This window comes from Pseudomonas sp. FG47 (assembly GCF_057809115.1).
In genome coordinates this window covers 111,799-168,459 of the sequence record NZ_JBMDJI010000007.1, presented here as the reverse complement: position 1 = coordinate 168,459, position 56,661 = coordinate 111,799, and the positions used below count along the sequence as shown (strand labels likewise).

Annotated in this window: 45 protein-coding genes, 4 tRNA genes and 1 pseudogene (1 of these 50 only partly in view); 28 read left to right on the top strand and 22 right to left on the bottom strand. The window is 63.4% G+C overall.

Features of this window, described 5'->3' with window-relative positions; all coding sequences use genetic code 11:
* Positions 1 to 723, top strand: the 3' portion of a protein-coding gene (gene thiO / locus ACODS5_RS08990) for a glycine oxidase ThiO (protein ID WP_134693363.1). Its footprint begins 375 nt before the window's first position; only the last 723 of its 1,098 coding nucleotides appear in the window; the start codon falls outside the window, past its left edge; it ends in the stop codon at positions 721 to 723.
* 148 nt (positions 724 to 871) lie between these two features.
* Here thiO and ACODS5_RS08985 read toward each other — a convergent pair whose 3' ends face one another.
* Together ACODS5_RS08985 and ACODS5_RS08980 are read right to left on the bottom strand one after the other, a co-directional pair.
* Positions 872 to 1,102 (bottom strand): PP0621 family protein, encoded by a 231-nt coding sequence (locus ACODS5_RS08985; protein ID WP_134693364.1) that lies wholly within the window; start codon positions 1,100 to 1,102, stop codon positions 872 to 874.
* A gap of 96 nt (positions 1,103 to 1,198) precedes the next feature.
* Complete coding sequence (locus ACODS5_RS08980) at positions 1,199 to 2,218, bottom strand: outer membrane protein assembly factor BamD (protein WP_134693365.1); 1,020 nt, start codon at positions 2,216 to 2,218, stop codon at positions 1,199 to 1,201.
* Between the two features lie 148 nt (positions 2,219 to 2,366).
* Between ACODS5_RS08980 and rluD the strand changes: the two genes are divergently transcribed.
* The 7 genes from rluD to ACODS5_RS08945 all read left to right on the top strand — a co-directional run bounded on the left by rluD (position 2,367) and on the right by ACODS5_RS08945 (position 8,143).
* On the top strand, positions 2,367 to 3,329 hold the full coding sequence (gene rluD, locus ACODS5_RS08975; protein WP_134693366.1) for a 23S rRNA pseudouridine(1911/1915/1917) synthase RluD: 963 nt from the start codon (positions 2,367 to 2,369) through the stop codon (positions 3,327 to 3,329).
* A complete protein-coding gene (gene pgeF / locus ACODS5_RS08970) occupies positions 3,326 to 4,063 on the top strand; it encodes a peptidoglycan editing factor PgeF (protein WP_489108438.1) in 738 nt (245 codons plus the stop codon). The genes rluD and pgeF overlap by 4 nt, the downstream gene beginning before the upstream one ends.
* Positions 4,064 to 4,322: 259 nt before the next feature.
* Entirely contained in the window at positions 4,323 to 6,887 is a 2,565-nt protein-coding gene (gene clpB / locus ACODS5_RS08965; protein WP_134693368.1) for an ATP-dependent chaperone ClpB, read from the top strand.
* A gap of 377 nt (positions 6,888 to 7,264) precedes the next feature.
* Positions 7,265 to 7,340 (top strand) — tRNA-Asn (locus ACODS5_RS08960).
* A 4-nt stretch (positions 7,341 to 7,344) separates the two neighbouring features.
* Positions 7,345 to 7,421, top strand: a tRNA-Pro gene (locus ACODS5_RS08955).
* 6 nt (positions 7,422 to 7,427) lie between these two features.
* A tRNA-Lys gene (locus tag ACODS5_RS08950) sits at positions 7,428 to 7,503 on the top strand.
* A 103-nt stretch (positions 7,504 to 7,606) separates the two neighbouring features.
* A complete protein-coding gene (locus tag ACODS5_RS08945; protein ID WP_134693369.1) occupies positions 7,607 to 8,143 on the top strand; it encodes a dihydrofolate reductase family protein in 537 nt (178 codons plus the stop codon).
* A 125-nt stretch (positions 8,144 to 8,268) separates the two neighbouring features.
* Here ACODS5_RS08945 and ACODS5_RS08940 read toward each other — a convergent pair whose 3' ends face one another.
* The 4 genes from ACODS5_RS08940 to ACODS5_RS08925 form a co-directional block, all read right to left on the bottom strand.
* Positions 8,269 to 9,564, bottom strand: coding sequence for an NAD(P)/FAD-dependent oxidoreductase (locus ACODS5_RS08940; protein WP_489108437.1), 1,296 nt, complete (start codon positions 9,562 to 9,564; stop codon positions 8,269 to 8,271).
* 84 nt (positions 9,565 to 9,648) lie between these two features.
* Entirely contained in the window at positions 9,649 to 9,822 is a 174-nt protein-coding gene (locus ACODS5_RS08935) for a DUF3094 family protein (protein ID WP_023631877.1), read from the bottom strand.
* 132 nt (positions 9,823 to 9,954) lie between these two features.
* Positions 9,955 to 10,584 carry a DUF1780 domain-containing protein gene (locus ACODS5_RS08930; protein ID WP_028689889.1) on the bottom strand — a complete coding sequence of 210 codons (630 nt, stop codon included), beginning with the start codon at positions 10,582 to 10,584 and terminating at the stop codon, positions 9,955 to 9,957.
* A gap of 55 nt (positions 10,585 to 10,639) precedes the next feature.
* Complete coding sequence (locus tag ACODS5_RS08925; protein WP_038706810.1) at positions 10,640 to 11,071, bottom strand: hypothetical protein; 432 nt, start codon at positions 11,069 to 11,071, stop codon at positions 10,640 to 10,642.
* Between the two features lie 86 nt (positions 11,072 to 11,157).
* Between ACODS5_RS08925 and ACODS5_RS08920 the strand changes: the two genes are divergently transcribed.
* Positions 11,158 to 11,865, top strand: coding sequence for an energy-coupling factor ABC transporter permease (locus ACODS5_RS08920; RefSeq protein ID WP_217867249.1), 708 nt, complete (start codon positions 11,158 to 11,160; stop codon positions 11,863 to 11,865).
* A 96-nt stretch (positions 11,866 to 11,961) separates the two neighbouring features.
* Here ACODS5_RS08920 and yacG read toward each other — a convergent pair whose 3' ends face one another.
* The 4 genes from yacG to ACODS5_RS08900 are packed head-to-tail and all read right to left on the bottom strand — an operon-like array spanning position 11,962 to position 14,859.
* On the bottom strand, positions 11,962 to 12,162 hold the full coding sequence (gene yacG / locus ACODS5_RS08915) for a DNA gyrase inhibitor YacG (RefSeq protein ID WP_046854173.1): 201 nt from the start codon (positions 12,160 to 12,162) through the stop codon (positions 11,962 to 11,964).
* Positions 12,159 to 12,782, bottom strand: a complete 624-nt coding sequence (coaE, locus tag ACODS5_RS08910) for a dephospho-CoA kinase (protein ID WP_038706809.1) — start codon at positions 12,780 to 12,782, stop codon at positions 12,159 to 12,161. Before coaE ends, yacG begins: the two co-directional genes overlap by 4 nt.
* Positions 12,782 to 13,648, bottom strand: coding sequence for a prepilin peptidase (locus ACODS5_RS08905; RefSeq protein WP_489108436.1), 867 nt, complete (start codon positions 13,646 to 13,648; stop codon positions 12,782 to 12,784). Before ACODS5_RS08905 ends, coaE begins: the two co-directional genes overlap by 1 nt.
* A 2-nt stretch (positions 13,649 to 13,650) precedes the next feature.
* A complete protein-coding gene (locus ACODS5_RS08900) occupies positions 13,651 to 14,859 on the bottom strand; it encodes a type II secretion system F family protein (RefSeq protein WP_489108435.1) in 1,209 nt (402 codons plus the stop codon).
* A gap of 226 nt (positions 14,860 to 15,085) precedes the next feature.
* On the opposite strand from ACODS5_RS08900, the gene ACODS5_RS08895 reads away from it, so the two are divergent.
* The 4 genes and pseudogenes from ACODS5_RS08895 to ACODS5_RS08880 all read left to right on the top strand — a co-directional run.
* Positions 15,086 to 15,496: a pilin gene (locus ACODS5_RS08895; protein ID WP_038706807.1), complete on the top strand. Its 411-nt coding sequence runs from the start codon at positions 15,086 to 15,088 to the stop codon at positions 15,494 to 15,496.
* 58 nt (positions 15,497 to 15,554) lie between these two features.
* Positions 15,555 to 15,630 (top strand) — tRNA-Thr (locus tag ACODS5_RS08890).
* A 164-nt stretch (positions 15,631 to 15,794) separates the two neighbouring features.
* A complete protein-coding gene (locus ACODS5_RS08885) occupies positions 15,795 to 17,123 on the top strand; it encodes a tyrosine-type recombinase/integrase (protein ID WP_489108434.1) in 1,329 nt (442 codons plus the stop codon).
* A gap of 901 nt (positions 17,124 to 18,024) precedes the next feature.
* A pseudogene (locus ACODS5_RS08880) lies at positions 18,025 to 18,195 on the top strand (integrase domain-containing protein); the annotation flags it as partial.
* Positions 18,196 to 18,524: 329 nt separating this feature from the next.
* Here the strand turns inward: ACODS5_RS08880 and ACODS5_RS08875 are convergent.
* On the bottom strand, positions 18,525 to 18,899 hold the full coding sequence (locus ACODS5_RS08875; RefSeq protein WP_410937166.1) for a helix-turn-helix domain-containing protein: 375 nt from the start codon (positions 18,897 to 18,899) through the stop codon (positions 18,525 to 18,527).
* Between the two features lie 601 nt (positions 18,900 to 19,500).
* On the opposite strand from ACODS5_RS08875, the gene ACODS5_RS08870 reads away from it, so the two are divergent.
* The 7 genes from ACODS5_RS08870 (at position 19,501) to ACODS5_RS08840 (ending at position 32,324) form a co-directional block, all read left to right on the top strand.
* Entirely contained in the window at positions 19,501 to 20,577 is a 1,077-nt protein-coding gene (locus tag ACODS5_RS08870) for a helix-turn-helix transcriptional regulator (RefSeq protein ID WP_438282480.1), read from the top strand.
* Between the two features lie 9 nt (positions 20,578 to 20,586).
* Positions 20,587 to 22,002 carry a hypothetical protein gene (locus ACODS5_RS08865; RefSeq protein WP_489108433.1) on the top strand — a complete coding sequence of 472 codons (1,416 nt, stop codon included), beginning with the start codon at positions 20,587 to 20,589 and terminating at the stop codon, positions 22,000 to 22,002.
* Between the two features lie 10 nt (positions 22,003 to 22,012).
* The gene (locus ACODS5_RS08860; RefSeq protein ID WP_489108432.1) at positions 22,013 to 25,207 is read left to right on the top strand and encodes a beta propeller repeat protein; all 3,195 of its coding nucleotides are present in this window, start codon (positions 22,013 to 22,015) and stop codon (positions 25,205 to 25,207) included.
* Positions 25,208 to 25,479: 272 nt separating this feature from the next.
* Positions 25,480 to 28,440 carry an ATP-binding domain-containing protein gene (locus ACODS5_RS08855; protein ID WP_489108431.1) on the top strand — a complete coding sequence of 987 codons (2,961 nt, stop codon included), beginning with the start codon at positions 25,480 to 25,482 and terminating at the stop codon, positions 28,438 to 28,440.
* A 25-nt stretch (positions 28,441 to 28,465) separates the two neighbouring features.
* The gene (locus tag ACODS5_RS08850; protein WP_489108430.1) at positions 28,466 to 30,322 is read left to right on the top strand and encodes a DUF262 domain-containing protein; all 1,857 of its coding nucleotides are present in this window, start codon (positions 28,466 to 28,468) and stop codon (positions 30,320 to 30,322) included.
* Between the two features lie 1,638 nt (positions 30,323 to 31,960).
* A complete protein-coding gene (locus ACODS5_RS08845) occupies positions 31,961 to 32,101 on the top strand; it encodes a hypothetical protein (RefSeq protein WP_489108429.1) in 141 nt (46 codons plus the stop codon).
* Positions 32,094 to 32,324 (top strand): hypothetical protein, encoded by a 231-nt coding sequence (locus ACODS5_RS08840; protein WP_134693382.1) that lies wholly within the window; start codon positions 32,094 to 32,096, stop codon positions 32,322 to 32,324. Before ACODS5_RS08845 ends, ACODS5_RS08840 begins: the two co-directional genes overlap by 8 nt.
* Before the next feature lie 197 nt (positions 32,325 to 32,521).
* On the opposite strand, the gene ACODS5_RS08835 is transcribed toward ACODS5_RS08840, so the two are convergent.
* The 4 genes from ACODS5_RS08835 to ACODS5_RS08820 form a co-directional block, all read right to left on the bottom strand.
* Positions 32,522 to 33,118 (bottom strand): transglycosylase SLT domain-containing protein, encoded by a 597-nt coding sequence (locus tag ACODS5_RS08835; protein WP_489108428.1) that lies wholly within the window; start codon positions 33,116 to 33,118, stop codon positions 32,522 to 32,524.
* Positions 33,119 to 33,349: 231 nt separating this feature from the next.
* Positions 33,350 to 34,132 (bottom strand): hypothetical protein, encoded by a 783-nt coding sequence (locus tag ACODS5_RS08830; RefSeq protein ID WP_489108427.1) that lies wholly within the window; start codon positions 34,130 to 34,132, stop codon positions 33,350 to 33,352.
* A gap of 77 nt (positions 34,133 to 34,209) precedes the next feature.
* Positions 34,210 to 34,452, bottom strand: a complete 243-nt coding sequence (locus ACODS5_RS08825) for a hypothetical protein (RefSeq protein WP_134693385.1) — start codon at positions 34,450 to 34,452, stop codon at positions 34,210 to 34,212.
* 11 nt (positions 34,453 to 34,463) lie between these two features.
* Positions 34,464 to 34,943, bottom strand: coding sequence for a hypothetical protein (locus tag ACODS5_RS08820; RefSeq protein WP_489108426.1), 480 nt, complete (start codon positions 34,941 to 34,943; stop codon positions 34,464 to 34,466).
* 328 nt (positions 34,944 to 35,271) lie between these two features.
* On the opposite strand from ACODS5_RS08820, the gene eprS reads away from it, so the two are divergent.
* From eprS to ACODS5_RS08800, 4 genes are all read left to right on the top strand, one after another.
* A complete protein-coding gene (gene eprS / locus ACODS5_RS08815) occupies positions 35,272 to 38,262 on the top strand; it encodes an autotransporter serine peptidase EprS (RefSeq protein WP_489108425.1) in 2,991 nt (996 codons plus the stop codon).
* Positions 38,263 to 38,312: 50 nt separating this feature from the next.
* Positions 38,313 to 41,405: an autotransporter outer membrane beta-barrel domain-containing protein gene (locus tag ACODS5_RS08810; protein WP_489108424.1), complete on the top strand. Its 3,093-nt coding sequence runs from the start codon at positions 38,313 to 38,315 to the stop codon at positions 41,403 to 41,405.
* Positions 41,406 to 41,707: 302 nt separating this feature from the next.
* Positions 41,708 to 42,520, top strand: a complete 813-nt coding sequence (locus ACODS5_RS08805) for an alpha/beta fold hydrolase (protein WP_489108423.1) — start codon at positions 41,708 to 41,710, stop codon at positions 42,518 to 42,520.
* A complete protein-coding gene (locus ACODS5_RS08800; RefSeq protein WP_489108422.1) occupies positions 42,513 to 43,721 on the top strand; it encodes a PAS domain-containing sensor histidine kinase in 1,209 nt (402 codons plus the stop codon). The genes ACODS5_RS08805 and ACODS5_RS08800 overlap by 8 nt, the downstream gene beginning before the upstream one ends.
* Positions 43,722 to 43,797: 76 nt before the next feature.
* On the opposite strand, the gene ACODS5_RS08795 is transcribed toward ACODS5_RS08800, so the two are convergent.
* Entirely contained in the window at positions 43,798 to 45,285 is a 1,488-nt protein-coding gene (locus ACODS5_RS08795) for a methylenetetrahydrofolate reductase C-terminal domain-containing protein (protein WP_489108421.1), read from the bottom strand.
* Between the two features lie 314 nt (positions 45,286 to 45,599).
* On the opposite strand from ACODS5_RS08795, the gene metE reads away from it, so the two are divergent.
* Together metE and ACODS5_RS08785 are read left to right on the top strand one after the other, a co-directional pair.
* Positions 45,600 to 47,903, top strand: coding sequence for a 5-methyltetrahydropteroyltriglutamate--homocysteine S-methyltransferase (gene metE, locus ACODS5_RS08790; RefSeq protein WP_489108420.1), 2,304 nt, complete (start codon positions 45,600 to 45,602; stop codon positions 47,901 to 47,903).
* Positions 47,904 to 48,042: 139 nt separating this feature from the next.
* Complete coding sequence (locus tag ACODS5_RS08785) at positions 48,043 to 48,567, top strand: histidine phosphatase family protein (protein ID WP_489108419.1); 525 nt, start codon at positions 48,043 to 48,045, stop codon at positions 48,565 to 48,567.
* A gap of 63 nt (positions 48,568 to 48,630) precedes the next feature.
* Here ACODS5_RS08785 and ACODS5_RS08780 read toward each other — a convergent pair whose 3' ends face one another.
* On the bottom strand, positions 48,631 to 49,587 hold the full coding sequence (locus ACODS5_RS08780; RefSeq protein ID WP_489108418.1) for an arsenic resistance protein: 957 nt from the start codon (positions 49,585 to 49,587) through the stop codon (positions 48,631 to 48,633).
* A gap of 76 nt (positions 49,588 to 49,663) precedes the next feature.
* Between ACODS5_RS08780 and ACODS5_RS08775 the strand changes: the two genes are divergently transcribed.
* A complete protein-coding gene (locus ACODS5_RS08775; RefSeq protein ID WP_489108417.1) occupies positions 49,664 to 50,371 on the top strand; it encodes an SDR family oxidoreductase in 708 nt (235 codons plus the stop codon).
* Between the two features lies 1 nt (position 50,372).
* Positions 50,373 to 50,915 carry a nucleotidyltransferase family protein gene (locus ACODS5_RS08770; RefSeq protein ID WP_256660258.1) on the top strand — a complete coding sequence of 181 codons (543 nt, stop codon included), beginning with the start codon at positions 50,373 to 50,375 and terminating at the stop codon, positions 50,913 to 50,915.
* A 48-nt stretch (positions 50,916 to 50,963) separates the two neighbouring features.
* Here ACODS5_RS08770 and ACODS5_RS08765 read toward each other — a convergent pair whose 3' ends face one another.
* The 5 genes from ACODS5_RS08765 to ACODS5_RS08745 form a co-directional block, all read right to left on the bottom strand.
* The gene (locus ACODS5_RS08765; protein WP_489108416.1) at positions 50,964 to 52,142 is read right to left on the bottom strand and encodes an acetyl-CoA C-acetyltransferase; all 1,179 of its coding nucleotides are present in this window, start codon (positions 52,140 to 52,142) and stop codon (positions 50,964 to 50,966) included.
* A 296-nt stretch (positions 52,143 to 52,438) separates the two neighbouring features.
* On the bottom strand, positions 52,439 to 53,557 hold the full coding sequence (locus ACODS5_RS08760; RefSeq protein ID WP_489108415.1) for an agmatine deiminase family protein: 1,119 nt from the start codon (positions 53,555 to 53,557) through the stop codon (positions 52,439 to 52,441).
* A gap of 4 nt (positions 53,558 to 53,561) precedes the next feature.
* Positions 53,562 to 54,656, bottom strand: coding sequence for an extracellular solute-binding protein (locus ACODS5_RS08755; protein WP_489108414.1), 1,095 nt, complete (start codon positions 54,654 to 54,656; stop codon positions 53,562 to 53,564).
* A 3-nt stretch (positions 54,657 to 54,659) separates the two neighbouring features.
* Positions 54,660 to 55,556, bottom strand: a complete 897-nt coding sequence (gene aguB / locus ACODS5_RS08750; protein ID WP_489108413.1) for an N-carbamoylputrescine amidase — start codon at positions 55,554 to 55,556, stop codon at positions 54,660 to 54,662.
* A complete protein-coding gene (locus tag ACODS5_RS08745) occupies positions 55,553 to 56,602 on the bottom strand; it encodes an agmatine deiminase family protein (RefSeq protein ID WP_134691245.1) in 1,050 nt (349 codons plus the stop codon). The genes aguB and ACODS5_RS08745 overlap by 4 nt, the downstream gene beginning before the upstream one ends.
* Positions 56,603 to 56,661 lie beyond the last annotated feature (59 nt).

Here is a 56,661-nt window from a genome sequence, read left to right as displayed (position 1 = left end):
GCGGTACCAGTGCTTGGGCCGGGCTACCGGCACGCGATCTACATGGCGGGGGTGGCCAATGTGCGTAACCCGCGCTTGGTCAAGTCGCTCAAGGCCGCGCTGCAGGCGCTACCCAACGTCACCCTGCGCGAGCACTGCCAGATCACCGGCTTCGAACAGGAGGGCGGTCGTGTCACGGGCGTGCGGGCCGACGATGGCGTGCTGGCCGCCGATGACGTAGTGCTCAGTGCCGGAGCCTGGAGCGGCGATCTGCTGAAGACGCTGGGGTTGGACCTGCCGGTGGAGCCGGTGAAGGGCCAGATGATCCTGTTCAAGTGCGCCGAGGACTTCCTCCCCAGCATGGTGCTGGCCAAGGGGCGCTATGCAATCCCTCGCCGTGACGGGCATATCCTGGTGGGCAGCACCCTGGAGCATGCTGGCTACGACAAGACCCCGACCGAGGATGCGCTGGAGAGCCTGAAGGCGTCGGCCATCGAGCTGTTGCCGGCATTGGCCGATGCCGAAGTCGTTGGGCACTGGGCGGGTTTGCGTCCGGGGTCGCCAGAAGGTATTCCGTACATTGGCGCGGTGCCGGGGCATGAAGGGCTGTGGTTGAACTGTGGCCATTACCGCAATGGCCTGGTGCTGGCGCCGGCGTCGTGCCAGTTGTTCAGTGACCTGTTGCTGGGGCGTGAGCCGATCATCGACCCGGCACCCTATGCGCCAGAGGGGCGGTTGCTTTGAGCGGGTGAAGCGCTGCTTGTTGTAGGAGCCGGCTTGCCGGCGAACCTGGCAACGCGGTGTATGGCACCGGCCTTGCCGGTGTTCGCCAGCAAGGCTGCTTCCTACAGGTTGCGGTAAGGCTAACCTTGGCGCCCTTTGGTCGGATTGTTTAGCGCTGCTGGCCTGGCCCTTGCTGCAAATGCTGCTGGCTGCAATACCACTCCTTGCCCTGCTGCAACGCCCGGTCGTTGGGCAGGTGCACGCCACAATGGGCGCAGCGCACCATCTTCAGCGGGTCTTGCAGCCGGGGCTCGGCAGGCGACTGCTGACTGCTCTTGAACTTGCGCCACAGCCAGAACGCGGCAGCGATCAGGGCGATCCAGAAAAGTAGGCGAACCATGGTGTCCAGCTTGTCGAATGAAGAAGCCGACAGTCTAGGGCGCGGCCAATAAAAAAGGGAGGCCTCGGGCCTCCCTTTCTTTCGCTTGCGCGTGGCTCAGTCGAACAGACCGAAGGTCATGTAGCTGAACCAGCTGCGGTCCTTCTCGGCTTCCTTAGGACCCTCCGGCAGGATCACGTCGCCGTTCTCGTCCTTGGGCAGCAGCTCTTGCGGGATCTCCGAACGGGCATCCTGGAACTGCTTGACCACGTCCTGGTTGGCGCGGGTCTCGCCTGGCGGCAGCGGAGTCTTGGTTTCGATCAGGCCCAGGGTGGCCTTGGACAGCCACGAACGGTTGCCGTTTTCGTCCACCTTGGTGACGAACTGGCCGTCGACCAGGCTCGGATGGTCCGGGTAGTTGAGTTGCAGGGTCTCGAGGCTGGTGGCGGCCAGTTCGTCCAGGTGCATGCGCTGGTACGACTCGACCATCACCGCCAGGCCGTCACCCACCGATGGGGTTTCCTGGAAGTTCTCCACCACGTAGCGGCCACGGTTGGCGGCGGCGACATAGGCTTCGCGGCTCAGGTAGTAGTTGGCCACGTGGATCTCGTAGGCGGCCAGCAGGTTGCGCAGGTAGATCATGCGCTGCTTGGCGTCCGGCGAGTAACGGCTGTTGGGGAAGCGGCTGGTCAGCTGGGCGAACTCGTTGTACGAGTCGCGGGCGGCACCCGGGTCACGCTTGGTCATGTCCAGCGGCAGGAAGCGCGCCAGCAGGCCACGGTCCTGGTCGAACGAGGTCAGGCCCTTGAGGTAATAGGCGTAGTCGACGTTCGGGTGCTGCGGGTGCAGGCGGATGAAGCGCTCGGCAGCCGACTTGGCGGCCTCGGGCTCGGAGTTCTTGTAGTTGGCGTAGATCAGCTCGAGCTGCGCCTGGTCGGCGTAGCGGCCGAACGGGTAGCGCGACTCCAGGGCCTTGAGCTTGTTCACGGCGCTGGTGTAGCTGGAGTTGTCCAGGTCGGCCTGAGCTTGCTGATACAGCTCGGCTTCGCTGAGGTTCTCGTCAATGACTTCCTTGTTGGAGGAACAGGCCGCGGTGAGCCCGAGGATGGCGATCAGCAGCAGGTGTTTCACTTGCATGGCGGCTTGCGTCCCTTTGACGGCCGCTGTCTTGGGCGGTGCCGTCCTGTTATGATGAGCACCCCCGGGCAACCCCGGGGCAAAAGAAGCCGTATTTAACCACAAGCGCGCAGCCGAAACCAAAGGCTGAACGCCCGTCGATTCGAGCATGTCCGAGATCATTCAACTTAGCGCAGAGGTCCCGTCCGAACTGGGCGGCCAACGCCTCGACCAGGTCGCCGCCCAATTGTTCGCCGAGTACTCGCGTTCGCGCCTGTCCTCGTGGATCAAAGATGGCCGCCTGACCGTCGATGGCGCGGTGCTGCGACCGCGCGACACCGTCCACACCGGCTCTATCCTGGCCCTCGAGGCCGAGCAGGAGGCCCAGGGCGAATGGGTGGCTCAGGACATCGAGCTGGACATCGTCTATGAAGACGACCAGATCCTGGTGATCAACAAGCCGGCCGGGCTGGTAGTCCACCCGGCGGCGGGCCACCCCGACGGCACCCTGCTCAATGCCCTGCTGCACCATGTGCCGGACATCGTCAACGTACCGCGCGCCGGTATCGTGCACCGCCTGGACAAGGACACCACGGGCCTGATGGTGGTGGCCAAGACCCTGCAAGCGCAGACCAACCTGGTCGACCAGCTGCAGAAGCGCTCGGTCAGCCGCATCTACGAGTGCATCGTGGTCGGCGTGGTGATCGCCGGTGGCAAGATCGACGCCCCGATCGGCCGTCACGGCGGCGAGCGCCAGCGCATGGCGGTGACCGACGGCGGCAAGCCGGCGGTCAGCCACTATCGCGTGCTCAAGCGCTTCCGCTCGCACACCCATGTGCGGGTCAAGCTGGAAACTGGCCGTACCCACCAGATCCGCGTGCACATGGCGCATGTCGGTTATCCGCTGGTCGGCGATCAGACCTACGGCGTGCGTTTCCGTATTCCGCCGGCGGCCAGCGTGGCCATGGTCGAGGCGGTGAAGAACTTCCCGCGCCAGGCCCTGCATGCCCGCTTCCTGGCGCTGGACCACCCTACCACCGGCGAGCGCATGGAGTGGAAGTCGGAGCTGCCGGACGACTTCCGGTGGCTGCTGTCGCTGCTCGACCAGGACCGCGAGAGCTTTATCGGATGAACGGTCTGACCCAGGCGCTGCTCTTTCCCGACTGGCCAGCCCCGGCCTCGGTACGCGCCTGTGTCACCACCCGCCAGGGCGGCGTCAGCCTGCCGCCCTATGAAGCCTTCAATCTTGGCGACCATGTGGGCGACGACCTCGCTGCGGTCGCCGAGAACCGTCGTCGCCTCAGCGCTGAATTCGCCATCCAGCCCGCCTGGCTCAAGCAGGTGCACGGGCTGGTGGTTGCCGATGCCGATCCCGCCGTGGTCGCCGAAGCCGATGCCAGCTGGACCGACCAGCCCGGTATAGCCTGCACCGTCATGACCGCCGATTGCCTGCCTGCCTTGTTCTGCGACCGCGCCGGTACTCGCGTGGCCGCCGCCCATGCTGGCTGGCGCGGGCTGGCCGGTGGCGTGCTGGAAGCCACCCTCGATCGCCTGGCCCTGCCACCTGAAGAGGTGCTGGTATGGCTGGGCCCGGCCATTGGGCCGCAGGCGTTCGAGGTGGGCACGGAAGTGCGCGATGCCTTTACCGCCGTGCATCCTGAGGCCGCCACTGCCTTTGTCGATGGCGCGCGCCCTGGCAAACTGATGGCCGATATCTACCAGCTGGCGCGGATTCGCCTGGCGGCGCGGGGTGTTACGGCTGTCTATGGCGGTGGGTTCTGCACGGTCAGCGATCCACGCTTCTTCTCTTATCGCCGTACCCCGCAGGGTGGGCGCTTTGCTTCGTTGGTGTGGTTGCAGCCATAAGGACGCCGGGGGCTGCTTTGCAGCCCTTTCGCGACACAAGGCCGCTCCTACAGGGGGAGTGCAATCCTCTGTAGGAGCGGCCTTGTGCCGCGAAAGGGGCGCAAAGCGCCCCCAGCCATCCCCCCGCGTGCTGACCCCGGTCAATCCCGCTACGCTTGAATCTTCCAGAATCACCCTTATCTATTGGTCATCTCAGGCAGGTTCATCATTACAGGTGCTGTCCATCGCTCCGCCTGCCCTTTAAAGGAAGGTATCCCCCATGCGAATAGACCGACTGACCAGCAAGCTGCAACTCGCGTTATCCGATTCCCAATCCCTGGCCGTGGGCATGGACCACCCGGCCATCGAGCCCCTGCACCTGCTGCAGGCGCTGATCGACCAGCAGGGCGGCTCGATCAAGCCGCTGCTGATGCAGGTCGGCTTCGACGTCAATAGCCTGCGCAAGGCGCTGACCAAAGAGCTCGACCAGTTGCCGAAAATCCAGAACCCCACCGGCGATGTGAACATGTCCCAGGACCTGGCGCGCCTGCTCAACCAGGCCGACCGCCTGGCCCAGCAGAAGGGCGACCAGTTCATTTCCAGCGAACTGGTGCTGCTCGCTGCCATGGACGAGAACAGTAAGGTCGGCAAGTTGCTGCTCGGCCAGGGCGTGAGCAAGAAGGCCCTGGAAAACGCCATCAACAACCTGCGCGGCGGCGCGGCGGTGAACGACGCCAACGCCGAGGAATCGCGCCAGGCCCTGGACAAGTACACCGTCGACCTCACCAAGCGCGCCGAGGAAGGCAAGCTCGACCCAGTGATCGGCCGTGACGACGAGATCCGCCGCACCATCCAGGTGCTGCAACGCCGTACCAAGAACAACCCGGTATTGATCGGCGAGCCCGGTGTCGGCAAGACCGCCATCGCCGAGGGCCTGGCCCAGCGCATCATCAACGGCGAAGTGCCCGACGGCCTCAAGGGCAAGCGCCTGCTGGCGCTGGACATGGGCGCGCTGATCGCTGGCGCCAAGTACCGCGGCGAGTTCGAAGAGCGCCTCAAAGGCCTGCTCAACGAACTGAGCAAGCAGGAAGGCCAGATCATCCTGTTCATCGACGAGCTGCACACCATGGTCGGCGCCGGTAAAGGCGAGGGCGCCATGGACGCCGGCAACATGCTCAAGCCGGCCCTGGCCCGTGGCGAGCTGCACTGCGTTGGCGCCACCACGCTCAACGAGTACCGCCAGTTCATCGAAAAGGACGCAGCCCTCGAGCGCCGCTTCCAGAAGGTGCTGGTCGAGGAGCCGAGCGAGGAAGACACCATCGCCATCCTGCGCGGCCTGAAAGAACGCTACGAAGTGCACCACAAGGTGGCCATCACCGACGGCGCGATCATTGCCGCAGCCAAGCTCAGCCACCGCTATATCACCGACCGCCAGCTGCCGGACAAGGCCATCGACCTGATCGACGAAGCCGCCAGCCGCATCCGCATGGAGATCGACTCCAAGCCGGAGGTGCTCGACCGTCTCGACCGTCGCCTGATCCAGCTGAAGGTGGAATCCCAGGCGCTGAAGAAGGAAGAAGACGAAGCGGCGAAGAAACGCCTGGAAAAACTGACCGAGGAAATCGAGCGCCTGGAGCGCGAGTACTCCGACCTCGAAGAAATCTGGGCCTCGGAAAAGGCCGAGGTGCAAGGTTCGGCGCAGATCCAGCAAAAGATCGAGCAGGCCCGCCAGGAACTGGAAGCCGCCCGCCGCAAGGGCGACCTCAGCCGCATGGCCGAGCTGCAGTACGGGGTGATCCCGGACTTGGAGCGCAGCCTGCAGATGGTCGACCAGCACGGCAAGACCGACAACCAGCTGCTGCGCAACAAGGTTACCGAGGAAGAGATTGCCGAAGTGGTGTCCAAGTGGACCGGCATCCCGGTGGCGAAGATGCTCGAAGGCGAGCGTGAGAAGCTGCTGAAAATGGAAAGCCTGCTGCACGAACGGGTGATCGGCCAGGACGAGGCGGTGACCGCCGTGGCCAACGCCGTGCGCCGGTCCCGCGCCGGGCTGTCCGACCCGAACCGCCCGAGTGGTTCGTTCCTGTTCCTTGGGCCCACCGGGGTGGGCAAGACCGAGCTGTGCAAGGCGCTGGCCGAGTTCCTTTTCGACACCGAAGAGGCCATGGTGCGCATCGACATGTCCGAGTTCATGGAGAAACACTCCGTGGCGCGTCTGATCGGCGCCCCGCCAGGGTATGTGGGCTATGAGGAGGGCGGCTACCTGACCGAGGCCGTGCGTCGCAAGCCGTACTCGGTGGTACTGCTCGACGAGGTGGAGAAAGCCCACCCGGATGTGTTCAACGTGCTGCTGCAGGTACTGGAAGATGGCCGCCTGACCGACAGCCACGGCCGTACCGTGGACTTCCGCAACACCGTGATCGTGATGACCTCCAACCTGGGCTCGGCGCAGATCCAGGAACTGGCCGGTGACCGCGAGGCACAGCGTGCGGCGGTGATGGACGCGGTGGGCGCGCACTTCCGTCCGGAGTTCATCAACCGCATCGACGAAGTGGTGGTGTTCGAACCGCTGGGCCGCGAGCAGATCGCCGGTATCACCGAGATCCAGCTTGGCCGCCTGCGTGGTCGCCTGGCCGAGCGCGAGTTGTCGCTGAGCCTGAGCCCGGAGGCGTTGGACAAGCTGATCGCCGTCGGTTACGACCCGGTGTATGGCGCACGGCCATTGAAGCGTGCGATCCAGCGCTGGATCGAGAACCCGCTGGCGCAATTGATCCTCGGCGGGCAGTTCGTGCCTGGCGCGGCGATTACCGCACAAGTGGAAGGGGACGAGATCGTCTTTGCCTGAAAAAGCATCGCCGGCAAGCCGGCTCCCACAGGTGTTATGCCTTCCCTGTAGGAGCCGGCTTGCCGGCGATAGGGCCCTCAAACCCCTGATTTTCCAGCTTCAGCCATAACTCGCTGAAAATTTTGAAAAAAGTGCTTGCACAAAAACCAGAGTGCCCCTAATATTCGCCCCGCTGTCAGGCACTGAGCAGATCGCCAGCAACACCGACGATCTGAAAATAACTTACAAATCAGTAAGTTGAACGAAAAAAAGTGGTTGACAAGCAAAACGAAGAATGTAGAATAGCCGGCCTCAGCAGCGACAACGCGAAAGCGGATAGCCAAAGAGATCGAAGCTAACACAGACTTCGAAGCAGTAAAGATGTACCGAAGTTCAGTTCCGCGATAGCTCAGTCGGTAGAGCAAATGACTGTTAATCATTGGGTCCCTGGTTCGAGTCCAGGTCGCGGAGCCAATCTCGGGGTGTAGCGCAGTCCGGTAGCGCGCCTGCTTTGGGAGCAGGATGTCAGGAGTTCGAATCCCCTCACCCCGACCATTTTCCGGGTCGTTAGCTCAGTTGGTAGAGCAGTTGGCTTTTAACCAATTGGTCGTAGGTTCGAATCCTACACGACCCACCATGTAAAAAGGGCATCTCGATCGAGATGCCCTTTTTCTTTTGCCCGCGATTTATATCCCCGCCCTTTGCTACCCTGTGGCCTTTGCCCGCAGGAGCGCCCGCGCATGCCACTCAAAGCCAGTGTTTTCATCGCCACCAGCCTGGATGGCTACATCGCCCGTGAAGATGGCGGCCTCGATTGGTTGATGGGCGCCACCCAGTCCGCTGACGACCATGGTTATGCCGGGTTCATGGCGGGCGTCGATACGTTGGTGATGGGGCGCGGTACCTTCGACAAGGTCATGACCTTTGGCGAGTGGCCATACCCTGATACGCGAGTGGTGGTGCTCAGCAGTACCCTCGAGGCGCTGCCCAGGGGCGTGTCAGAGCGCGTCGAGCTGCACCCGGGGCCGATCCCGGCGTTGCTCGAGCACCTGCAGGCCACGGGCGCAAAGAGCCTGTACCTGGATGGCGGCAAGCTGATTCAGGGGTTCCTGCGCGAGGGGCTGGTGGATGAACTGACCATCACCCGCATCCCCGTGCTGCTGGGGCAGGGGATACCGTTGTTCGGCGGGTTGGCGAAGGATGTGCTGTTGCAGCACATGAGGACGACCAGTTACGAGAGCGGGTTTGTGCAGAGCACGTATCGCATCGTTCGTTAAAGCAGTGCAGCCAATCTGTAGGAGCCAGCCCTGCTGGTGAACCAGGCACCGCGGAGTTCGCCGGCAAGCCAGCTCCTACAGAAGTGTCGCCCGTAGGAGCCGGCTTGCCGGCGAACCGCGTCAGGTCAGTGCAGCTTCAGGCGCGGCTCGGTCCCCCGGCCAATCTTGCTACCCAGCATCATCATCGCCGTGCGGAAGAACCCATACAGCGCCATCTGGTGCATGCGGTACAGCGACACATAGAACATCCGCGCCAGCCAGCCCTCCAGCTTGACGCTGCCCATCAGGTTACCCATCAGGTTGCCGACCGCCGAGAAGCGCGACAGCGACACCAGCGAGCCATAGTCCTTGTATTCGTAGGTCGGCAGCGCCTTGTTCTCCAGGCGCGCCTTCAGGCTCTTGGCCAGCAGCGAGGCCTGCTGGTGCGCGGCCTGGGCCCGTGGCGGCACATTGCGGTCGGTGCCCGGTTGCGGGCAGGCGGCGCAGTCGCCGAAGGCGAAGATGTTGTCGTCCAGGGTGGTCTGCAGGGTTGGGCGCACCACCAGTTGGTTGATGCGGTTGGTCTCCAGGCCGTCGATGTCCTTGAGGAAGCCCGGCGCGCGAATGCCCGCCGCCCAGACCTTCAAGCTGGCCTGGATAACCTCGCCCGAAGCGGTCTTCAGGCCATCCTCGGTCACTTCACTGACCGCGGCGTTGGTCAGCACCGTCACCCCGAGTTTTTCCAGGGTCTTGTGCACCGGCTCGCTGATGCGCTCCGGCAGCGCTGGCAACACCCGTGGGCCGGCCTCGATGATGGTGATGTGCATGTCTTTCGGCTGGATCTTGTCCAGGCCATAGGCTGCCAGCTCATGGGCCGCGTTGTGCAGCTCGGCCGCCAGCTCCACGCCGGTGGCGCCGGCACCGACGATGGCCACGCTGATCTGCTCGCTGGCCACGTCGCCCGCATGGGCGCGCAGGTAGTGGTTGAGCAGTTGCTGGTGGAAGCGCTCGGCCTGCTTGCGGCTGTCGAGGAACAGGCAATGTTGCGCCGCGCCCAGGGTGCCGAAGTCGTTGGTGTTGCTGCCCACGGCGATCACCAGGGTGTCGTAGCCGATGGTGCGCGCAGGCAACAGCTCACGGCCCTCGTCGTCGAGGGTCGCGGCCAGCTGGATCAGTTTGCTTTCGCGGTCCAGGCCGCTCATGCGCCCCATCTGGAAGTTGAAGTGGTTCCACTTGGCCTGCGCCACGTAGTTCAGTTCGTCTTCCGAGGAGTTCAGCGAGCCGGCCGCCACTTCGTGCAGCAGTGGCTTCCAGATGTGCGTCAGGTTGGCATCAACCAGGGTGATCTCGGCCTGTTTGCGCTTGCCCAGGCTTTTACCCAGGCGGGTCGCCAGTTCCAGGCCGCCGGCGCCGCCGCCGACAATCACGATGCGATGAGTCATGGGGATATCTCACAAGTTTTACGGAATTCGTGGACACAAGGTCCGGCCGCATTCGGCATGAGGGGCGGGCGAGCGCAAGGCAGCTCATAGCACCAGTCCACTCAGCAGGCGGCTCAACAGGCCCAGACCGATGGTCACGGCCACCACCAGCAACAGGAGCAGCCATGGCCGGAAGGGCCGGCGCTCGACTTGATGCTGGGGGGCGCTCAGATACTCATCGACGCGACGCTGATCTTCAGGATTCAGGCGGCTGGTCATGCTGGGCCTCGTCAGATAGACGTTCGTGACTGCGTGTACGCCACAGCGGCCACGCAAACGCATGGGTCGAATGATAATGCTTTCTATCCCTGGCGCCGAGTGTACGTGATCGCAAAGACACCCGGCACTGGATCAAAGACTGATACCTACGTCGAACACGATGCTGCGCCCCAGGTTGCCGCGCAAAAAATCCGGCGCGTCCGGGTGGGCGAACAGCACCCGGGCGAAGGTCGGCCCCACCAGCGACAACGACCGCCAGCCCTGGCGCAGGTACTCGGTGGGCGGCGGGAAATGGCTGTTGAGGTCGAGCACCTCGCGCTTGAGGCTGGCGAAGGCGATGATGTCCAGCTCGCCCAGGTCCAGCCCGCGCTCGCGGTAGTTGTGCGACTTCTTGCGCAGGGTCGGCGCCAGGCGCGCCAGCAGCTCCTGGGCACTGATGCGCCGGGGCCGCTGCTCGCGGCGCACCAGCTGGGCCAGGGAGAAGGCGCTGCGCCGCCGTTGCAGCTCCTCGCGCCATTCGTCGTTGAGCCGGCGGCCCTCGTCGAGCACGAAGAACACCTCGAACGCCGCGTCGCGGAACAGCACGTCCGGCGGCTCTTGCCCGGCCGGGGTGAAGTCCTCGCTGCGGTAGGGGATGTTCAGCCCTTGCAGCAGGCGCTGGCAGACCCAACGCTCACGCTCCCATTTGCGGGCATTGGACAGGAACGCATTGGCTTGCTCGGCCTGGATGGTAAGCAGGCGCAGGTAGTCTGAGTCATCCATGGGGACAAGCTTAGTCGCTAATTGATGACGGTAAGATGCTGTTTGTGCGTAGGAATCAGCCCAGCACCAGCCACTGCTGCACCACCCCCAGCAGATGCAACAGCCCGCCGCCCAAACAAATGGCCGAACTGACCGCGATAAACCTTCGGCTGCGCCCGGTGCCGGCCAGCACCAGTGGCCCCAGCAGGCCCCGCGCCAGGTACACCAGGGTGATCAGGCAGATCACCGGCAACAGCAAGGGCAATGGGCGCATCAGCCCGGCCGCCGACAAGGCATAGGCCGACCAGACGAGCAGCACCGCCGCGATCGCCGCAGTGACCAGGGCCGGGTAGGCGCGCCCTTGCTCCGCCGCCCTGGCCATGCGCTCGCCGGCGCCGAACAAGCGGTACCAGCGTGGGCCAATGGCGATCACCGCCAGGTGCAGCACGCCGGCGATGGCGCTGAACGCCGCGCCGAGCAGCAGCGGCAGGTTAAGCCCTTCAGGCATGGCGGATGCGTCCTGCATCGAAAGGAGGTGCCAGCCTATAGCAACCGGCTGAAAGGGAGAATGGGTGTAGACTCAGGCTTGTCCACATGGCCGACAGGGATATTGTTCAGGTGATCAGCGCACAAGTCTTGTCCAGCACCAGCCTTACCCTTGGCTGGATAGGTTACGTGCCCCTGCTGATCTGGGCCGCCAGCCGCACCCGCTGGGTCGAGCTGTTCACCGACACCCGCCGCCAGCACCTGCTGTTCGGCACGGTGTTCTGCCTGTTCATACTCTGGCTGGTGCGCCGCGACTTCGATACCGGGGTGTCGTACCACTTCATCGGCATGACCGCCGTAACCCTTTTACTGGACTGGCCATTGGCCGTGCTGGGCGGCTTTCTCGCCCAGCTCGGCCTGTTGCTGATGGGCCGGCAGGACCTTGCCGCCATCGGCGTCAACGGCCTGCTGATCGTCGGCCTGCCGGTGCTGGTCACCGAGGTGTGCGCGATCCTGGTCGAGCGCGCCCAGCCGCGTAACCTGTTCGTGTATATCTTCTGTTGCGGGTTCTTCCCGGCGGCGTTGACGGTGTTGCTGTGCCTGATGGCAGGGCTGGGGTTGCTGTGGATGGACGAGCGGTTCGCCATGCCGGAATGGCTTAGCGACTTCGTTGGCTATCTATGGCTGATGATGTTCCCCGAGGCATTTATCAACGGCACGGTGATCAGTGCGCTGGTGGTGTTCTGCCCGGAGTGGCTGGAAACCTTCAATCGCTCCCGTTATCTGCAGGCGCCCTGGAAGGACGAGGAACGCTGATGTTCGCCGGCAAGCCGGCTCCTACAGGGCAGGCGCCAAACCTGTAGGAGCCGGCTTGCCGGCGAAGAGGCCATCACAGCCAACCCAGAAACCAGGTCAATGCCGAGGCTCCAGATCCCCCGAATACAGCTCGTCCTCGGACTCCTCCGCCCCGGCGATCTTATGCTCCTCGGCCGCCCAGGCGCCCAGGTCGATCAACTTGCAGCGGTCCGAGCAGAACGGCCGGAACGGGCTCTGCTCGCCCCATTCCACGGGTGCCCCGCAGGTAGGGCAATCAACGGTCATCGGCTGGCTCATGGCTGGCCTCCTCGTAAAGTCAGGTAAAAGTGGTGCAGGCGGTCGATCTCGTCGTGCAGCGATTGCAGGTCACGGTCGTTGACCACCACGTCATCGGCATGGCGCAGGCGCTCTTCCCGGGCCAGCTGGGCCTTGAGAATCGCCTGCACCTGTTCCGCGCTGGTGTTGTCGCGGGCCAAGGTGCGTTGCACCTGCAACTCGGTCGGCGCGTCGATCACCAGGATGCGCTGGGTCTTCTGGTGCTGCCCCGACTCGATCAACAGCGGCGAAACGTACACTGCATAGGGCGTCTCGGCCTTGGCCAGGTAGCTGAAGATCTCCTGGCCGATCAGCGGGTGCAGCAGTTGTTCCAGCCATTGCCGTTGGCTCGGGTCGGCGAAGATCAGCTGGCGCAGGGCGCCACGGTCGAGCTGGCCGTCCGCCTGCAGCACGCCTGCGCCAAAGCGCTCGACGATGCTGGCCAGGGCAGGGCGCCCCGGCTCGACGACCCAGCGCGCGGCCTGGTCGGCATCGACCAGGTGCACGCCCAGTTCGACGAAACGCTCGGCGGCGGCGCTCTTGCCGCTGCCGATGCCGCCGGTAAGGCCAAGAATCCAGGGTGTGAAGGGCGCTGTGCTCATCAGGTTCCAAGCAGTTGCAGGTATGAGGCGACTATTTCATCACCCCAGAGCAATGCGATCCACCCCGCAATGGCCAGATAAGGCCCGAAAGGCAATGCCGCGCCCATTTGCGTGCGCTTGAAACGCACCAGCGTCAGCCCGATCAGCGCCCCCACCAAGGACGCCAGCATCAAGGTCAGCGGCAGGATCTGCCAGCCGCCCCAGGCACCGAGCATGGCCAGCAGCTTGAAGTCGCCGAAGCCCATGCCCTCCTTGCCGGTGACCAGCTTGAACACCCAGTACACCGACCACAAACTCAGGTAACCCGCCACCGCGCCCCACAGCGCATCGCTCAACGGCACCAGCAGCCCGAAGGCGTTGACGATCAACCCCAGCCACAACAGCGGCAGCACCAGCACATCCGGCAGCAACTGATGCTCGGCATCGATCAGGCTCAAGGCGATCAGCCCCCAGGTCAGCAGCATTACCCCCAGCGCCTCGACACCCGGCCCGAAATGCCAGGCCACCAACAGCGAGAGCAGGGCGCTGCCCAGCTCCACTAGGGGATAACGCACGCTGATCTGCGCCTTGCACCCCGCGCACCGCCCGCGCAGGGCCAGGTAACTCAGCACTGGAATGTTTTCCCAGGCGCGGATCTGGCGCTGACAGTGCGGGCAACGTGAAGCCGGCAGGCACAGGTCGAAGCGCTCGTGCTCGGCCTGCGGCAGCCCCAGCACCTCCTGCGCCTCCCGCTGCCACTGGCGCTCGAGCATGATCGGCAGGCGGTACGCCAGCACATTGAGAAAACTGCCCACCAGCAACCCCAGCACCGCGGCCAAGGTATGGAAGAACGGCGGATGTTCGACGATTACGGTCCAGGCATTCATGTTCAGATCAGGCTACCCAACTGGAAGATCGGCAAATACATCGCCACGACGAGGCCCCCCACCAGCAGCCCGAGGATCAGCACGATGGCCGGCTCCAGCAGCGTGGTCAACTGCTCCAGCGCCTGGCTCACCTGTTCTTCGTAATGCAGCGCGGCCTTGTCCAGCATTCGGTCGAGGGTGCCGCTGGCTTCGCCCACCGCCACCAGCTGGCGCAACAGCGGCGGGAACAGCGCATCCGCCTCCATCGCCTGCTGCAGCCCCATGCCGCCGGCCACGTCCTGGCGCAACTTGAGGATCGCCCGCTCGTGCAGGCTGTCACCACTCACCGGCGCCACCGTGGCCAGTGCATCCAGCAACGCCACCCCGGCGGCATAAGAGGTCGCCAGGCTACGGGCAAAGCGCGCCAACGCCGCCTGCCCGAGCAAGGTGCCTACCACCGGCACCCGCAACACCCCGCGCAATATCCACAGGCGCGCCGGCAGATGCCGCCGGTACAACGCCGGAATGCCAAACCCCAGTGCAGTTATCAACAGCACCAACCACCCGACGTGATTGCCCAGCCCTGTGGATAAATCGATCACCCACTGGGTGAACGCTGGCAGCGCCTTGTCGAAACTGGCGAACAACCCCTGGAACCGCGGCACCACCTCCAGCAGCAACAACGCCGCCACCCCCAACCCCGTGAGCAGCAACAGCGCCGGATACAGCATCGCCTTGCGCACCTTCTGCCGCAGCGCCTGGCGTTTCTCCAGCATGGTCGCCATCTGTTCCAGCTGCCGGTCCAGCGTGCCCGACTGCTCGCCCACCCGCACCAGGTTGCAGTACAGCGCATCGAACCACCCCGGATGGCGCTGCAAGGCATCCGCCAAACCCAACCCCGCCGCCACATCCTGTTGCAACCGCGCCAGCAACGCCGCCATGGCGCTGTTCACCGTGCTGCGCGCCATCACCTCGAACGCCTGCAACAACGGCACCCCCGCCGTGAGCAAGGTCGCCAGCTGGCGGCTGAACCCCGGCGCATCCGCCTTGCCCGCCCGTTGCGGCCAGCGCCAGCGCAGCCCACCCGCCAGCCGCACCCGCGTCGCGCGAATCCCCTGCTGGCGCAACCAGGCCTGCACGAACGCCGGGCTGCGCCCAGTGTGCTGGCCCTGTTGCGGCGTACCGCTGGCATCGACGCCTTCCCAGGCGTACAGACGGGTGGAAGCAGGCATGGCGAGAGTCCTTTTGCGCGGGGGCGAAAAGCCCGGTAACAGCTTGCCCGGCCTGCTGCCGGGCGCGTTTCCCTGTGGCTCACTAGAGTAGTCCAGCGAAGATGACGCCCCGCCGCGCAGGGGTGACAAAAGGTGTCGGTTCAGGCCTACTGCGCGCCTGCCGGCCGGGGCGCGCCACGATGAAAGCGCCCGCCGCGCCTCCACGTATCACGAAGGAAGACCGTTCATGAAAGGGCAACGAGGTATCACCCTGATCGAACTGATGATCGTCGTCGCGATCATCGGCATCCTGGCGACCATCGCCATCCCCATGTACACCAACCACCAGGCCCGCGCCAAGGCTACTGCCGCGCTGCTGGAGATTTCCGCGCTGAAGACGCCGATGGACGTGCGCCTGAACGACGGCAAGGACGTACCCGACGTCGCCAGCCTCGGCGGCCAGCCCGCCACCGCCCATTGCGCGATCACCGCCAGCGGCAAGGCCGCCGACGGCACCGCCAGCATCGCCTGCACCCTGGCCGACGCACCGGCCAATGTGCTGGGCAAGACCGTGACCCTGGCGCGTACCCAGGCAGGCTGGAGCTGCGTGACCACGGTAGAGGAAGACCTCGCGCCCAACGGCTGCACGGTGCAATGAAAGTGAGGTGAAACAGGGGTTTGCGTAACCGACACGGCAGTGGTACGTTGCGCAACACGCCGGTGTAGCTCAGTCGGTAGAGCAGCGCACTCGTAACGCGAAGGTCGCAGGTTCGATTCCTGTCTCCGGCACCACATCTAGCTCCACTGCATTCCGCTGAATGCTTTGGAAGCCCTCTAAAACGGCCTTTTGGCCGTTTTTTTGTTTCCACGACCCTCCGTCGGGAACCAATAAAACCCCCAATAACCGGGGGTATTTTTGGGGTACAGCGTCTTTCCTGAATGGAGAACGTACCCCTATGCCACGCCTAGCCATTCCGCTCAGCGACCTCAAATGCCGCACGGCCAAACCGCGTGATCGCGCCTACAAACTGTTCGACGGCGGGGGTATGTACCTGTACGTCGCGCCCAGTGGCTCGAAGACTTGGCGGCTGCGGTATTTCAAACCCAACGGCAAGGAAGGCACGCTGATTATCGGCAAGTACCCCATCGTTTCGTTGGCCGTCGCGAGGACCAAGCGCGATGAGGCCAAGGCTCTGTTGCTCGACAACCTTGATCCGATGGAAGAGAAGCAGAAGGCCAAGATCGCTGCCCAGCGTGCGAGTCTTCTCTTTGAAACCGTCGGTTTGGAGTGGCACGCCGAAATGTCCCGGCGCTGGACCGAGGGCCACGCCAAGACGGTGCTGAGCAGGTTGCGCACCCATGTGTTTCCACTGATTGGTCAGCGGCCTATCGCTGAACTCGATACCCATGATCTCCTTGAGGTCACCCAGCGGATCAAGGATCGCGGCACCATGGATGTAGCGCTGCGTGTGCAGAACTATCTCTCCACGATCATGCGGGGTGCGAAGCGGGCGCGGCAGATCACTCAAAACCCGGCGCTCGATCTGGCCGGCTCGATTCAAGCGCCGCGCACCGTGCACCGTCCTGCGCTCTCGCTAAACCGCATTCCAGAACTGTTGGACCGAATCGACAACTACACCGGTCGCGAGCTGACTCGGCTCGCAGTGCTGCTGACGCTGCATGTGTTCGTGCGCTCCAGCGAACTGCGCTTTGCACGGTGGGATGAGTTTGACCTGCAACGTGCGATGTGGGAGATCCCCGATACCCGCAAGCCGATTGAGGGCGTCCGCTATTCCACGCGCGGGACCAAGATGAGCGGAGACATTCAGATAGTGCCGTTGTCGCCTCAAGTCATCGAGATCCTTGAACGGCTGCGCGGCTTGAATCGCTTCTCTGAACTGGTGTTGCCCGGTGATCACAGGTACTGGAAACCCTTGTCGGAGAATACGGTTAATCAGGTGCTGCGCAATATGGGGTACGACACCACCAAGGACGTGTGCGGGCATGGTTTCAGGACCATGGCTTGTAGTGCCTTGCTCGAATCAGGGCTGTGGACGGACGCGGCGATTGAGCGGCAGATGAGCCATCAGGAGCGTAACCGCGTGCGCGCTGCTTACATCCACAAGGCCCAATTTCTGGAGCAGCGCCGGTTGATCATGGCGTGGTGGAGTAACTACATCGATGCCAATAGGTCGGGCCATGTCACTCCGCATGAGTTTGCCCATCCGGTAGGCGACAACGTCGCAGCCTTGCCAAATGGTCATGGCGCATTCAATCGAGGGTGAGCCTGCAAGATCGGTGCTGGCTGCTCTTTCACGCGGGTCCATCCAAACAGGGCTGCAAAGCCGCCCTGTTTGGATGGACCTAGCTTTGCAAAGCTAAAAGCCACAACTTTGTCCGGGGTTTACCACGGAATTCCACCGGTGGATGATCGCTTTTCATGTTCTCAATATCGCCGAATTTCGATCCTTGACCGGGTTTATCCACAGGCGTAGAACTGGCCGTGCAAGCGCTGTCGATGACAGCACCCCAGGTGGCTCGAACCTTCAAGGTCACGCCGTTCCCACGGTGGTTCTCCCCCCAAATGGCGATTCGCGTCCGGCAGCTCGCCCGGTCACCTCCCCGGTGATGGATGCCTACTTCAGAACATGGCCCTCGTGCGCCAGACGACATTTCTACTTCGCTGCCCTGCAGCAACCTATCCGCTTGGCCGAATCATGCGCCAACCTGCGCCCGTCTCTTTCTCCTGGAAAGAGACGGGCGCTTCTAACACTGCTGCAGCCCTCATCGCACTTAGCTTTGCGGCTACTTCACTTGTGACAATCGGCATGACAAACGTCGATATCACCAGCAACAGCGCTGTAGATGATGGTGCCGCAGACCACGGAATGGACTGCACCTGACTGACAGTCAGGCATGCCCCGGTCATCGCATCGCTGCGTTAACCCGGCTCAGGATCTCGCGGCACTGGTCTCGTCAGCCAATGCAGCCTCCACCCGCCCACCGGTAACGGTGCTCAGGAGGCCAGATCATGAGATGCCCTTGCTCCCGGTCGTAAGGAGCCGCCAGTCCCGCGTTAGAGGGCAACCCCACAGGTCGCAGGGGCCTTGATCCCTGATAACACTCAGCATTCTTGGCGGGATGACGTGGGGTGAGGATCGGAGAGCAGAAGATGAGGTGACCGAAATGGCATTGGTGGGTAAACGAGATGGCCGCAATTTTGGCTACGGCAGGCAAATGAGCTACGCAGGGCCGCAAGCGCTGAAAGACATGTTCGGCGGCGGTCATTACGGCACGGTCAAGGCGCACTGTGATCGGTGGCAGGCATTCGTCAAATGGTGCCGCTCCGAACAGGGGGCCTGAATTGCCCCTGGTTTCGTAGAGACCCCCAAGCCAGGTTTAGACAGGGGACTTTTTGTATACGAGTACTCGTCCGGCCATGCGTGCGAACACCAACCCGTATTGTTCAAGATTCCGCCGTACGTGTCGGCCAAAGTCATGACGCGTCTTACGTTGCAACGGTGCCCAGGCTGGTTCCCCGATAATCTGCCGAATCGTGAACTCCTGCCCCGGTGGAACTACCGCGATGTTTTGCTTGAGTACTCGCGAAACCTCATCCCACTCGGCGATCTGGATATTCATGGGTTGCCCTTAAGTTGTAATTGTATGTTCATGAGTGCAGTAATTTAGCCGCGAATGATGATCTCGATGCGTTCGATGTCCACTCCAAAGGTGATTGCCAAGCCAGCTTTGGCCTCAGCGATGCTCAAACCGCTGACCCCAGAGGGGAAACTTGACGTTTTGGAGTTGGTCGTTGACTCGGACGGCTCCTGCTGCACCCCGGCACTCATGGTGAATTCGGGATAAAGAATCTCGTTCAGCTTTTTCCATGTGTCGGCACGGGGGCTCGCAAATTCCCCGCAGTCAGATTCTTCATAGCGACGGGGCATCACGCCATGAATATTGGCCTTTCGGGCCAGCTCGGCGCGGCTCAATCCAAGAAGTTCGCGCCTAGCTTTCAGAGCAGCAGGAAAGTCGGGAGAAGTGGGCGAAGGAAGCATGGGGAGCACCTGGGGGTGAGGGGTAATAGCTAAAGTGTATTTTGGGTTGCCCTTAACTTCAAGAGTAAGATGGTTTGGGTGTTGCTTTCGCCGCTCTCGGTCCTCAGCAACGCTTTGGACGAGCTTGGTCAATGGCCATCATGTTTTATGTACCGTGTTTACAATTCTTCCTCTCCCGAGTCGATCGATTCGGTTACCTGTAGTCAGGCTGACCGTAGTGCCATCCATCAGTGCCTCCTCAACGCGGCTGAGCTGTTTGTCAGCGAGAGTCGGCTATGACCTTGGACACCTCTACGCGACGACACGATTTGTCGCCCCCCCATAACAAGATGCAAAAAACACTAGGAGCTCACTGTCATGAAGAACCTACTTGCCGCCATCGGTTGTGTTGTAGTGCTGAAGAAGGCCTGTGAGCTATACCGCGAATACCAAGACTTGAAGCGTTACAAGGAAGCCCACGCGCCCGAAGGCCCCTGAACGGGTCGCGTACCCATCTGACTTTAGTCATGTGCGATGCCGGTGAAGTGGCATTGAGCCAGCATTTTTATTAGCATCGTGACCAATCTGGCATCACCGACTGATGCACAACAAGGAAGCCTCCATGTCTCAAGCGAAGGATACGCTGCTCAGGCTGTTCGCCCTGCTGCGCCTGATTCCTACCGAGCCACAGCGTATCGCCAGCACCACACTGCTGGAAAAGCTGCATGACAAGGGTTTTTCCGTCACGCTGCGCTCCATTCAGCGCGACCTTAATCGGCTGTCCCTGCCGTTCTCATTGCTATGTGACGAGAGCGAATCACCCTTCCGCTGGAGCTTCACGCGCGATGCACCGCTGAAGCTGCAGGACATGGACGCGCCCACCGCGCTCGCCCTCTGCCTGTCCGAAAGCCATCTGACAACCCTGCTGCCACAGACCGTGCTCGACCAGCTCAGTCCGCAATTCCGCCGAGCGCGGAATTTCCTCGGTGATGTGGGCCACAACGGTTTGGCGGACTGGGCGCGTCGCGTCCGTGCGATCCCCAACGGCAAAACCTTGATGCCAGCATCAATCGCTCCCGAGGTTTGGCGAACGGTCTCCGGCAGCCTGTTGGAACGTCGCCAGATCGAGGTCGCTTACCGCAGCCGCAGCAAAGGTGAGGTGAAGCAACTGGCTCTGCACCCGGTCGGGCTGGTTTCCCGACATGCCATTAGCTACCTGCTCGCATCGGTGGACGGCTACGATGACTTGCGCCAGTTCGCCCTGCACCGGATCCAGTCAATCCGCATGCTGGAAACCGAGAGCAAGGAGCAACCTGACTTCAACATCGACGATTACATCGCCAGGGGCCGCTTCAGCCAACGCCAGGGCGACGAGCGCGTTGAACTGGTTGCGGACATACATCCGCAAATCGCCGAGTTGTTGAGCGAGACACCGCTCAGTGACGAGCAGTCCCTGCACGACCTTCCCGGCCAAGCCTGGAAACGCCTGTGCGCCTATGTTCCTCTGGAGAGCGAGACCCTCTGGTGGATCTTCGGCCTCAACGAGAATATCCGCGTCCATGCCCCCAAAGTCTGGGTCGACGAGATCCGTCAGCGCCTGAAATCAATGCAGCAGTTCTATCTGGCCGAGGAGGCGCTTGTCGGTGCCGCCTCTCCACACTCCAGCGTCGGTACTGCCGTCGTTCAGCACAACGCCTGAGGCCTTCTCATGGACAAGCAGGACAGCAAACTTATCAGCCACTCGGTCAGCCTGTGCCCGATCTGGCCCACTCAGGCCTCGGAAAAGATCGGCCGTATGGTCGGCGAAATCAGCCAGGCCAACGACATCATGGCCAAAATCGCTTCCACCGCTCAGAGCAAAGCGATCAAGGGCGGGTTCGCGGCGGAAACCTGGCATGCCGAGTCGTTCAACCTGGACGCGATCCTCAAGGACAAGGATGTCCGGGCCTTCACCGATAACTTCGCCAAGACACCGCTAGCGAAGAACGACATGACCCACGACATCGTCATCATGAAGGGCGATACCCAACTGCAGGGCGCACAGCTGAAATATTTCAAGAATGCCGACTCCACGCAGAAGGCGTTTCGCTCCAGCAAGGATGGGGTTCACCGTTACGAGAACGCCGACGTGTTCCTCGGGCCGTCCGACCAGATTGAAGGCATCAAGCTGTCCGCGCACAAGGACATGCTGAAGAATCGCGACACTCGCCCCGAGGTCGCCCGGGCCGCCGAGAAAGTGCATGACAAGGCCGCTGGACGCCTCGACGTCGAGGGCGTTCAGTCCACCGGGTTGAGCAAGCGCGATGCCGAGCACGTCGGCGCGGGATCGTCTTCCGGCAAGGCGCTGCACGAGAACATGCAGACGGGCTACCTGAACAAGGCGACGCTCCAGCAAAGTATGCGTGCGGCTGGGTCGGCGGCCATCGTCACCACGGTCATCGCCGGCAGCATCAACACCTTCCAGTACATCCGCCAGGTCAGGGATGGCGAAATCAGCGCCGAACGCGCCACCGTGCTGATCCTTCAGAATACGGCCATCGCCGCTGGCGACAGCGCTTTGAAGGCCGGGGTGGCCTCGGCAAGCGTCAGCATCGCTGCCCGCTCGATGCCCGGCTTGTTCGCTGGCTCAGTGTTCAAGCGCACCTTCGCCAATGGCGGTATTGCCGGGGCGGCCGTCTGCGCGGTGGACGTGGTGCAGAACCTGGTGTTGTTCGCCGCCGGCAAGATCACCGGCGAAGAACTTGAAACCCGCACCGGCAAGGGGTTGCTGCTGACCGGCGCCGGCGTGAGCGGTGCTTCGGTGGGCGCAGCTATTGGCGCCTTGGGCGGCCCTGCGGGTGCGTTGGTGGGCAGCATCGTCGGTGGCCTGATCACGACGCTGGCGATGAACATTGCCGTGGACAACCACATCGAGAAGAGCTTCCAGCTGACCTTGGTAGCCACGGAACGCGTGCTCAGCAACGGCGTTGCCGTTCATGAAGCCCTGGAATACCTACAGGTTTCGCAACAGTTCTACGGTGACTTCCATAAGGGCCTGTATCTGTCGGAGAAGCACTTCGCCGCTCAGGTCAGGACTCTGGAAGCGCAAAGCAAGCGACTCAGCAACAAGATCAACAATCTTTAAGGCCGGAACCATGAGCGAGACAACGACAGCGCTGCAAGAGCAAATTTTCCATGAGCCGCTGCAGGGGCCCGAACTTGAGGCTGTGACCACACTCGTCAACCGCCACAAAGCCAATGCTGCCCTGACCCAGCAACTGGCTCTGGATGCCTCGCGCCTGATTACCAGTAGCCAGGAGCGACTGAACAAACAGTCGGGCGCCGGCTTCTTCAAGCGTTTCGCCAATAGCCTGACCGGCAAGACCAGCGAAAACCAGTTGCTGAACCAAGCCGACACCCTGCAAATGCAGAAGTACGCCTGGCACTACCTCAAGCAGCTGCAACAGCAGAACCTGATCAACGCGCAGAGCATCGCGGTCATCCGCAACAACCTGGGTACGATGAACGATTACATCATCGAGACCCGTGACTTCCTGGAAACCGCCATCGACCGCATCAACAGCCGGTTGAAGACCGTCGAGAACAGCGCCAGTTTCCACAGCTGGTCACTGAACATCGAGGCCAACAAGCGCCGCTTCAAATCCATTCCAGGCAACCTGCTGATCCTGCACCTGACCTATGACTTCCTGCGCGCCCATCGCGACATCGAACTGACCGAGCGCGATGTCAACCATCTCGTGGTTACTCTGGAAAAACTCGGAGTCAACTGTGATGACGAAGTCGAGATGCTGGGGTTCATCATCGAACTGATCGACCAGATCGAGGTCTTTGGCATTGATCGCTACCGCAGCATGATCGAGTTGGCGGTCGATGAAGACCACGTGCTGGACTCGCACTTCATTCAGAAAAACATCTCGGGGCTTGGCTTTAACGCGCTGTACTTCCTCTCGGAGCAGTACGAAAAGATCATCGACCTCACCGACGATGAGCTGTGCAACAGCGACCTGGCCCGAGAAAAAATCATTTCGCGCTTCTTCGGCAACGAATTTGGCGGGCTCTATACCAACTATGGTGTGCGTGACCTGATCGGCGAAGTCATTGGCGGCAGCCTGGTAGCGCTGGATATCTACAAGGAACAGAACGGCTTCAACGTCAGCTCTGACGCGGCCCTGGATGCGGATCAACCAGAAACCCTGTCGCTGACCTCCGACCTGCCGGACATCAAGGCCCATTGTTTCCTCGACAAGGCCGACGACGAAGCGCGCCGTACCTACCTGCGCCTGTTCGCGCTGTGCTTCGACAATGCGGCCTCGCTGGACGGCGCGGGCCAGGAATTCCTGAGCCAGTTGGCCGAACACAGTGGCTGCCCGGAGGTGGTGTCGCAGGTTCTCGGCATCGCCGACAATCCGTTGAAGGAGCGTGAGCACCTGTCAGCGTTGCAAGCGCTGCTCAATGACGATGACAAGGCCTATACATGGCTCATCGACGCCTTCTTCCTCCTGACCCTGTGCCGCAAGAAGGTTGAGAACCCGCGTATGCTGCGGATCTTGCTCGCCCTCAAGCCTGGCAACTTCAAGGAAAACCTGCCGCAGGTACAGGCGCTGCTCAATGAGGGCGATGAAGCGCAACTGGTGAAGGCGGCGGCAAGCCTGGCCAAGCTGACCCAGGCTTGGAAGAACGTCGTGCGCTATCGCACGTTGCGCTTCGAGCAGTCCTGGATCGCCACGGAGAAGCAGCTCTATGCCGCCGGCATGGATGCCTCCAACATGACCATGGACCTTATGACCGCCACCAGCAAAGCCACCGACTGGTCATCGTTCATGGGTTCGTTCGATGATGGCTTCCTTGGCAAAATGGCAACGGCTGCCGGTAGTGCAGCCTATACCATCGGCCGCAAGTCGGTCCTGTCCAGCCTCAACGATATGCGCCGCAAGGCGCAGGACTTCATCGCCGCGAACAGCCCGGCACTGAGTACCGCCAACCGCGTGATCGCCCAGTGGGGCCTGCCACGTATCGAGTTCGAGAACGAGATATCCTGGTCCGACTACGACCTGGACAACGCGGCGGAGAACGATGACTGGTACCACCAGTTGAACGACTGCGAGCGCCAGATCGACCGGACGCTCACGGCATTTTCCGATGCCTGCTCCGATGCGGATGACCAGCTCGGCTACTTCCGCAAGGGCGATTTCGACAGTTCGGTGGTACTGGCCCGCGTGCGCAAGCGTGAAGAGCAGGAACAGCAGAAGTTGCGCGAGGCATTGGAAAAACAATCCGTCACCTATGAGCACGACGGTAAGCGACACTTGTTTGCCATCGACTGGCACGACATGGAAAATCCGCCTTGCGACCCAGAAGAGATTCGCCATATCAAGACCGATGGCAAGGTGTGGCTGATCGTGGACAACGACGAACAGTTCTACCGCAGCGAGGACGGCGAGAACTGGCAGGCGGTCAAGCCCAATGTCGACGATGAACGCATCTGGATTCGCCGCCTCGACGTGATTGAGGGCACTTGGGTACTGATGGTGGGCTCCGAGGGGTTCTACTACTCCCGTGACGCCCTGAACTGGGAGCGTTCACAGTACCCGGACGTGCGCGACAACTACGTGTTTTCCGCCACTGAAGACCTGGTCTTTTTCAATGGACAGTGGCTGTGGCGCTTTACCGAGCGCGCCGAGTTCGAATACACCGACAAAGGTTTCCTGTTCGACTCGACCAAGACCTCCACCTACTACAAACCGGTGTTCTTCTGCGCCAAGGAACCGAGCGCGGCCTGGGAGCGCTGGGAGAGCCGCCTGAACCTCTCCGAGGGCGAGGAAGTGGAGTACTTGCGTGCCATTCCAGGCACCGCTTGCCTGTTGGCCTTCTGCAAGTACTGCAGCTTCTACACCATGGTGAAGAAGAAGACCAACACCAGTTCGTCGGTGATGTACAACGTGCAGGGCAAGGGCTGGCGCAACTGCACCTGGCCTGATGACGCCCTCACCTTCCACGATCCGGTCGTCACCGCGATGGGCGGCACACTCATGTGCTTCTCTTGGGGCAACCTGCTGACTTCGCAGAAGGGCTACGACTGGAAGCGCCATTCGGGCGGGCTCGGTGTCGATACCGGCTACCACCTCGACGACTTGAGTTTATTCCCGTCGCGCAACAATCACCAACGCATCCACGTCAGCCACGACGGGCAGACGTTCAAGGAAATCATGCTGGAGGAAGGTACTTGGAAGTACTTCGCAGCCAACGACCAGGGCGCCCTGTGCCTCTACGCGCCGGACTCCCACGAAACCTACCTGCGCGTCGGTACCTTTGTCCGACAGGTCGTGTGATGAACCCGCCCCGCCCCTAGGGTGTGGCCAGGCGCAAGGCTGCAAAAGCCGGTTCGCCAGCGGTAGGCTCACTCAGCCCCATCGCTGACGGGCCAGCACCATAGGTCCGTGTGGGCCTGTGACCGACATCATTAGACACGGATCCTCAGTGCTGCGAACTATTACCCTTAGAAGCCGCCATCGAATACCGCAAACCCTTCTTCAATTCGGATTGGGAAGATAATCACACCTTGGGTGTAGACGTTTTCTACTAAGGATAAGGAATGACAGGTATGGCAACGCAGATTGGTGAAGCATTCTTGCGCAAGGTTGCCCACGAAGAATTGGAGGTTCTTGAGGGCATTATTGATTACGCCGAGCGGATGATCCGTGAAGGCGATTTGGCTTACCGGAATCTTAAGCGCAACGCCTACGGCAAGGCACTGGTAATCGAACGAGAGAACGAGGGGGTTGCTACATTCCGGCTGGGTATGGACTCGCTGGTATACCCCAAAGCCAGCTCGGGCTACACCACTCCCCACTCACCGGTGGGCCGCCTTTGCGCTGTGGCAGGGATGGGCTTTGAGAGCTTCTCTAAGGCCTGGGGTGAATACAGGGTCACTGAGGCTCGCCAGTTTCGTCGCCATGATTTTGAAGAGCTGGAGCGTCATGCGCGCAACTTTCTGGCGGTGGGGGTAGAGAATGCGAACGGCCAAGGAAAGGTCATGGATCTGCGAGCCTTTTTGACAAAGGCTAACTCGACAGACCAACAGATTGCCGGCAAGCAAACCACTGAACCGAGTAAAAAGTCTGCAAGGTCCAATAGCGTAGAGCAGCCTGTCGCTATTGTGCCGCCCATTGGCAAGGAGCTGCCCGTGCCTGCCGAGCAAGCATTTAACGGTGCCGGGCCTCCAAACACACCGGTGACAGAGTTTTTTACGCACCTGCCAGACGACGGACAGCCAGCGGACGAGCCGCTAGAGCTGACACCGTCCGTCCCTGTCACACCGCAGCTGCAGATTCTCGATGATGACGAGGAAGAAGATTCGACACTGTCGATTGCTGATCTCGATGATGTGGAAGATGACGTTGGCGGTGAGCTAATTGAGCGCATGAGCCTGGATGAGCACTTTTTTCTTAATCGAACCCCGAATCAGGACAAGATCATTTCCCGTGCACCGGTTGGGCCAATGTGGGTCGAGGGCGTTGCGGGCTCAGGCAAGACCTCGGCTGCCCTTGGGAGGACCAAGATGCTCTGTGACTTCAACTCGAATGAAGTGACAGATCGTGAGACGTTCCGGTCCATTCTCGGCGACGACTTCGACTACTGGGAGGGCGAGTTTGCTGGCAAGTTTTCTCAGGACGGCAGCGTCGGCTTTGTGCGCACTGGCGAGCTGATTCAGTACCTCAAGGAAACCTGCAGCCGTCTAGGTATGACCAGTTTGCCGGTGCTTGAGTATCACGAATTGCGCTTCAAGCTGCGCAACTATCGCAATCTGGAGTCTTCGGGGGCTTCTGGTAAGCGCTTCAAACGCAGTAGCGACGAGGGGCATTCTCTGACCACGACGCTGGCCTGGCTCAATGCCGCCCGGCTTGCGCTAGCGCGGGTGATCGCCGCCGACTTGCAGAGCGCGCTAGTTGAGGTCGACAGCGAGCATCTGCGACGGTTTACTGGCCAGCAGCGTAGTCAGTTTGCCGCTGCCCGCCAAGCGCTTGTAGCAAGTGTTGATGAACTGGTGCAAGAGCTGCTCTCGCCTTTGACTGCGGAACGAGCCTTGTATCGGTTGGCGGCCAGATTGTTGGAGAAGATTCAGGCGCTGGCTCAGCGCATTCTTGGTCCGGCAACCCAGAGTGTTCATCTGGGGGAGCAAATGGCCTATGGCGAGGGCATTCCGGAACTGGCGCAAAGGCTGGCAGAGTTGCCCGTCGATTTGTTCCAGCAACCCAATCAGGTTCTGGTGCTGTACAGGGCCGAGGCCGAGGGGGCTGAGGCATTGCCCTGTGTATCGAGCAGTCGATACCAATACCTCTCGGCAGATAACCACCCCCTATCCTTCAATGATGCTGTGCAGGCCTCACTGGCGGGCTCGAGCGTCCGCGCTCTGCTGCCATCGATAGTAACTGCTGAAGGGTATGAGGCAAAATTCATGCCGGTCAATGAGCTGTTCATTGCGCTTGGTACGCCCAGGTCCTTGCTCTATCTGGATGGTGAGGGACTGAAGTGGTTGAAGGTCAGCAGTGGGATTGGTAGTCAGGTGCTACCTGGCGAGGACGAGCAGGCGCGAACTTCGGTGCGCAAGATATTCCTGCAGACAGCGTTGGATTATCTGGCCAAGCCGCTGAAGAACTTCGCCGGGCTGTATGCGAAGGCGCTGTATGAACATGCCGACATCTTCCCTGATGCGGCCACTGCATGGCAGGTACTGGAGCGTCTTGAAGAGCAACGCCTGTGCGAGACCGATATCGACTTGCTGCTATGCCTGGCTCACGACCTGAGTACCGGAGTAACAGCCACGCTCCCCACCAGCCTGCGCGAGGCCTCTTTCTATCAGAGCGTATTTATCGATGAAGTGCAGGACTTTAGCGAGCAGCAGATCTATTTGATGACCTCCCAGGCTGATCCGCGTTATAGCGCGATCACGGTGGTGGGAGACCGTTCGCAGCAGTTGCTGCACAATGAAGAAATACACATTGCGGATTGCTTCCCGATTGGCAAACGCCCAGAGTTTGTGGCGTTGGATGAGAATTTGCGGCAGAAAGGGCAGCCGGATCTAGCCGCGCTGAGTACGGTACTGCGGCAGTTGTTCGAGCGCGGAGCCGATACGGATGTACAGCATCTAGACGCTGACGTTCTGCATGATCAGGTTAGCGAGCAAGGTGCTTACATGATGCGTTGCTTTGCCGAACGTGAAGAAGAGTTCAGGTATCTGTGCGAGGTAATCGCCGCTATCCCTGAGAATCAGTCGGTTGCTGTAGTGTTGCCTGATCAGGTAACTGCTCGGTCCCTGCATGCTTTATGTGAGCAGGAACTGGAGGGCAGTTTCCGCAAGATGAGCGTATCAGAGCAGATCGATCTGTCGAAAAAGTACTTGGTGCACTTCACGTCGGTGCTGCATGTAAAGGGGCTGGAGTTCGATGTTGTGCTGATGCCAATGATCGACCAGTACGATCTTGGTCAGCCGGTGTTCCGCAACCGGTTGTATGTAGGTTGTACGCGAGCGAGACAGCAGTTGCTGATGAGTCGACTGCGCTAGTAGATAACTAAGGATTGAATGAACGATGGAAGCCAACAGCCGTCCTCTGCTAAGAATATTCGAACCCACGGTCTGCTACCAGATTCCGCTGTTCCAGCGGCCCTATGTCTGGAAGCGTGAGGATAACTGGCAACCGCTATGGGAGGACTTCGAGCGCCTGCTCGGTGTGGTGCTGGCTGGTGAGAGGTTGCGCCCGCACTTCCTCGGTGCCGTTGTGCTTGAGCAACTGCGCAATGACACCGGTTCTGTGCAGGGCCGCCAGGTCATTGATGGGCAGCAGCGTTTCACCACCTTGCAGCTGCTGCTGATCGCCGCTCGCGACTTGTGCCGCAGCCGGGGTAGCGAGCGCTTTGCCGGGCGCTTTGAGTCAATGGTCTCTAACAGCGACACGATGGTCGATGACCCGTCAGAGGTGCCCAAACTGTTGCCAACCAATGCCGATCGTCACGCCTTTGCCTTGGTACATGGCGCGGGCAGTCCGGATGCGTTATTGCAGCTGGCGAGTAAGAAGGGTGTGGACTTCAGCCACGATCAGGGCATCGTAGGAGCCTACCTGTACTTCTATGGGCAGTTCGAGGAGTGGTTGCGGCCAGAGGCTGCAGAAGCCGAAGAGTCGCCGGAGAAACAGTTGGATGCCCTTTGGGCTGTAGTTCGCAATGGCTTGCAGTTGGTGGTGATCGATCTCGGCGAAGACGACGAATCGCAAGTGATCTTTGAGACGCTCAATGCACGTGGCACGCAGTTGCTACCGGCGGATTTGATCAAGAATTTTCTCTTCCGGCGTGCTCAAAGCGAAGGCTGTGATATCGATACGCTGTATGAAGAGCATTGGGCAGAGTTCGATGGAGAGTTTTGGCGCCAAGAGGTCAAGCAGGGACGGGAAAACCGTCCGCGCATAGACATCTTCATCCGCCATTTCCTAACCCTGGCGATGCGCCGCGATATTCGTGTTGGTCACATCTTCAACGAATATAGGAATTACGTGCAGTACACGGCCGACTGGAGCTCTTGCTTCATCGACCAGGCCTACACTGCCAGTGAGCATATGGCGCTGCTCAAGACCTATGCTGAGCATTTTCGGCAGTTCTCTTCGCCTGCGACAGGATCTCGTCTGGCTCGTTTTCTGGCGCGCCTCGTGGTGATCGATACTTCGACGGTTTATCCGCTGCTACTGCTATGTAGTCAGCGACTGCGGCCGCAGCAGCAAACCGAGTTTGAGGCGATCCTGACGGTGATTGAGTCTTATCTGTTCCGTCGGATGATCTGTAGCCTGACCACCAAAAATTACAACCGATTATTCCTTGATCTGATTCGTCATCTCGAGCGTGAAAAGCACATCACTGCCCAGGTGGTTGGCGCGTTCCTGCTCTCCAGCGACGGGGAAAGTGTGCGCTTCCCGAAAGATGGCGAGCTGGGCAAGGCGTTACTCGATTACCCGCTGTACCAGTGGTGGCCGCAATACCGTGTGCGGGCGGTGCTCAAAGCCTTAGAGGGGGCACTGGCGCATGCTAAAAGCGAGGCTGTCAGCTTGCCGAAGGGGTTGACCATCGAGCATATTCTGCCTGTGAAGTGGCAGGAGCACTGGCCGCTGCCCGCAGAGGTGCAGAATGATCCACAGGCTAAGGTGGAATTCAGCCAGCGTCGTGATCGAATCAAGCATACGCTGGGCAATCTGACACTGGTGACCAGCAGCCTGAACCCTGCATTGTCCAACTGCGCTTGGCTAGCCAAAAAGCCGGAACTCTTGAAGTGGAGCAAGCTGAATCTCAGCCGTGCCTTGCATGACCATGAAGAATGGTCGGAGCAGGAGATTCTCGCTAGGGGAGCGTCGCTGGCCAAGTCGGCGATTCAGATCTGGCCATATCCGGATGTTGATCAGTAGAACTGGAGTGGAAGCATCTTAAGCAACGTGCGTTCGGAGTTACGTTGCTAATACTGCCTCTCGCGAACGACAGCAACCGGCCAAAAGCAGGCGCTCAAAAGCATCTAAGAAAGCAGGGGCGACTCACTTCCCTCTCATTGCCTAGATATCCGACCCAGTGATTTCGATACTTTCCGATGCGGAAGCTGACTCGTTGTCTAGCCCCAGACTGCACGCTAATCTGCGATCAGGCCAGCATGCTGGCAACTATAGTTAAGCCTCACAGGGGAATATTTATGCAAGGGGAAGATTTGAGAACCATGCTGGATGCAGATCCGCATGCCGTCCGCTTAGAACAGGACAATAACGAATACCTGGTGAGCTACCGCTTTGACACAGGCGCCGAGGTGGCGTTTGACCCTCGTACCACCACGAAGTGCTCTGTTTTCGTCAGCAAACTCCCCGAGCGTATGAAGGCCCGCCTCGGCAAAATCACATGCTATCCACCTGAAAACCCCTCGACTGCACTTGCCCGGGTCTCTCCTCAACTCGCAGGCGAACGACAACTGTTTAAGATAGACCTACCCTCGTCTGATTCCGCTCGTGACCTACTGACGTGGATCAGGTGGGCCTGAGACCTAACAATTCATTCAAGCCGACGCTGCTTACCGCGGCCGGTATATACCTTTGGAGTGAATGAAATTAAGCCTTTCTTAGCTTGTGGTTATGCAGCCTTCTTTATTACTGTGTCGCTCCCAGCATTTGCTGGAGATACGGCAAGTAAATTTCAGGGGAATGGTTGGCTGGACGATAGCTGCGGTTGCTATGGGTCGTTTCTGCCGTTCCTTACGTACCATTTGAAGTGGGTGGGAGGAGCCTCCGCAATTCCCGATTCGATTCCACAGAAAGCCATAACCAGCTGATTTGTTTATAGATACCCTATGAGGTAAATCAAAAAATCCACCAAAATCCAGCCCCGCGAAAATCGGGCCCTTACGACCAACAACCGTCCGTCTGTCTCCGCACCTATCACCGCAGTCCTTAGAGTGCGGGCGTTTTGTTTCTAGCTATCTCAGCAAGCCTCATCAATGACCAGATGCAGCTAACCTGCACACGTCTGCTGTGACATGGCTGCTATACGCAGGAGACCACCTGGTCTGCCGGGTTATCTTTTCCTCGGTTCGCCAATCTGCGTACAGCTGCCACCCTCTCCACACGTAGGGCTGTCCATATCGGGCACTTTTCCATCATGGCGACAGCACGTGGGACACCTCCGGTGTGCCGGTTCCTTTCGTCCCGGTCGGCCAACCCACGTACTGTTGCCACCCAATCCCTCCGTGCAAGCCATTTCCTACGCTTCCAATCGCCATTTCCCATCCCCAAGAACCTTGCACTAGAAGCCCCCAAGGAATAAATTCCCTACCAGTCGCGGCAAATTCCGCGACCGGGTTTGGCGACCCGGATAAACTTGGCGCAGCAGCGCCCCACACGATTGCAGGCGCTTTTTTTGTGCCCGCAGCCTCGTGCCATGGCGGCTGTGCGCGGGAGACCTTCGGGTCTGCCGGGTTCCAAGTTCCCGGTTCGCCAACCTGCGTACAGCTGCCACCCATTGTTTGGCGACAGTGCGTGGTGGTTCCAACCTAACTTGGAGTCTCATGCATGACCATCAAACGTCTGTACAGGATCCTCGCATCCGCTCTCCGCCGCCCAACCCGTGCGGCCACCCCATCCCCAACCTTCTACCCGATCGACAGCCAGTCCCTCGCCGACCGCGCCAACCGCGAGGTGCCCCATGACTGACCATGAACGCATGTCTACCCTGCAAAGCTACGTCTGGACCCTCGAACTGCTAGGCGAGGCGCTGGTCCAGCATGACGAGGTGCTCGAGTGCGAGCACAACCCGCAACTGAGCTTCCGCAACACTGCGGGCATTCACCAGGCGATCCGGATCATCAGCCGGTTGGCTAGCGAGCAGTTCGGCAAGCTGGAGGCGATGAAGGAGGAGAGTGTTTCTGGGGATTGATGCTGCGGAGTATTGGGGCCGCTTTGCGGCCCTTTCGCGGCACAAGGCCGCTCCTACAGGTACGGCGTTAGCTTGAGATTCTGCGTAGTCCTGTGCCGATGCTACTTGCCCGCGAAGGGCTGCACAGCAACCTCGCTAGTGGCGATGAAGCGCTAACTGAGCAGGTCAGCATTTTCAACGCACCCCCACATCAGGCCCTACCAGAACCACCCACCCCGAGCCAGCTCCTGCTCACAACTCCGATACTGCGCCCCAAACACCGAAGCCCGCGCCTGCACCTTCTGCGACACGTTCTTCAGCCACGGCTTGGCGTCGTAGCTGCGGTTGCGGTAGCCGCCCCAGCCTTCGTGGTAATTCAGGTACTGGCCATAGGCGTCCCACTTGGACGTGCCGTTCACCCGCTGGCTCTTCTGCATGTACCAGCCCATGAAGTCGAGGGCGTCGGCGAAGTCGTCGCGGGCGGCGCCCCAGCCGCCGGCTTCGCGCTTGTAGTCGGCCCAGGTCTCGTCCTTGGCCTGGGCGTAGCCGTAGGCGCTGCTGACCCGGCCCCAGGGGATGAAGCCGAGGAAGTAATAGCGCGGCGGCAGGGCGTCGTGCTTGAACGACGACTCCTGGTACATCATCGCCATCGGCACCTGCACCGGGGCGCCCCAGCGCGCCTGCATCTTCAACGCCGCCTCGTGCCACTTCGGCTTCTCGCGGAAGATCTCGCAGAGGTTCTCGGGGTTGGCGGGGGGCTTGGTGGCGCAGCCGGCAAGGGCCAGGAGCAGGGCTGGCAGCAAGGGCCGAAGCATGACGGGGAGTTCCTTTTGCGAACGTCGGGGGTGCTGGCGCTTTATACCGTCTTTTCAGGCGCAGATGAATCAGCGGCTGCGGCGCAGTGTGATTGTGGGCAGGTGATTTTCTGAGCTGTGGGCTTGGGTGATTACGGGTCACGAAGCGGGTTCACAACCTCGGGCCCCCGGGGCCGCTTCGCGGCCCTTTCGCGACACTAGGCCGCTTCTACAGGGGGGGATGCAACGCGGTCAGCGGGTGCTCGCCTGCTCGATCAGCAATTGCCAGTTGCGGGCTTCCTGCCAGTCGCTGGCGAAGGGCAGTTGCAGCCAGTACGGGTGCTGGCCGGCGCTTTGCAACTGAACGTGCAGGGTAAAGCTGCGCACGGTGTCGTGGGTGGTGGTCGAGGTGGAGCGGGACTTGCCGCCGCCGATCATGCCGAAATGGTTGTTGAACGCATAGACGTTGCGCCAGCCGTGCTTGGTGGTGGTCTTGGTGGTGCTGCGGGTGACGGCCTGCTCGTCCACGCGCACCTGCTTGACCACTTGCGGCGCATCCATCAGCGCGTGGCGCTCGCCGGTTTCCGGGGCCAGCACATACAGCACGCGGCTGTCGGGGAACACCGCCAGCATGCGCCCGCCGCGGCAAACCCAGCGATACGGCCCCAGGGCCTGGTTGGCCAGAAACGCCTTGCCTTGCTCCATGCGCGTCGCATCGAGGGCGTGGCAGGCCTTGTCCAGCGCGCGTTGGCGCGGGTACCACAGCACCGACACCGGGTAATACAGCAGCCACAGCAGGCACCACAGCAACAGCGCATAGATCGGCCCGCCGATGTAATGGCCCTGCCACATCCACTTGAGCATCAGGTAGCCGCAGTAGGCCGTCTGCAGGCCCATGAAGGCCAGGGTGACCTGGCGCCTGCGCTGGCGCAGGCGGGCTTCGGCTTGCTGCGCCTGGTCAAGGGCTTGGCTGAGCGGGGCTGGGGTGGCGGTGAGGCTGGTATCGGGGCTGGCAACGGCTTGTCGAAGGGGCATGGGGCATCCTGCACGTAGAGACAACGCGCCACTCTGGGCGCGGCGGGGCGGCAGTATACCTTGGCTAAAACCTTGGTTTATCCCTGCGAATGGAATCGCCGGCGCCTCACGAACAAGCCCACGCCCAGCGCCGTGGCAAAGACCGACAGCAGGCCCAGGTCCAGCACGAACCACCGGGTTTGGCTGAGCACCAGGCAGCCGACCGCACCGGCCACCATCAGCGCCACGCCAAGCCACTTGCGCAGTGGGTAGGGCTTGAGCAAGCGATCCAGCAGGCCATACAGCACCAAGGCCAGCAGCGCATAAATCAATTCGGTCACAGGCAGCGTCCTCAGGGCTTGATGATCAGGGTCGAGGTGGTGTGCTGCGGGCCAATGCCGCCGTTGACCTGTGCCTCGATACTGACCAGCACGTCGCCGGCATGGTAGGTGGACAGGATGTCATTGGCATAGGCCCGCACCCCTGCGCCCACCGGCACCCCCACATAGGAGGTGGCCACGGCACTGGTGGCGGCGGCGAACGCCGAGGCGGCCAGGTTGGCGACCTTGGTGCGCTGGGCATTGAGGGTGTCGCCCTGCTGGCGGGTCAGCGGCTTGGAGATGCCGACCTTCATCACGCACGGCAAGCCTTTGGCCAACATCTTGTCGTACACCTCGACGACCTTGCTGTTGACCTCGTAGTGGGCGTTTCTCGCTTCGCCGAAATGCAGCTCGCGCAGGCGCCCGCGCTCGCTGTCGGTCAGGGTGATCTGCGAGACGTTGAAGACGATCCCGTGATTGCCCATGTATTGGAAAGTCCCTTCGAACTTCATCTGCACGCATCCTTACGAGGCAAATGGCGATTTTCCATGACGCACGGTAGGCCGGCAAATGGTGGCATCTGGCTATTGCGTTGTCTGGCCGATTTATCTTCTGGGGGCTGCGCATACCGACGGGCGCGCCTTCCCCCGAAGCGATTTTTTTGCCGCGCAATCGCGAAAAAATATAGCTATCCCTTTCGCCTGACGCCGAAGTACCCTGCGCAGTGGCGGGCGACCGCCCCTTGCTCGATGGCCGGCGAATGCGTGGCCGGGCAAGGCCGTGACAACAGGTCGAACAGGAACGCTCGGCCCAACAACAAAAACAAGAGATGTCATCGACATGGATGTGAGATGTAATCAGCTCAAGACGCTGACGGCCACCCTGTGCCTGGCGTTCGCCCCCGCATTGCCGCTTACGGCTGCGGCGGCCTATCAAGAAGCCGGCCGTGCCGGCGACCCTGCCAGCTGGCGCTCGGCCGAATACCAGCAGGACTGGGGCCTGGAGCGCATGCAGGCCAACCAGGCCTATGCCGCTGGTATCACCGGCGCCGGGGTTCGCATCGGCGCCCTGGACTCGGGGTTCGATGCCGCCCATCCCGAAGCCAGCCCCGGGCGTTTTCATCCCGTCACCGCCACCGGCCAGTACCTGGACGGCACGCCGTTCACGGTGTCCGGGGTGCTCAATGGCGCCAATGACAGCCATGGCACCCATGTCACCGGCACCATGGGCGCGGCGCGCGATGGCGTGGGCATGCATGGCGTGGCCTTCGATGCCCAGGTGTATGTGGGCAACACCAACAAGAACGACAAGTTCCTGTTCGGCACCGACCCGGATCCGCGCTACTTCAAGGCGGCCTATGACGCCCTGGTGGATGCCGGCGCGCGGGCCATCAACAACAGCTGGGGCAGCCAGCCCAAGGATGTCAGCTACCAGACCCTCGAGGGTCTGCGCGCGGCCTACGCCCAGCATTACCAGCAAAACACCTGGCTCGATGCCGCTGGCGATGTGGCGCGGCGGGGTGTGATCAATGTGTTCAGCGCCGGCAACAGCGGCTATGCCAATGCCAGCGTGCGCTCGGCGCTGCCGTACTTCCAGCCGGAGCTGGAAGGCCACTGGCTGGCGGTGTCGGGCCTGGACAAGAACAACCAGCAAAAATACAACCAGTGCGGCATCGCCAAGTACTGGTGCCTGGCTACCCCTGGCGCGGCGATCACCAGTACCGTGCCCGGTGGCGGCTACGCCACCTACAACGGCACCTCGATGGCCTCGCCCCATGCCACCGGGGCGCTGGCCCTGGTCATGCAGCGTTACCCCTACCTGAACAACCAGCAGGCCCTGGAGGTGCTGCTGACCACCGCGCGCCAGCTCGATGGCTCGCCCACCCAGGGGCCCAGCGAGCGAGTGGGCTGGGGTGTTCCGGACCTTGGCCGGGCGTTGCACGGCCCGGGGCAACTGCTGGGCGAGTTCAACGTCAACCTGGGGCGTGGGCAGGGCGATAGCTGGAGTAACGGCATCTCCGACCAGGCCCTGGCGCAGCGCCAGGCCGAGGACGCCGCCGAGCGCCAGGCCTGGCAGCAGACCCTCAAGGAGCGCGGCTGGGAGCAGGGCCTGGGCGCGGGGGCTAGCCAGCAGGATCGCAGCGACTATGCGTTGGGCATGGCCCGCGACGCGGCGGCCGCGCAGCGGGTCTACCAGGGCAGCCTGGTCAAGGCCGGGGCCGGCTGGCTGGAGCTGACCGGCGACAGCAGCTACCGCGGGCCGACCCGGGTCGACGGCGGCTTGCTGGTGGTCAATGGCAGCCTGCAATCGGCGGTGACGGTCAACGCCGCGGGCACCCTGGGCGGCAGCGGCCGGGTCGCGGCCCTGACCGCCAGCGCCGGCGGCGTGGTGGCCCCGGGCAATTCCATCGGCACCCTGAATGTCGCCGGCAACCTGGACTTGCAGCCGGGCTCGACCTATCGGGTGGAACTCTCGCCCACGGCCAGCGACCGCCTGGTGGTGGGTGGCCAGGCCCGTGTCGCTGGCGCCAACCTGGGCCTGGCCCCCGAGGCGCGGCCGAACCTGCTGGCTGGTGGCCCGGTCGCCAGCCTGGTGGGGCAGCAGTTCGACATCCTGCAGGCGGCGGGTGGCGTCGATGGGCGCTTCGCCCAGGTGCAGCCCGGCTACCTGTTCCTGGGGGCCGTGCTCGACTATTCGGCCAATGGCGTGCAACTGGACGTGACCCGCAGCGCGGCGACCTTCGACAGTGTCGGTGCCACGGCCAACCAGCGCGCCAGCGGTGGTGCCGTGGAGCGCTTGGGGCCGGGCAACCCGGTGTACGAAAGCCTGCTGCTGTCGACCTCGCTGGCCCAGGCCCAGGACGGCCTGCGCCAGTTGGCCGGGGAGATCTACCCGGCGCTGGACTCGATGCTGCTCAGCCAGGGCGCGGTGCTGCGTGATGCCTTGGGCGAGCGCGTGCAAGCGGATGCCTTGCAAGCCAACACAGCCGCGAGCGAGGCGGGGGCGTCGCAGCTGTGGCTCAAGGGCCTGGGCAGTTGGGGGCGCATCGAGGGCGTGCAGGGCACCGAGTCCTACACCAGCTCCCTCGGCGGCCTGCTGCTGGGCCTGGACCGTGACTTCGACGCGCAGACCCGCGCCGGCCTGGCCGCCGGCTACAGCGACAGCTCCCTGGGCATGGGTGGCAGCCACTCGCGGGCCACGGTCGACAGCTACCACCTGGGCGGCTATGTGCGCCACGACATCGACCAACTGCGCCTGAGCCTGGGCGGCAGCTACAGCTGGCACCGCGGCGAGGTGCGCCGCGACCTGGCCTATGCCGAGGTCTCCGGCCGCCAGCGCGCGCGGCTCGATGCGCGCAGCCAGCAGCTGTTCGCCGAGGCGGCCTATCGTCTGGGGTCGTCGGCGTTGCAACTGGAGCCCTTCGCCAACCTGACCTACCAGCACCTGCAGCGCGACAGCTTCCAGGAAAAGGGCGACGCCGCGGCGCTGCATGCCGGCGATGAACAGCGCGATGCCTGGCTCAGTACCTTGGGCCTGCGTGGCCGCCAGCAATGGCAGCTGGGCCCGCAACAAGACCTGCAACTGGCGGCCAGCCTGGGCTGGCAGCACCGCCTGAGTGGTACCCAGGACAGCGAGCACCTGGCCTTCGCCGGCAGCGACCAGGCATTTCCGGTGCACACCGCGCCGGCCTTGCGCGACGCCGCGCTGGTGGGCTTGCAGGCACGCCTGGGCTTGGCCCGCGACCTGGACCTGAGCCTGGACTATCAGGGCCGCCTGGCCAGCCGTGAACAACAGCATGGCGCAGGGCTGAGCCTGCAATGGCGCTTCTGAGGCGTCGCGCGCCTGGCAAGACGGAGTTCGACCAACGCAGTTTTCCATCCATGCAGCTAAGGAAGGTTGTAGTGAAGCAAATCAGAAAGGATGACGGTGCACGTGGGCAGGGCGGGGCGCTGGTCCCACTGGGGTGGGCGTTGCTGGGCTCGGCGGCGTTGCTGGGCACGGCCCAGGCGGCGCCCTATGTCGAGAGCGGGCGCCTGGGGGATGCCAGCAGCTGGCGCAGCAGCGAGTTCAAGGCCGACTGGGGGCTGGGGGCGATCAACGCCGACAGTGCCTATGCCGCCGGCTACAGCGGCAAGGGCGTGAAGCTTGGGATCTTCGACCAGCCGGTCTACGCCCCGCACCCCGAGTTCGCCGGCAAGGACAAGATCGTCACCTTGGTCACCAGCGGCATTCGCCAGTACACCGACCCCTACATCAAGGTGAACGCCGGCGATGCCTTTCGCTATGACGGCAGCCCGTCGGTGGGCTCCGATGGCAAGCTCGGCTCCCACGGCACCCACGTCGGCGGCATCGCCGCCGGCAACCGTGATGGCGTCGAGATGCATGGCGTGGCCTTCGCCGCGCAGATCATCAGCGCCGACAACGGCGACCCCGGCCCCGAGGACGGCATCGTCCTGGGCAACGATGGCGCGGTGTACAAGGCCGGCTGGGACAGCCTGGTGAACAGCGGCGCGCGGATCATCAACAACAGCTGGGGCATCGGCATCACCGATCGCTTCGCCAAGGGCGGGCGCAATCCGGACTTCCCGCATTTCACCCTGGACGATGCCCGGGCGCAGTTCGCGCAGATCCAGCCGCTGCTGGGCACCATGCCCGGCGGCGCCTATGACGGCGCCATCGCCGCTGCCCGCAGTGGCGTGCTGACCATCTTCGCCGCCGGCAACGACTACAACCTGAACAACCCCGATGCGATTGCCGGGCTGGGCTATTTCGTCCCGGAGATCGCCCCCAACTGGATGACCGTGGCAGCGTTGCAGCAAAACCCCGACACCAGCAGCGCCAACCCTTACGTCATCAGCACCTTCTCGTCCCGTTGCGGCTATACCGCAAGCTTCTGCGTCTCGGCCCCCGGCACGCGCATCTACAGCGCGGTGATTGGCGGCACCAGCCTGGCCGACCTGACCCAGGGCTACGCCAACAAGAACGGCACCTCCATGGCCGCGCCTCATGCCGCGGGCGCGGCGGCGGTGCTGATGGAGCGCTTCCCGTACATGAGCGGCGCGCAGATCGCCAGCGTGCTGCGCACCACCGCCACCGACATGGGCGCGCCGGGCATCGATGCCTTGTACGGCTGGGGCATGATCAACCTCGACAAAGGTATCCGTGGCCCGGCGATGCTGGTCACCGAGCAGGACATCCCCGAGGAATTGCGCATCGCCGGTGGCTACGGCCCGAGCCAGTTCGTGGCTGATTTGCCGGGTATCGGCGCTTTGGTGGACGCCGGCAGGCCCACTGAGCGGCGTTGCAACGGCCTGAGCTGCGGGCTCGACCTGTGGAGCAACGACATTTCCGGCCATGGCGGCTTGACCAAGCAGGGCATCGGCACCCTGGTGCTCAGCGGCAACAACACCTACTCCGGCCCGACCCTGGTCAACCAGGGGCGGCTGGCGGTCAATGGTTCGCTGCAATCGACGGTGACGGTCAACGACGGCGGCGTGCTCGGCGGCAATGGCCGGATCGGCGCGCTGGTGGTCAGCCGTGGCGGCGTGGTGGCGCCCGGCAATTCCATCGGCACCTTGCGCGTCAGTAACGACGTGACCTTCCAGCCGGGCTCGACCTATGCGGTGGAGGTGGACAGCACCGGCAGCGACCGCCTGGTCAGCGACGGCACGCTGGCCGTGGGCGGCGCCAACCTGGCCCTGGACCTGCAGAACCCCGGGGTTTCGCTGCAATCGCAGCAGGCCACCAGCCTGGTGGGGCGGCAGTTCGACATCCTCAGTGCCGCGGGCGGCGTGCAGGGCAGTTTCGCCGCCGTGCAAACCAACGCCTTGTTCCTTGGCGGTGGCTTGGCCTACAGCGCCAATGGGGTGCAACTGGCGGTGCAGCGCAACGCCACGTCCTTCGCCAGTGTCGGCTTGACCGCCAACCAGCGTTCGCTGGCCGCGGCGGCCGATCGCCTTGGCGCGGGCAACCCGGTCTACGAGAGCCTGCTGCTGTCGGCCGATGCTGCCAGCGCCCAGCAGGCGTTCGATCAGTTGTCCGGGGAAATCCACCCAGCGGTGGGCAACCTGTTGCTCAACGACAGCCGCCAGGTGCGCGATGCCGTGGTCGAGCGCACCCGCCAGCAGCGCCTGGACGGCCAGGACAACGGCCTGTGGATCAAGGCCCTGGGCGCCTGGGGCAAGGCCGAGGGTGATTCCGGCCGGGCCCGCTACAGCAGTTCCATCGGTGGCATGCTGCTGGGTATCGACGGGCAGATCAGCGAGGACACCCGCATCGGCGTCTTCACCGGCTACAGCGACAGTTCGCTGAGCATGGGCGATGATCGTCACTCCTCGGCCAGCGTCGACAGCTACCACCTGGGCGCCTATGCCGGCAAGGAGCTGGAGCAAATGCGCTTGAGCGCGGGCGTCAACCACAGCTGGCACCGCATCGAGACCAAGCGCGAGTTGCACTACAACGAGGTCAGCGATCGCCAGAAGAGCAAGCGCGACGCGCAGAGCACCCAGGTGTTCGGCGAGGCGGCCTGGAAGCTCGACCTGCCCAGCGTGGCGCTGGAGCCGTTCGCCAACCTGGCCTATGTGCACATCGCCAGCGACAGCTTCACCGAGCACGGCGGCGCCGCCGCGCTCAAGGGCGGCGAGGACAACCGCGATGCCTGGCTTTCGACCCTGGGCATGCGCGCCGGCAAGCAGTTGCAATTGTCCAGCGGCCAGGCGGTTGAGCTGTCCGCCACCCTGGGCTGGCAGCACAACCTGAGCTCGACCGGGGCCGACCAGCACCTGGCCTTTGCCGGGCAGGGCGACACCTACAAGGTCCAGGCGCTGTCGCTGGACCGCGACGCGGCGGTGGTTGGCGCCCGGGCGGGCATCGCCCTGAGCCGCGAGGCCCGGGTCAACCTGGACTACAACGGTCTGCTGGGCAGCCGCGACAAGAGCCACGGGGTCGGCCTGACCCTGGATTGGGCGTTCTAAGCCCCGGCTGCGCAAGACCTTGCAGCGGCCCCGGTGATCGATCGAATGCCACCGATCACTGGGGCTGCGTTGCAGCCCTTTCGCGACACAAGGCCGCTCCACGCACGCCAAGGACGTGTGACGCCTTTGTACGCAAAATCCGCGCTCTTCCCGCCCATATCGCGTATGGTGTCAGCCAGATCTCCTTGGAAACACCCGGCCTGCCCCTCACGTCGAGCGCGGGCGCGCCTCGACCATTCTCACCCGCAGCATGGACCGCTCGGCACTGCTCAGCACAACGTTGCACGACATCGGGATAGGTAATGACCCTGCAAAAGCGTAACAACGTGCACATCGCTGGGAGCGGCAGTACCACCTTGATCCTGTCGCACGGCTTCGGCTGTGATCAGTCGATGTGGCGTTGCCTGCTGCCTCATCTGGTCACGCGCTTTCGCGTGGTCACCTACGACCTGGTCGGTGCCGGCCAGTCCGACCTTGCGGCCTACGCGGCGGAAAAATATGCGTCGCTCTGGGGCTATGCCACGGACCTCAACGAGCTGATCGAGGCATACGCCGAGGGGCCGGTGATCGTGGTCGGGCACTCGGTAAGCGCGATGATCGGCGTGCTGGCCGAGCGTCAGCGGCCCGGGCGGCTTGCCGGCCTGGTGATGATCGGCGGCTCGCCCTGCTACATCGATTCGGCGGGGTACACCGGTGGCTTTGCGCCAGATGAAATCCAGGCGCTGCTCACCACCCTCGATGACAACTACCTCGGCTGGTCCAGTTCCATGGCCCCGACGCTGATGGGCACGCCGGGGCAACCATTACTGCAGGCGGAGCTGACCAGCAGTTTCTGTCGCACCGACGCGCAGATCGCCCGGCACTTTGCCCGGGTCATCTTCCTTTGCGACCACCGCCAGGAGGTCAGCGGCCTGCCGGTGCCGACGCTGATCGTGCAATGCACGGGCGACCCGGTGGTGCCGCTGGCCGTGGGCGAGTACCTGCACCGTGTGCTCCCAGACAGCCAGCTGAGCCTTATCGACAACATGGGCCATTACCCGCAGCTGAGCGCCCCGGGAGCCTGCGCCGCGGCGATGGATGCGTTCTTTGCTGGCCATGGATTCGGCCATGGATGATGCCGCCTTGTTGTTCGATGAGTCGTTGTTCGAGCACGCGCCGTGCGGGCTGGTGGTCATGGCCGCAGATGGCACCGTGCTGCGCTGCAACCAGACGTTCAGCCAGTGGCTGGGGCATGATCCGGCGGCGTTGCAGGCGCGCAGTTTCGATCAGTTGCTGACGCCTGCGGGGCGGGCGTTCCAGCTCACGCACTGGGGGCCGTTGATGAACCTGCAGGGCTCGGTATCGGAGGTGAAGCTCGAGCTGCGTCACCGCGATGGGCACCTGCTGGCCATGCTGCTCAACGGCGTGCGGCGTGAAACCGTCGAGGGGGTGCGCTACCACCTGGCGCTGCTCGGCACCGGCGAGCGCGACCGCAACGAACGGGCGGCGCTGGTGGCCATGCAGCGCGCCGAAGAGCTGCTGGCGCAGAAAGTCAGCGCCGAGGCCGCCCTGCAACGGGCCCAGGCCGAACTTGCCGCGGCTTATGAAAACGCCGAGCGCCGCGCCATCCTCGCCGAGCAGATGGTCGCGGTCGCCAGCCATGACCTGAAGAACCCGATGACGGCCATCAAGATGGCGACCCAACTGCTCGAACGTGATGCCGACAGCGACCGGGCCCGGCGCTTGCTGGGCAGCATCGGCAGTGCCGCCGACCGGGCGCAGCGGATGATCGTCGACCTGCTGGACTTCGCCTCGGTCAGGCTAGGGCAGGGCATCCGCGTGACGCGCCAGCAGGTCGATCTGCGCCAGGCGGTGGACCAGTGCGTGAGCGAGCTCAGGGTGGCGTTCGCCCAGGCCGGTATTCGTCATTATTGGCGCGGGCATGGCACCTTCGAAGTGGATCAGGACCGCTTGCAGCAGATGCTCGGCAACCTGGTCGCCAACAGCGTGGCCTATGGCGACCTGGGCTTGCCGATCACCGTGACCACCGACCTGACCGACGAAGGCGCGACCTTGAGCGTTCACAATCACGGGCCGGCCATTGCTGATGCGTTGATCCCGACGCTGTTCGAGCCGATGACGCGAGGCAGCGAGCGCGAGGGGCCGCTGCGTTCGGTGGGCCTGGGCTTGTTCATCGTCAAGCAGATTGCCGAGGCGCATGGCGGCAGGATCGGCATGCGCTCGGATGCAATCTATGGCACTACCTTCACCGTTTGGTTGCCGGCCAGGGGGGCTTTGCCTGGCACTGTTGCTGCCGGTGACGGGCGGGAACAGTAATCTGCCCCGTTCCTCCCATCCTCGCAGCGGGTGCGCCGGCTTCACCATTCCGACAACACAATTATCGACAGGCGTATTACTCGTTGAACTCTGGCGCAATGCCAGGTTGCCGGGAGGGCGCCTGAGACGGAGATGCCTCGAACCACCCCGGCCACGAACTGCGCTGCCGGTTCTCCACCTGCACACAAGGAATCAGCCGCTCACGCAACACCTCGGTCCTGCCCACGCTCACCGCCAGCCGGTACTTGGCGCTGTGCACGCATTCCCGATCGCCAAACTCGCAACGATCCAGGCTGGTGCCGCCGCACGGCCCGTTTGCCAGCCCCTTGGGGCAGGTCTCGGGGCAGATATACAGCGTGTCCTCCAGCCGGCAACTGCCACAGGTATCGCAGCCCACCATCGGCCGTTTGATACGCCGTTCCAGCTGGTACAGCCACTGCGCTGCCGTGGGGTTGGCCCATAGCGGTCGGGTCACAGCCCAGCCGAAGGCCTTGCTCAAGGCGGTGGTGCGGCTGAACAACTGGTGGTGCATCGCCGACAGCAGGTGATAGCGAACCTTTTCCTTGTTGGACGCGGTGATCTGCCGTTGGCCGAGGCGCCAGGCGTGTCCGGGTGGGTGGAAGGTGACTGGCGTCAGGCCAGGTGCCTGCCAGGCCGCTTCCCAGGCCGGGGTCCAGTCCTGCAGTGAGCTGAACTGCGGCTGCAAGTGCTCGATGGCCTGCTCCAGCGCGTCGAACTGCGCCACCTCGTGAATGCCGGACAAGTGCACGCCGGCATAACCCATCAATTTCAGGCCGATCACCTGCAAGGCCAGGCGCTGGTTGGCGCGCTCCTTGGCGTAGGCCTTGGAAACCGCTGCCTCAGCGGCCAGCAGTGCGCGCATCGATGGCGTGACGGTCACCCCGGCGACATGCTCGAGCATCCCGGCACGGCCCTCGCTCAGCGCCATGATGCAGGCCATCAGCGGCTTGGGGTGGGGCTGGCGCTGCATCCAGTCGAAGGCTTCCTGATGCTTATCGATATCGAAACCGAGTTGCAGAATGAACAGGTCGGCGCCGGCAGCGAGTTTTTTCTGCGCCTTGCTGTACTGCGCGCCGCCTTCGGCCTCCTGGTACTTGAACGGGTTGAGCGCGGCGGCCAGCAGCCAGTGTGGCCGGGCCTGGCGGACAATCTGCAAGGCCGCGACCGATTCGAGGTAGCGCACCGGGCGTTGGCCGGGGACGTGGCCGGGCAGGCGGTCGCCGCTGAGCAGCAGCAGTTGGTCGAGGCCGGCGGCGTCCATGCGTTGCAACTGGGCGAGCAGGTCGCGGCGTTCGCGGTCCTTGCCGGAGAAGTGCAGCAGGGCTGGGGCGGGCTTGGCGAGGCTGGCGAAGGCGTCCAGCGGCGACATGTCCAGGGCGCTGCCGACGCGGTCGCCGATGGCCACGGTCAGCGGCCAGCCGCACAGCTGGGTGCGGGCCATGAGGGTGTCGAGGATGGCGAAACGCTCGGCGCTGGGCTTGGGCACGAATTCCAGGATGCAGGCGAAGGCGTTGGCGTCCAGGGTGGTTTTCAGCAGGCTCATGGGGGCTGGCTACCGGGTTGGGGCAGGGTGGCAGTGTGCATCAGCGGGTGGGGCCGGGCATGTCTGATTGCGCGGGGGATTGTACTGGTTGAGACATCCACAGGCAGGTAGGAGCGGCCTTGTGTCGCGAAAGGGGCGCAAAGCGCCCCCAGCGGTCTTTGCATCAACACAGAAACCCCGGGGCTACCCTTTCGCGATACAACACTCTAATCATGAACAAATCTTGAGTTCATCTCAAATTTTATGAGTTTGTCTCACGTTGTTGCGCCGCGCAGAATCCCCTCATTCACATTCAAGGTTCGAGGGACGACGACATGGCACTGGCACACAACCTGGGGTTTCCGCGCATCGGTCGCGACCGTGAGCTGAAGAAAGCCCAGGAGGCCTTCTGGAAGGGCGAACTGGATGAAGCCGGCCTACGCGCCGTGGGCCGTGGCCTGCGTGCCGCCCACTGGCAGGCGCAGAAGGCCGCCGGCATCGAGCTGCTGCCGGTGGGCGATTTCGCCTGGTACGACCAGGTGCTCACCCACTCGCTGACCTTCGGCGTGATCCCGGAGCGCTTCCGTGCCAAGGACGGTGCCAAACCGACCCTGCAAACCTTGTTCGCCATGGCCCGAGGCACCGTGGCGACGGACCGAAGTGACAGCTGCTGCGGCGGTGCCCACGCCCAGGAGATGACCAAGTGGTTCGACACCAACTACCACTACCTGGTCCCCGAGTTCAGCGCCGACCAGCAGTTCGCCCTGAGCTGGGAGCAATTGTTCGAAGAGGTCGAGCAAGCCCAGGCCCTGGGCCACGCGGTCAAGCCGGTGCTGATCGGCCCGCTGACCTACCTGTGGCTGGGCAAGACCAAGGGCGCCGAGTTCGACAAGCTCGAGCTGCTCGAGCGCCTGCTGCCGTTGTATGACCAGATCCTCAACCGCCTGGCTGGCCAAGGCGTGGAATGGGTGCAGATCGACGAGCCGATCCTCGCCCTCGACCTGCCTCAGGACTGGAAGAACGCTTACGAGCGGGTCTACAACATCCTTCAGCGCGCGCCGCTGAAGAAGCTGGTCGCCACCTATTTCGGCGGCCTGGAAGACAACCTGGGCCTGGCCGCCAACCTGCCGGTGGATGGCCTGCACATCGACCTGGTGCGCGCCCCGGAGCAGTACCCGGCCATCCTCGACCGCCTGCCGGCCTACAAGGTGCTGTCGCTGGGCCTGGTCAACGGCCGCAACGTCTGGCGCTGCGATCTGGACAAGGCGCTGGAGGTGCTGCGCCACGCCCATGAGCGCCTGGGCGAGCGCCTGTGGGTGGCGCCGTCGTGCTCGTTGTTGCACAGCCCGGTGGACCTGGCCCGTGAAGACCAGCTCGATGACGAACTGAAAAGCTGGCTGGCGTTCGCCGTGCAGAAGTGCCAGGAAGTGGCGTTGCTGGCCAAGGCGGTCGACCAGCCCGAGGCCGACGATGTGCGCGCCGCCCTGGCGCAGAGCCGCGCCGTGCAGCACAGTCGCGCCACCTCGCCACGGATTCACAAGCCGGCGGTGCAGGCCCGGGTCGCCGCGATCAAGCCGGCCGACAGCCAGCGTGCCACCGCTTTCGGGCAGCGCATCGTCAAGCAGCGCGCCGGGCTGAACCTGCCGGCCTTTCCAACCACCACCATCGGCTCGTTCCCACAGACCTCGGCGATACGCCTGGCGCGCCAGGCGTTCAAGCAGGGCAAGCTGACCGAGGCCGACTATGTCGAGGCCATGCACAGCGAGATCCGCCATGCGGTGGAAATCCAGGAAAACCTCGGCCTGGATGTGCTGGTGCACGGCGAGGCCGAGCGCAACGACATGGTCGAGTACTTCGCCGAGCAACTGGACGGCTATGCCTTCACCCGCTTCGGCTGGGTGCAGAGCTACGGTTCGCGCTGCGTCAAGCCGGCGGTGATCTTCGGTGACTTGAGCCGCCCGCAGGCCATGACCGTGGCCTGGATCAAATACGCCCAGGGCCTGACCCACAAGGTAATGAAGGGCATGCTGACGGGCCCGGTGACCATGCTGATGTGGTCGTTCCCGCGCGAGGACGTGACGCGCGAGGTGCAGGCGCGCCAGCTGGCGCTGGCGCTGCGCGACGAGGTGGTCGACCTGGAGGCGGCGGGCATCAGGATCGTGCAGATCGACGAGGCGGCCTTGCGCGAAGGCCTGCCGCTGCGCCGCGGTGCCTGGTCGCATTACCTGGCGTGGGCCACCGAGGCCTTCCGCCTGTGCGCCTCGGGTGTGCGCGACGAGACGCAGATCCACACCCACATGTGCTACAGCGAGTTCAACGATGTGATCGAGTCGATCGCGGCGATGGATGCCGACGTGATCACCATCGAGACCTCGCGTTCGGACATGGAGCTGCTGGAGGCGTTCGAGAAGTTCGACTACCCGAACGAGATCGGGCCGGGGGTGTACGACATTCACTCGCCGCGGGTACCGGCCAAGGAGGAGATGGTCAAGCTGCTGCGCAAGGCGGCCCAGCGGATCCCGGCCGAACGGCTGTGGGTGAACCCGGACTGCGGCTTGAAGACCCGTGGCTGGGCGGAAACCGAGGCGGCCTTGGTGAACATGGTGGCCGCCGCCCGCGAACTGCGCGCCACGGCTTGAGGCCTGGCTGACCCATTCGCCGGCAAGCCGGCTCCTACGAGAAGGCGTCATGCCTGTAGGAGCCGGCTTGCCGGCGAACGGTTCTGCGCGGCGGGTACTTGATTTAGAGTGGCCTGAACAACTGCCCGGAAAGCCCTCGATGAAGCCGCTGCACCTCACCTTGATCTGCCACGCCCGCACCGAGGCTCAGCGGGTGGGGCGCTTTGCACTCGACGACGATCAGTTGCGCGAGCCGCCGTCGCTTTTGACCGGCCTGCCCACCGCTGCCCGCTATCTCACGGCACCTGAGTTACGTACCCGGCAGACCGCGCAGGGCCTGAACGCGACTGTCGACGAAGGCCTGCGCGATTGCACGCTGGGCACCTGGAAAGGCCGACCGCTCAAGCAACTGGACGAGCGCGAGCTGCAGGCCTGGCTGGCCGACCCGCAGGCCACGCCCCATGGCGGTGAATCGATTGCCGCCCTGTGCCAGCGTGTCGCGTGTTGGATGGACAGCGCCCTGGGCGAGGGGGAATGGGTCGCTGTCACCCATCCCTTTGTCATCCGCGCCGCCATGCTGCATGCGCTGGGGGCGCCTTTAGAGTCTTTCCAGCGCATCGATGTGCCGCCGCTGGCGCGTGTGTGCTTCAGCCATTACGGCCAATGGCGGTTGCAACTGGGCTGACGCGATCCCCTGTAGGAGCGGCCTTGTGTCGCGATAGGGGCGCGCAGCGGCCCCAGTGCTTGCCTAGCGTCGCACCAGCGCCGGCACGGCGCGCACATAGATCAACTCACTCACCAGTTCCACCAATGTCTGGGTAATCACCGCCGCCGCCGCTAGCGTGCGGATCGACTCCGGCAACGCCAACGCCAGCGGCAGCACCACCAGCGAATTGCGCGTGGCGGCACTGAAGGTCACGGCCCGGGCCTCGCCTGTGGACAACTTCACCAGCCGCGCCGCGACCACCCCAAGCAGCGGCGCCAGCAGTGCGAAGCCGACATACACCGGCAGCACCGGCAACAGGTCGTTTAGGCGCCTGGCAACCACGCCGATCTGCGAACCGATCACCGCGACCAGCACCAGCGCCATGGCCGGCACCGGCAGCCAGGCCCAGGCGTCGTTCCACTGCGCCACCCGCGCCGAGCGCCGCGCGCCGGCACTGGTGGCGACCGCCAGCAACAGCGGCAGCATGATCAGCAGCACGAAGGCTTCGATGAACGGCGCCACGGAAATCTCGACATCAGCAGCGCCACCGAGCATCAGCGCCAGGTACAACGGCAGCAATGCCAGTTGCACCAGCAGCAGCACCGGCGTGGCGGCCAGGGTCAGGCGCGAGTCACCCTTGCCGATATGGGTGAACACCACCACGTAGTCGATGCACGGCGTCAGCAGTACCAGCAAGGCACCGACCAGCACCGCCGGATGATCGACCAGCCCGCGGGTAATGGCCCATACCAGCACTGGCACCAGCACGAAGTTGGCCAGCAGCAGCGCGCCCATGAATCGCCGGTTGCCCAGGCCCGCGCGCAGGTCGAGGAAGGGAATCTGCAGGAACATCGCGTACATCAGCACGGCGATGGCAGGTGTCACCAGCGCCTCCAGCGGTTGGCCAACGCTGGGTGCAAGCAGGCCGATGGCGGCGGCGAGCACCACGGCGATCAAGTAAAGGGGGATCTGATGGCGTTCGAGTTGATCTCTGTCCACGGATGGCTCGGTTTTTCCGACTGAATTACTAGGTGGGGCAGGGTACTATCTGGCGCAGTCCATAGGGAGTGATTCGATGCGAATTCTAGTGGTGGGTGCGAGCAAGGGATTGGGCAAGGCATTGGTCGAGGGCCTGGGTGACGCAGGCGATACGCTGATCGGCGTGTCGCGTACCCGGCCGGCGTCGTTGACGGGCGCGCTGCACTGGATCGAGGCTGACCTCGGCCAGCCGCGCCAGGCCGCGGCGATGATCCATGAGGCGGTGGCGGACGGTGGGCTGGACGTGCTGGTGTACAACGTCGGCATCTGGGAGGCGCGGGCCTTCGAGGAGGACTATAGCTTCCTCGACGATGACGATGGGCAGATCGAGCGCATGGTCGGCACCAACATCACCGCCCCGCTGCTGTTGATCAAGCGCCTGCTGCCGCTACTGCTCGAGAGCGAACGGCCACGGATCATCCTCACCGGCTCCACATCGGGGGTGCCAGGCAGTGGTCGCCCAGAAGTCACCTTCGGCGCCAGCAAGTTCGGCCTGCGCGGCATTGCCGAGACACTGCGTGAAGGCTTCCGCGACCAAGGCCTGGGCGTGAGTTGCCTGAACCTCGGCTACCTGAATACCGAAGATGGACTGGACGTGCCCTTGGCGCAAGCCGAACAGCGCGGCGAGGGGACGCTGATCCCGCTGCACGACGTGGTCCAGGTGTGCCGGATGATGCTGAGCCTGTCGTCGGCCAGCTACGTGCGCGACATCACCTTGCCCGCGCTGCGTGATGAGCGTTTCTGAGGTGAACTTCGAACGACAGGTGCAGACCCTTGTCTGCAATGACCCCGTGCGCTGGCCGCTGCTAGCGCTGGTGCGCGATCTTGGCGTGGCGGATGCCTGGATCGGCGCGGGTTTCGTGCGCAATGCCGTGTGGGACCATCTGCATGGGCGGGCCATGACCGCGCCGCAAGGGGATGTGGATGTGCTGTGGTTCGATCCGGCGCGCATGGATCGGGCCGAGGACCTGCGGCTGGAGGCGCAGTTGCAGGCCTGGGCGCCGGAGGTGTTGTGGTCGGTGAAGAACCAGGCGCGCATGCACCTGCGTCACGGGCAGGCGCCTTATGCCTCGACCGGCGATGCCATGCGCTACTGGGCGGAAGTCGCCACGGCGGTGGCGGTGCGGCGCACCGCCGATGACCAGTGCGAGGTGCTGGCACCGCTGGGGCTGGACGATCTGTTCGGCCTGCGGCTGCGTTCCACGCCGGGCAAGGCCGAGGCGATGGCCGCGCGGGCGCGGGAGAAGGGCTGGTTGCAGCGCTGGCCAAGGTTGCGCTTGCTCGGTTGACAAGCCCGGCAGGGGAACCTGCCGGGCTTGGCGTGTGGCCGCGACCGATCAGCGCTCGATGGCCAGCGCCACGCCCTGGCCGCCACCGATGCACAGGGTTGCCAGGCCCTTCTTGGCATCGCGCTTGATCATCTCGTGCAGCAGGGTCACCAGTACCCGGCAGCCCGACGCGCCGATCGGGTGGCCCAGGGCGATGGCACCGCCATTGACGTTGACCTTCGCCGCATCCCACTCCAGCTGCTTGCCCACCGCCAGTGCCTGGGCGGCAAAGGCTTCGTTGGCTTCGATCAGGTCCAGGTCGGCGAGCTGCCAGCCGGCCTTGGCCAGGCAACGCTGGGTCGCCGACACCGGGCCGATGCCCATGACTGCCGGGTCCACGCCAGCGCTGGCGTAGCTGGCGATCTTCGCCAGCACCGGCAGGCCCAGGGCCTTGGCCTTGCTGGCGCTCATCAGCAGCACCGCGGCGGCGCCGTCGTTGAGGCTGGAGGCGTTGCCGGCGGTGACACTGCCGTCTTTCTTGAACGCGGCGCGCAGCTTGCCCAAGGATTCGGCGCTGGTGCCGGGGCGCGGTTGCTCATCGGTGTCGAATACCAGCGGCTCGCCTTTCTTTTGTGGGATGTGGATCGGGGTGATCTCATCCTTGAAGCGCCCGGCCTCGATGGCGGCCACCGCCTTGCGCTGCGACTCGGCGGCGAAGGCGTCCTGCTGTTCGCGGGTGAGGCTGTACTTGTCCACCAGGTTCTCGGCGGTGATGCCCATGTGGTAGTCGTTGAAGGCATCCCACAGGCCGTCGCTGATCATGCTGTCGACAAGCTGGCCGTGGCCCATGCGCTGGCCGGTGCGCGCCGAGGGCATCACGTAGGGGGCCAGGCTCATGCTCTCCTGGCCGCCGGCGATCACCACCTCGGCGTCGCCGCAGCGGATGGCCTGGGCGGCCAGGTGCAGGGCTTTCAGGCCCGAGCCGCAGACCTTGTTCAAGGTCAGGGCCGGGACTTCGTAGGGCAGGCCGGCCTTGACCGCGGCCTGGCGGGCGGGGTTCTGCCCGGCGCCGGCGGTGAGCACCTGGCCGAGGATCACTTCGTCGACCTGGGCCGGGTCCAGCTGGGTCTGGGCCAGCAGCTGGCGGATCACCGCGGCGCCTAGCTCGACGGCGGACACATTGGCCAGCGCCCCCTGGAAGCTGCCGATGGCAGTGCGGGTGGCGGCGACGATGACGACTTCGTTCATTGTTGTTCTCCGAATACGGGCGTGATTGGCACAGCATCGGTGCTGGGCGCTTATTTGGGAAGTTTGTTTTTCTTTGCCATTGATCCGAATTTCAAATGAATGAACGGCGGCAGGCCACGCCTTCCTGCCATGCGCTGGTGCTGAAGAGTGTGAGGTTTAGGGAGCCGGTGGTGCCTGGGTGGCGGCGCTCGCCTGAGGATCGGTGAAACCGGTGTCGCTCCTACAGGCGACCGCGATCCTCTGTAGGAGCGGCCTTGTGCCGCGAAAGGGCTGCAACGCAGCCCCTGTATTTGCAATCACACCGCCGGGCACTGGTTGGTCACGCAGTGAATCCCACCCCCACCCGCCGCAATCGCATCGATATCCAGCTGCACCACCTTGCGCCCCGGATACAGCTGCACCAGCAACGCCCGGGCCTTGTCGTCGGCACTGCGATCGCCAAACTGCGGCGCGATCACCGCGCCATTGATCACGAAGTAGTTGATGTACCCCGCAGCGAAGTCCGGGTTGCCCTTGCTGAATTTGTTGCGGCGCGGTTTCAACGGCGGCGACATCGTATGCACCTGCAGCTTGCGCCCATCGGCATCGGTGGCGTTGCGCAGGATCTCAAGGTGTTTGAGTGTCACCTCGTGGTCGTAGGAGTCCGGATCGTTGTCCAGGTTCGCCACCACCACGCCGGGCGCCGCGAAGCGCGCGTAGAAGTCCACATGGGCATCGGTGATGTCCTTGCCCTTGATGCCCGGCAGCCAGATGATCTTGCGCAGGCCCAGTCGTTCCTTGAGTTCCTCCTCGACCTGGGCCTTGCTCCAGCCTGGGTTGCGGTTGCTGTTGATCCAACTGCTCTCGGTCATGATCCCAGTGCCATGGCCATCCACCTCGATGCCGCCACCTTCGCCCACCAGCTCGCTGCGCTGGTACTGGGCGCCGGCCAGCTTGGCGACGCGGGTGGCCAATTTGGCGTCGTGACGGTGCTGCTGCTTGCCGCCCCAGCCGTTGAAGTTGAAGTCCACCGCGCCCAGCGCGCCATCGTCGTCGACTACGAAGTTGGCGCCGATGTCGCGCATCCAGATGTCGTCCAGCTCGGTTTCGACATAGGTGATGTTGTGGCTGCCGCATTCCTCCTCGGCAATGTCGCGTTCGCTGGCGCGGCAGAACACTGTCACCGGCTGGTAGACGGCAATGGCCCGGGCGATACGGCCAAGGGCGGCCTGGACGTCTTCGGTGAAGTCCTCCCAGATGGCGTCCTGGGCGCCGAAGGCGATGTAGGCGCACTGCTGTTTTTCACCCTCGTCGGGCATGAACCAGCGGCCCGCCTCGGCGGCGCGGGCGCTGCCCAGGGGCAGGCCGAAGCTGGCGGCGGCGCTTACGCCGGCGACCACGCTCAGCTGTTGAAGGAAGGTGCGGCGAGTGGGCATGGGGTCAGTCCTGTGCGGTCTTGAAACGGGTCCAGACACGCATGCGCGCGCGCATGTCGGCCTGGGGGATGTCCTTGCCCGGGATCAAGCGGGTGAAGGTGGCATCGCTGAGGTAGATGTCCGGGTTGTCACGCAGGCGCGCGTCCACCTGCGAGCGGGCCTTGGCACTGGCAGTGGGGTAGCCGGTGAAGTTGCTGATCGCGGCCATGTTCTCCGGGCGCATGACGAAGTTGATGAAACGATAGGCGTACTCCGGGTGCTTGGCATCGGCGGGGATGGCCATGGTGTCCATCCACACCGTGGTGCCTTCGCGAGGCACGCGGTACTGGAAGTCGATGGCCTTGCCCGCGGCTTCGGCGGTGCGCTGGGCCTGGATCACGTCGCCGCTGTAGCCCAGCGACAGGCAGGTGTTGCCATTGACCAGCTCGGTGACCGGTTGCGACTGCAGCTTGCGCACGTACGGACGGATGCCCTTGAGCAGCTCGCTGGCGGCGGCCAGGTCTTCACGTTTGGCGCTGCGCGGTTCACGCCCCAGGTAGTGAAGCACCACGGCCAGCACTTCGTCGGGCGAGTCGATCATCGAGATGCCGCAGTCGGCGAACTTGGCCGCCAGCTCCGGTTTGAACAGCAGGTCGAGGCTGTCGAGCGGGGCGTCGGGCATGCGCTCGCGGATCTTCTTCGCGTCCATGGTCAGGCCGATGGTGCCCCAGGTGTAAGGCACGGTGGCTTGGCTGGCCTTGGGGTACTGGTCGTGCAGCTTGCGCAGGCTGGGGTCGATATCGTCCAGCGCGGTCAACTGGCTGCGGTCCAGCGGCTGCAGGCTGCCGGCGCGCATCAGCCGCTCGGCCACGGTGTCGCCAGGGAAGACCAGGTCGTAGCCGCTGCGCCCGGACATCAGCTTGGCCTCGAGCACCTCACTGCCGTCCATGACGTCGTAGATCACCGGGATGCCGGTTTCGGCGGTGAAGCGCTTGAGGGTGTCCTCGGCAAAATAGTCGGCCCAGTTGTACAGACGCAGGGCGTCCTGTTCGGCCTGGGCAACACTGGCGCAGGCCAGCAGGGCGGCGATGGCGAGCAGTTTCGATGGACAGCTTGGCATGGTTCAGGCCCTCGCGGTCTGTGGGGTACGGCCGTCAAGGGTCAGCAGCGGCGCATACATGTCGGGGCGGCGGTCGCGGTAGATGCCCCAGCTCAGGCGATCTTCGCGCATGTGCGCCAGGTCCAGGTCGTGCAGCCAGACGCCGCTGTTGTCACGGTCGGCCTCTTGCAGCATCGCGCCCTTGTGGTCGCAGATGAACGACGAGCCGTAGAAGCGCATGCTCAGGCTGTCATCGCTGCGCGCCACTTCATGGCCGACGCGGTTGGCGGCCACCACTGGCAGCAGGTTGGCGGCGGCATGGCCGCGCATGGCCATCTGCCAATGGTCGCGTGAATCCAGTTCGGCGGCGCCAGGTTCCGAGCCGATGGCAGTGGGGAACAGCAGCACTTCGGCGCCCATCAGCGCCAGGCAGCGGGCGGTCTCGGGGAACCACTGGTCCCAGCAGATGCCGATGCCCAGGCGCCCGAAGGCGGTGTCCCAGACCTTGAAGCCGGTGTCGCCGGGGCTGAAGTATTCCTTTTCCTGGTAGCCGATGGCGTTGGGGATGTGGGTCTTGCGGTACACGCCCAGCAGGCGCCCGTCGGCATCGGCCACGCTCAGCGAGTTGAAGAAGGCGTTACCGGCCCGTTCATACCAGCTAAGCGGCAGGACCACGCCCAGTTCCTTGGCCAGTGCGGCGAAGCGCTTGAGCAGCGGGCTATCGTGGTAGTCCTGGGCCAGGGCCTGGTGGCTGTGGCACTGCTCGATGCAGAAGTACGGGGTGGCGAACAGCTCCTGCAACAGGATCACCTGGGCACCCTTGGCCGCGGCCTGGCGCACCAGTTGTTCGGCGTGGTCGAGGTTGGCGGGTAGGTCCCAGCTACAGGCCATCTGCGTGGTGGCGATGCGCAGCGTGCTCATGGGCGCGCTCCCTGCCAGGCCGGCTGCTGCTGGGTGATGCAGTGGATGCCGCCACCGCCGTGGGCGATATGGTCGATGCGCACCGGTACCACTTCGCGACCGGGGAAGGCCAGGGCCAGTTGCTGCGCGGCGGCCTGGTCGGCGTCGATGCCGTAGGCCGGCATGATCACCGCGCCGTTGGCCAGGTAGAAGTTGGTGTACGAAGCGCAGAACACCTCTGCTTCGGTGTCCACGGCCGCCGTGGCCTCGAACAGGTCGAGCAGTTCGAACGAGCGGCCCTGGGCATCGGTGGCAAGCTCAAGAGCACGGCGGTTCTCGCGGGCCACTTCGGCATACACCGAGCCCTGGTCGTGGGTGGCGTCGACCAGCAGCACGCCGGGGCGGGCGAAGGCGCACACGCCATCGACATGGCCGTCGGTCATGTCGCCGGTGACGTACTGCGGGTCGCCCGGCAGCCAGATGGTCTTGCGGATGCCCAGCAGGCGGGCGAAGCAATCCTCGAAGTCAGCCTTGCTCAGGCCCGGGTTGCGGTTGGAGTTGAGCAGCACCGATTCGGTGGTGACCAGGGTGCCTTCGCCGTCGACATGGATGGCGCCGCCTTCGTTGCACAGCGCAGTGCTCAGGCCTTCCAGGCCAAGGTGATCGAGGATGCGCCGGGCCAGGCTGCGGTCCTTGCCGTGCTCGGACTTGCCGCCCCAGGCGTTGAAACGCCAGCTCAGGCCGGCCACGCCGTGTTGCGGGTGGGTCAGGAAGGTCGGGCCGCTATCGCGGCACCAGCTGTCGTCCACGTCCAGCTCGACCAGTTCGATACCGGCGCCGCACAGTTCGCGGGCGATGGCCATGGCCGAGGGATCGACCACCATTTTCACCGGCTCGAAGCGGGCGATGGCGGCCGCCACCCGGGCGTAGTCGCGCTGTACATCGGCCAGGGTCACGCCCCAGCCCGACTCCCACAGCGGCTGGTTGTGCGGCCAGATCATCCAGGTGGCGGCGTGGCGGGCCCATTCGGCAGGCATGTGCCAGCCGCTGTCGTGGGACAGGGTCATAGTGAACTCCGATCTATTAGGGATTTTTATCAACGAAGCCCGCCGTCGCGGGTGTTGAG

What these genes read in the sequence shown, in the direction of transcription:
- ACODS5_RS08985 (WP_134693364.1), bottom strand. Translation starts at nt 1,102, where the DNA reads ATGGTTCGCCTACTTTTCTGGATCGCCCTGATCGCTGCCGCGTTCTGG.
- ACODS5_RS08980 (WP_134693365.1), bottom strand. Translation starts at nt 2,218, where the DNA reads ATGCAAGTGAAACACCTGCTGCTGATCGCCATCCTCGGGCTCACCGCG.
- rluD (WP_134693366.1), top strand. Translation starts at nt 2,367, where the DNA reads ATGTCCGAGATCATTCAACTTAGCGCAGAGGTCCCGTCCGAACTGGGC.
- pgeF (WP_489108438.1), top strand. Translation starts at nt 3,326, where the DNA reads ATGAACGGTCTGACCCAGGCGCTGCTCTTTCCCGACTGGCCAGCCCCG.
- clpB (WP_134693368.1), top strand. Translation starts at nt 4,323, where the DNA reads ATGCGAATAGACCGACTGACCAGCAAGCTGCAACTCGCGTTATCCGAT.
- ACODS5_RS08945 (WP_134693369.1), top strand. Translation starts at nt 7,607, where the DNA reads ATGCCACTCAAAGCCAGTGTTTTCATCGCCACCAGCCTGGATGGCTAC.
- ACODS5_RS08940 (WP_489108437.1), bottom strand. Translation starts at nt 9,564, where the DNA reads ATGACTCATCGCATCGTGATTGTCGGCGGCGGCGCCGGCGGCCTGGAA.
- ACODS5_RS08935 (WP_023631877.1), bottom strand. Translation starts at nt 9,822, where the DNA reads ATGACCAGCCGCCTGAATCCTGAAGATCAGCGTCGCGTCGATGAGTAT.
- ACODS5_RS08930 (WP_028689889.1), bottom strand. Translation starts at nt 10,584, where the DNA reads ATGGATGACTCAGACTACCTGCGCCTGCTTACCATCCAGGCCGAGCAA.
- ACODS5_RS08925 (WP_038706810.1), bottom strand. Translation starts at nt 11,071, where the DNA reads ATGCCTGAAGGGCTTAACCTGCCGCTGCTGCTCGGCGCGGCGTTCAGC.
- ACODS5_RS08920 (WP_217867249.1), top strand. Translation starts at nt 11,158, where the DNA reads ATGGCCGACAGGGATATTGTTCAGGTGATCAGCGCACAAGTCTTGTCC.
- yacG (WP_046854173.1), bottom strand. Translation starts at nt 12,162, where the DNA reads ATGAGCCAGCCGATGACCGTTGATTGCCCTACCTGCGGGGCACCCGTG.
- coaE (WP_038706809.1), bottom strand. Translation starts at nt 12,782, where the DNA reads ATGAGCACAGCGCCCTTCACACCCTGGATTCTTGGCCTTACCGGCGGC.
- ACODS5_RS08905 (WP_489108436.1), bottom strand. Translation starts at nt 13,648, where the DNA reads ATGAATGCCTGGACCGTAATCGTCGAACATCCGCCGTTCTTCCATACC.
- ACODS5_RS08900 (WP_489108435.1), bottom strand. Translation starts at nt 14,859, where the DNA reads ATGCCTGCTTCCACCCGTCTGTACGCCTGGGAAGGCGTCGATGCCAGC.
- ACODS5_RS08895 (WP_038706807.1), top strand. Translation starts at nt 15,086, where the DNA reads ATGAAAGGGCAACGAGGTATCACCCTGATCGAACTGATGATCGTCGTC.
- ACODS5_RS08885 (WP_489108434.1), top strand. Translation starts at nt 15,795, where the DNA reads ATGCCACGCCTAGCCATTCCGCTCAGCGACCTCAAATGCCGCACGGCC.
- ACODS5_RS08875 (WP_410937166.1), bottom strand. Translation starts at nt 18,899, where the DNA reads ATGCTTCCTTCGCCCACTTCTCCCGACTTTCCTGCTGCTCTGAAAGCT.
- ACODS5_RS08870 (WP_438282480.1), top strand. Translation starts at nt 19,501, where the DNA reads ATGTCTCAAGCGAAGGATACGCTGCTCAGGCTGTTCGCCCTGCTGCGC.
- ACODS5_RS08865 (WP_489108433.1), top strand. Translation starts at nt 20,587, where the DNA reads ATGGACAAGCAGGACAGCAAACTTATCAGCCACTCGGTCAGCCTGTGC.
- ACODS5_RS08860 (WP_489108432.1), top strand. Translation starts at nt 22,013, where the DNA reads ATGAGCGAGACAACGACAGCGCTGCAAGAGCAAATTTTCCATGAGCCG.
- ACODS5_RS08855 (WP_489108431.1), top strand. Translation starts at nt 25,480, where the DNA reads ATGGCAACGCAGATTGGTGAAGCATTCTTGCGCAAGGTTGCCCACGAA.
- ACODS5_RS08850 (WP_489108430.1), top strand. Translation starts at nt 28,466, where the DNA reads ATGGAAGCCAACAGCCGTCCTCTGCTAAGAATATTCGAACCCACGGTC.
- ACODS5_RS08845 (WP_489108429.1), top strand. Translation starts at nt 31,961, where the DNA reads ATGACCATCAAACGTCTGTACAGGATCCTCGCATCCGCTCTCCGCCGC.
- ACODS5_RS08840 (WP_134693382.1), top strand. Translation starts at nt 32,094, where the DNA reads ATGACTGACCATGAACGCATGTCTACCCTGCAAAGCTACGTCTGGACC.
- ACODS5_RS08835 (WP_489108428.1), bottom strand. Translation starts at nt 33,118, where the DNA reads ATGCTTCGGCCCTTGCTGCCAGCCCTGCTCCTGGCCCTTGCCGGCTGC.
- ACODS5_RS08830 (WP_489108427.1), bottom strand. Translation starts at nt 34,132, where the DNA reads ATGCCCCTTCGACAAGCCGTTGCCAGCCCCGATACCAGCCTCACCGCC.
- ACODS5_RS08820 (WP_489108426.1), bottom strand. Translation starts at nt 34,943, where the DNA reads ATGAAGTTCGAAGGGACTTTCCAATACATGGGCAATCACGGGATCGTC.
- eprS (WP_489108425.1), top strand. Translation starts at nt 35,272, where the DNA reads ATGGATGTGAGATGTAATCAGCTCAAGACGCTGACGGCCACCCTGTGC.
- ACODS5_RS08810 (WP_489108424.1), top strand. Translation starts at nt 38,313, where the DNA reads ATGCAGCTAAGGAAGGTTGTAGTGAAGCAAATCAGAAAGGATGACGGT.
- ACODS5_RS08805 (WP_489108423.1), top strand. Translation starts at nt 41,708, where the DNA reads ATGACCCTGCAAAAGCGTAACAACGTGCACATCGCTGGGAGCGGCAGT.
- ACODS5_RS08800 (WP_489108422.1), top strand. Translation starts at nt 42,513, where the DNA reads ATGGATGATGCCGCCTTGTTGTTCGATGAGTCGTTGTTCGAGCACGCG.
- ACODS5_RS08795 (WP_489108421.1), bottom strand. Translation starts at nt 45,285, where the DNA reads ATGAGCCTGCTGAAAACCACCCTGGACGCCAACGCCTTCGCCTGCATC.
- metE (WP_489108420.1), top strand. Translation starts at nt 45,600, where the DNA reads ATGGCACTGGCACACAACCTGGGGTTTCCGCGCATCGGTCGCGACCGT.
- ACODS5_RS08785 (WP_489108419.1), top strand. Translation starts at nt 48,043, where the DNA reads ATGAAGCCGCTGCACCTCACCTTGATCTGCCACGCCCGCACCGAGGCT.
- ACODS5_RS08775 (WP_489108417.1), top strand. Translation starts at nt 49,664, where the DNA reads ATGCGAATTCTAGTGGTGGGTGCGAGCAAGGGATTGGGCAAGGCATTG.
- ACODS5_RS08765 (WP_489108416.1), bottom strand. Translation starts at nt 52,142, where the DNA reads ATGAACGAAGTCGTCATCGTCGCCGCCACCCGCACTGCCATCGGCAGC.
- ACODS5_RS08760 (WP_489108415.1), bottom strand. Translation starts at nt 53,557, where the DNA reads ATGCCCACTCGCCGCACCTTCCTTCAACAGCTGAGCGTGGTCGCCGGC.
- ACODS5_RS08755 (WP_489108414.1), bottom strand. Translation starts at nt 54,656, where the DNA reads ATGCCAAGCTGTCCATCGAAACTGCTCGCCATCGCCGCCCTGCTGGCC.
- aguB (WP_489108413.1), bottom strand. Translation starts at nt 55,556, where the DNA reads ATGAGCACGCTGCGCATCGCCACCACGCAGATGGCCTGTAGCTGGGAC.
- ACODS5_RS08745 (WP_134691245.1), bottom strand. Translation starts at nt 56,602, where the DNA reads ATGACCCTGTCCCACGACAGCGGCTGGCACATGCCTGCCGAATGGGCC.